Genomic DNA, 55,361 nt, shown 5'->3' on the forward strand with positions numbered 1-55,361 from the left:
GTTCTTTTAGTTGTTGATTTCATAACACTCTCCAATTTTGGGGGGTGGAAAGTGTCAACCTTATTTAGGACGGCACATCAGAATCAAAAAAGCCTGATGTGTTCATCAGGCTTTTTCGTTTTTTCTGTTAGGTAATCAGTATTGTGGCAAGCCCTAAGAAGACAGATAAACCAATCACATCCGTCACCGTTGTTAATGCCATACCACCAGCTAAAGCAGGATCGATGTTCATTTTTTTCAATAGGATTGGAATCGTTACTCCTGCAATACCTGCGACCAATAAGTTGGTCAGCATGGCGGCGGAAATGATTCCTCCGAGCATCCAGTTACCTTTCCAAGCAACAACAATACCACCAATAATCAGCGCCCACATGATACCGTTGAGTAAGCCGATCGAAGCTTCTTTCATTAACAGTTCGCGTTTGTTTGAGTCACCGATATGACCAAGAGCAAGACCACGAATCACTAGTGCGACGGTTTGGTTACCAGCGACACCACCCATGGACGGAACAATCGTCATCAATACTGCAATGGCCGCCATTTGATCTAATGTGGCCTCAAACATATTAGAAACGGAAGCAGCAGCAAGGGCGGCTAATACGTTAGCGCCAAGCCAGATACTGCGTTTGCGAGCTGATTTTACAACAGGCGCGAAAGTATCTTCGTCATCGTCCATACCCGCCATACTCATCATCGAGTGTTCCGCGTCTTCACGAATAACATCAACCACGTCATCGATGGTGATACGACCGACCAAATGCAAGTTTTCATCAACAACAGGTGCAGATACCCAATTACGGCGTTCGAACAGACTCGCAACATCTGAGTCGCTAGTATCGACGGTGATGGCCTCGTCCGCGTCTTCCATTACATCAATGATTTTTACGTCTGGCTGAGTGGTAATAAGCGTCGTGATCGGCAGTTCACCGATGAGCTTACTCTCTTCATCGATCACATACAGGGCATCCGTAGCTTCTGGAAGCTCGCCTTTCATACGTAGATAACGCAAAACTACGTCCACATCGACGTCACCACGAATTGTGATGACGTCGGTGTTCATCAGTCCACCCGCAGTGTCTTCTGGGTAGGATAGGGCGGTTTCGACCCGTAGACGGTCAGAGGAGTCCATTTGCGACAGGACTTCGCGTGACAGGTTGTCAGGCAAGCTACGCAGTACGTAAGCCACGTCATCGGTATCCATGCCTTCTGTCGCTTCTGCAAGCGCTTCTGGTGCCATTTTGGATACGAGGCTGTCTTTGACGTCTTCGTTCAGCTCGTCAAGGATTTCACCATAATCTTCAGGGTCGGTGAGTTGCCAAAGAACTTCACGGCTCTTCCGTGGGGAGGCTTCTAAAAGGTGAGCGATATCCTCAGGTTCCATGTCCTGTAATTGACGACGAACATGGACGAAGCGACCATTTTCTAGCGCTTCTGTGACTTCTTGGAGGGCTTGGTGAGCTTGGTCGAATTCAATTTGCTCTGCCATTCATTCCTCCCAATTCCTGATATTTACAATGCGTTGAATAATAACTTAATTCTAGGCGCCTTTTAATAACAACTTATGATACTAAGCAAATTTATTTATTAGGTCAGGGAAGAGAAAGATAATGGGAGGTAAGAAAAAAGCGAGTAAACTACTCGCCTTCATCAAATTTATCTTCGATCAAGTGGCAAACGGCATCCAGTGCTTCTTCCGCTTGCCCACCCGTTGCGTGGATCGTGACGTATTGTCCTTGAGCGGACTCTAGCATTAACAGGCCCATTACGCTGTCTGCTGTGGCGGTTTTGTCTTCTTCATTGTCGATGGTGATGACCGCTTCAAAGCTCTGTGCCAGTTCGACCAGTTTGACTGCTGCACGAGCATGTAAGCCAAGGCGGTTTTGAATCAATACTTTACGACTTAACTCCACGGCTACTCCTTAGCGTTTTTCTCTAGTGAGGTATGGCGAATTTGTACTTGGTGTCCTTTGTTGGCGAAGTATTCACCGATTTGCTGAGTTAAGTACACCGAGCGGTGCTTACCACCAGTACAACCGATTGCAACGGTCAGGTAGCTGCGGTTGTTTTTCTCAAGCAGAGGTAACCAATTCTCTATAAAGCTTTCAATTTGATATTTCAAACTTAACACCGATTGGTGTTGCTCTAAAAATGCGGCGATAGGAGCATCCAGACCTGTAAGCGGGCGTAGTGCTGGTTCCCAATGTGGGTTAGGTAAGAAGCGAACGTCAAATACGTAATCGGCATCGGAAGGCAGGCCGTATTTAAAACCAAAAGACTCAAATACCATAACGAGCCCTTTGCGATCTCTGCCTTCAACGCGCATACGCACGGTTTCACTCAATTCATGCAAAGACTGCCCACTACTATTTAGGACCAGATCTGCATGCGCTTTGAGTGGCGTCAAAATTTGTTTCTCACGCTCGATGGCTTGATCGAGCGAGAGGGAGGTGCCACCTAAAGATAACGGGTGAATTCGGCGTGTTTCGCTGTAGCGTTTGAGTAGCGTTTCTTTATTGGCGTCCAAGAAAAGCATGGTCACATCAAGCTCAGTTTTTAACTGTTCTAGTGTACTCGTCAGTTCTTTTAGCTTTTTAGGAATATTACGAATATCAATGCTGACTGCAACATTCTGTTTGCTGTCAGCAACAGAATGAACAAATGCGTCCAGCAAGTTAACTGGCAGGTTATCAACACAGTAGTAACCTAAGTCTTCCAGTACACGAAGCGCAATACTTTTACCGGCACCTGAGTGCCCGCTAACAACGATTAGTCGCATGGAGTTAGTCCTGCTTATTGGTGAATCATGATGTCGTAAAGTTCTTCATCACTCTGAGCATTACGCAGTAGTTTTAATACTTGCTTATCGCTCAGACGTTCTGCCATAGAGGATAGAGTCTTGAGGTGCTCTTTGCACTGTTCTTCTGGTACAAGGAGCGCAAAAAGAAGATCGACAGGTCGATTGTCAATCGCATCAAATTCGATTGCTTCATCACATTGCAGTAAGACAGCAATGGCCTTGTCGCTTGATTGCATTCTCGCGTGAGGGATCGCAATACCGTTTCCGATACCGGTACTGCCCATTTTTTCTCTATTGAGCATGCATTCGAACAGCTCGGTAGAATCTTGGCCCGTTTGATCAGCCACGATACGGCTGATCATTTCAAGGGCGCGTTTTTTACTCGTGCAGTGGACCGCACTTTTGGTGCAGTCCAATGACAGTATTTCGCTCAGTTGCATGATTAATGACTGTTTAGTTTTTCTTTGTGCTTATTAAGTTGGCGAACCAATTTATCTACCAGCGAATCGATCGCGGCATACATATTTTCGTCATCGGCTGATGCGTGGATTTCGCCTTGATTTATGTGAAGCGTAGCTTCCGCGATTTGAGTAATTTTTTCAACTTTTAGTACAACATGCACTTGATTGATATGGTCGAAGAACCTTTCGAGCTTCTGAAACTTAGAATTTACATAGTCTTGCATTGAATCGGTAAGATCAACGTGATGGCCTTGAATATTGATTTGCATAGACTTTCCTTTTCAGTTAGTGCCTTATAATAGGCGTTTACGCTGACTTGAAGGGGCAATTCCCAAGGATTCGCGATATTTGGCTATCGTACGTCTTGCGACCTGAATCCCTTGGTCAGCCAGAAGAGCAGCAATCTTGCTATCACTCAGTGGTTTGGCAGTATTCTCTGCTGCGACCAGTTTTTTAATGAGTGCACGAATTGCTGTTGACGAACATTCTCCGCCGTTGTCAGTACTAACATGGCTAGAGAAGAAGTACTTCAATTCAAAAATACCACGTGGTGTATGCATAAATTTTTGCGTTGTTACACGAGAAATCGTGGATTCATGCATGTCCACAGCCAAAGCGACATCATTGAGTACCATTGGCTTCATGGCTTCCTCACCATACTCGAAGAAATCTTGTTGATGTTCAACAATACATCTTGCAACTTTGAGTAGCGTCTCGTTTCTACTCTCTAAGCTCTTAATTAACCATTTTGCCTCTTGCAAATTGCTGCGGATGTACTGGCTATCCGCGCTATTACCTTTGCCTAATTGAGCATATTGTTGATTTACTTTTAATTTTGGCACGCTATCCGGGTTTATAGAAACGGTCCATTTGCCATTGTCTTTAAAAACGGATACGTCTGGAATTACGTACTCGGTATCATCAGGAGTGATGCGACTACCTGGACGAGGATCTAACTGTTGGATAAGCTTTAAGACTTCACGCAGATCGGCTTCTTTCAGCTTAGTCTCTTTGATGACGAGCTTGTAGTCACGGTTGCCTAGGTGATCAATATGATCCGCAAGTATCATTTTGGCTTCAGCAAGCCATGGCGTGTCTTCTGGGAAGGTCGTCAATTGCAGTAACAAACATTCTTGTAAGTTACGCGATGCAACGCCAAGAGGATCGAATTGTTGAATGCGTTTACGAACGGCTTCTACTTCGTCTAACTCTATCTCTTCATTATCGAAGCTCTCATGAATCTCTTCAGGCGACAAAGTTAAATAGCCGTAGTCGTCAACAGCGTCAATAATCGCTAATGCAATCGTGCGGTCGGTTTCACTGAATGGTGTTAGGTCAAGCTGCCACATGAGGTAATCATGTAATGATTCAGTGGTTTCGCCTTGGTAGACGGGCATATCATCATCAAGAGCTAAGCCAGTGCTACCAGTATTCGCGCTGTAGACGTCATCCCAAGTCGTGTCGATTTCAAGTTCAGAGCTAATTTCTGATTTCTCTATCACATCGGAGCTATCTGGAACGTCAATTTCTGTTGGTTCGCTAGCACTGTTGCTATCAGCAGCCTCGACCGCTGACTTATCTTCACCGTTTGCTAGAGGCTCGTCTTGGCCTTCTTCAACTTCCAATAATGGGTTTGAGTCCAACGCTTCTTGGATTTCTTGTTGAAGATCGAGTGTCGACAATTGCAATAAGCGAATCGCTTGCTGCAACTGTGGCGTCATGGCTAACTGCTGACCTAGCTTGAGTTGTAATGAAGGTTTCATTCAGTGTTACTTACCTTGTAATGCTCAGAATCTTACCGTTCCTAATATAATCATAGACGGAATTGTTCGCCGAGATAAACTTGTTTCACCTGTTCATTATTGAGAACTTCTGCCGGAGTTCCCGATGCAATTAGGTGCCCTTGGCTCACGATATAGGCTTTTTCACATACGTCCAGTGTTTCACGTACATTATGGTCAGTGATTAACACTCCGAGACCACGATCGCGCAGATGCTCAATGATTTTCTTGATGTCATTAACCGAAATTGGGTCAACACCAGCGAAAGGTTCATCCAATAAAATGAACTGAGGGTTGGCCGCTAAAGCTCGAGCGATTTCCACCCTGCGTCGCTCACCCCCTGATAGTGCCATACCAGCACTGGTTCTGATGTGCTGGATGTGGAATTCTTCCAACAAATCTTCCAGTTTATCTTGGCGCTCTTCCCTCGTCATTTCTTGACGAGTTTCAAGTACGGCCATGATGTTATCTTCTACTGAAAGCTTACGGAAAATCGACGCTTCTTGCGGAAGATAGCCAATGCCAAGTCGTGAACGGCTATGCATCGGCAAAATACTGATGTCATTGTCGTCAATGGTAATGGTGCCTTCATCGCGAGGTACTAAGCCGACAATCATGTAAAACGAGGTGGTTTTACCCGCACCGTTTGGACCGAGCAGCCCAACAATCTGACCAGATTCAACTTCTAAGCTAACATCAGTGACGACTTTGCGTTTTTTGTAGCTTTTCGCCAAGTTTTTCGCACTCAGTACTGCCATATTAGTTCTCTATCTGATTGGGTTGCAAAATGGTCGTAACGCGCTCTTCCTTAGAGCTATCTGCGACTAGCTTTTGTTTACCAATTTGGTAACGAATCGAAGAACCTTTGATGGTGTTGTTGTCTTGCGCCAGCTGCGCTTGACCTTTCATGGTCAGTTCGTCTGTAGAAATACGGTAATCCAACTCCGTAGCTTGACCACTAAGTGTTTTACCATCGTCCATCAGCTGAGAAAACTTCGCAGGTTTACCAAATGCTTGAATCTGTTTAATTGCTTCGGTTTTAGGATCGCGAGTTACCACGATTCTATCAGCATCGATATTGATGCTCCCTTGCTTAAGAGATACATCGCCTTCAAAAACAACCTGGTTACTCTTCATATCCACCTGTTGGGTGTCAGAGTTTATGTAAACCGGCTGTTGAGTATCCGACTTGAGTGCCAGCGCTTGAGGCGCCGCCAATACCAGTGCCAGTAGGCTAAGGTGTAACGGTTTCATATCGACCTTGAACTTCATCTGTCAGAGTCGCAGTATGCTGTTTTAGGTTACCTTGCATTGCGCCTCCAGTAGTTTCAAATTGTGGTCCAACCAACATTACTTGTTGGTCAGCTTTAAAATCACGATTGGTTAGATTAATGACCAATTTGTCTGTTGCCATGGTATCAAAACTCGCACCAGGCAGAAGATTTTGCATTAAGACTTTGTCATATAAAGTCAAAACTTGGTCTTCATCTAACACTGCTCTTGTGGCAGTCACCTTCCATTCAATGACGCTACCTTCACGGTAAACCATCAAAGTCGGGTTATTAAAAATAGTATCTCCACTCTTAGCATAATGGTCTAAGTTAGTGGAGCGAATGATGTAACTGCGGACACCATCTTCACCGTAGGTGATGTTTTCTAATCCAGAACCACTGAACATAGGCAGTTCAGAATCTGGTGCTACTTGAATTGCGTCGTTGCCTTTAGGGGTTAGTAGGTAATAACCGCACCACGCTACAACGAAGATCAAGAGCAAATAAATAAGGCGAGTAAAACTCATATAATGAAGGCCTATCGTTTAGCTCAGTACTTCCCTGACCATTGCCTTTATTCGTCTAATAAATGATTTAAATGTTTGTGCTGATATTACATCACGCCAGCTTTTAGTAAATCGTGCATGTTCAGTGCACCCACAATTTTTTCGTCTTTACATAAAATCAGAGCGTTAATGTTTTTATTCTGCATCAAGTTCAAACCTTCAACCGCCAGCATATCAGGGTGTGCTGTGGTTGGGTTTGTCGTCATGACCTCGCCAATTGCCGTCGTATGAATATCGATACGCTTGTCTAAGGTACGACGTAAATCACCATCGGTGAATATACCAAGCATAGCATCGTGCTCATCGACGATGGCTGTCATGCCTAACCCCTTTTCTGAAATTTCAAGCAGGGCATCGCGAATTAATGCGTCAGGAGAAACTTTAGGTAACGCTTCTCCAAAGTGCATAATATCAGACAACTTAAGTAGCAGTTTTCTCCCCAGTGCACCACCTGGGTGAGATAGGGCAAAATCTTCGGCAGAAAAACCACGAGCTTGAAGCAGAGCTACGGCTAATGCATCTCCCATCACTAATGTGGCAGTCGTACTGCTAGTTGGCGCCAGGCCTAACGGACAAGCTTCTTGAGGTACCGTAATTTGCAGGTGTAAGTCAGACAGCTTGGCCATATTTGATTCTGGCTTACCTGTCATGCTGATGATCTTAATATTCAGGCGCTTTAATACTGGAAATAGAGACAGAATTTCGTTTGATTCACCAGAGTTAGAAATTGCCAGCACAATGTCACCAGGGCTAATCATACCCAAGTCACCATGTGCGGCTTCGCCTGGATGAACGAAAAACGCCGAAGTCCCAGTGCTTGCCAGAGTGGCGGCAATCTTGTTACCAATATGGCCTGACTTGCCAATACCCATAACGACAACTTTGCCGTTGTTGGAAAGGATAAGTTCACACGCTTTTTCAAATTGATCATCAAAGTAGGTATCTAGCTCTTGCAGAGCAGCAACTTCGATATCAAGAACTTGTTTAGCAGCAGCGCGAAAATCAAATTGATTGGACATATCAGATCTCTACTTATTGATCGTGGTAATTAAGCGGTCATGTTTGCGAATAAGTACACTTGGTAACCTAAGAAGCACACAAACAAGATGGCACCTTCAATACGGTTAATACTGCGTGATTTACCCAAACACATCGCGACAAGTAACAATGAAACGCCTAACATGACCCAGAAGTCACGTCCCATCGCGTACTCACTGAGCACCGATGGATTAATGATGCCAGGAATCCCCATTACCGCCAGAATGTTAAACACATTCGAACCGATAATGTTACCGACAGCCATGTCGTCTTCACCCTTTAAAACTCCCGCAAGTGATGCGGCCAGTTCAGGCAGGCTAGTGCCAATGGCGATAATAGTTAGACCGATAACAAGGTCGCTCATACCAAAGTGTTTAGCAATAATTACCGCGTTATCAACCAGCATGCTGGCTGCCAAAGGAAGCAGTATCAAGCCAATAACCACCCACATGATTGCTTTAGGGTTACTGACGCCTTCTGGGATCTCTGACTCTTGGTCATCAAGAAAAACATCACCTGATTTTTGCTCTTTGCGGCTGATTTGCAACATAGCAAATAAAAATGCCCCAAAGAGTACAAACAATAAGACACCCTCATAAAAACCGAGATGGCTATTCCAAAGCAGAATACCAGCGAGTACGGTTACGGCTATCATGAGTGGAAGTTCTCGGCGGATGACGGCGGAGCTAATCGACAAAGGCTTGATCAGCGCTGTAATACCTAGGATTAACGCAATGTTCGCTATGTTGGAGCCTAATACGTTACCCACCGCTGTATCTGTTTTGCCATCCCAAGCAGCGGTTGCAGATACCATCATCTCAGGGGCGGATGAGCCCATCGCAAGGATTGTCATGCCGATGACAAGCGGGGAAATACCGACGTTGCGGGCTATCGCTGCAGAGCCAAAAACAAGTTTATCTGCACTCCAAACAAGCAAAACAAGACCGACTATAAGCAACGCAACGGCTTCGAGCATGAGAATTCCTAAGTATTAAATAAGTAAAATGAATAACCGCTAATTTTGACCTTTTGCGGCCTAAAATGGAAGATAAACGAAGAATAAATTAAAGGTTAGTAACGAAAATGTATGTAAATCTCACTCATTTAAATGAGCAATTCTGGTCTAGGATTTAAACACTTCGTGCTAATTAGGTCATAAACCATGAGAAATTGCAGGGATATAGTCGACTTTATTTAATTGAACAGTGCTTTAAATTCAACGCCAATGTGCTTATGATTGCAGCCTAATAAATGTACCGACGTTACTTTATTAAACGTAGAATTCAACTCCGATTAGTATCTGCTTGATGATTCCGTGAGTTGCAACGCTCCTACAGTAGAAGAGATGATATGTCGAACAACGATTTAGTCACCGTGAACAACCTCACTTTTTCACGGGGAGAACGCATGATCTTTGATGATATTGATCTGCATGTTCCTGAGGGCAAAGTGACGGCCATTATGGGACCATCGGGAATTGGTAAAACAACACTGCTGCGTTTGATTGGTGGTCAGTTGTATCCCGAGCAAGGAGAGATCTGGTTTGATGGCGACAATATTCCCTCTCTCTCGCGTAAAAAACTCTACCATGCTCGAAAGAAAATGAGCATGTTGTTCCAGTCAGGGGCTTTATTCACTGATTTGAATGTTTTTGATAATGTCGCCTTTCCATTGAGAGAGCATACCGATTTATCGGAAGATTTGATTCGCACCATGGTGTTACTCAAGCTCGAAGCTGTCGGTCTACGCGGCGCGGCGCAATTAATGCCGAGTGAGCTTTCAGGTGGTATGGCAAGACGCGCTGCTTTGGCTCGTGCAATCGCACTTGATCCTGACCTGATCATGTACGATGAGCCGTTTGTGGGGCAAGACCCAATCACTATGGGCGTTTTGGTTGAGCTAATTAGCAATCTAAACCAAGCGTTAGGTTTGACCTCTATTGTGGTTTCTCACGACGTACCTGAAGTCATGAGTATTGCTGACTGGGTATACCTGATGGCCGATGGAAAAATCATCGCCTATGGTACGCCAGAAGAGCTGACTCAAAACTCTGATCCTCGTGTCCAGCAGTTCTTACAAGGTGATGCCGACGGTCCTGTACCGTTTCGTTTCCCTTCTCAAAGTATCGAAAAGGACTTATTTGATGGTCGATAACTTCATTCACTTTGTCGCCTCGCTGGGTCGACGCACGCTTTCTATTTGCGGAGCATTTGGTCGTGCGACTTTCATGTTGATTGGGGCGCTATTTTCTAAGCCACAACCGATCAGAAGCTTTCCTCTGCTTGTTAAGCAACTTTATTCTGTTGGTGTTCAGTCGCTGGCGATCATCGTCGTATCTGGTCTGTTCATTGGAATGGTTTTGAGTCTACAAGGCTATGTTGTGTTGGTGGATTACGGCGCAGAAGGCAGTTTGGGGCAAATGGTAGCGCTTTCGTTACTCCGTGAATTAGGACCCGTTGTTACTGCACTTTTGTTTGCTGGTCGTGCCGGTTCTGCGTTAACCGCAGAGATAGGTCTAATGAAAGCAACGGAACAACTGTCTAGCCTTGAAATGATGGCGGTAGACCCATTGAAACGAGTGATTGCACCACGGTTTTGGGCTGGGGTTATCTCAATGCCTTTACTGGCTATGATTTTCATGGCTGTGGGAATTTGGGGCGCTCAGCTTGTTGGTGTTGACTGGAAAGGCGTTGATCACGGTAGTTTTTGGTCAGCGATGCAGTCCTCTGTTGAGCTAGGACAAGACATTGGTAACAGTATGATCAAATGTTTTGCGTTTGCAATTACGGTTACTTGGGTCGCTCTATTTAACGGTTATGATGCTATTCCAACATCGGAAGGGATCAGCCGAGCAACTACGCGCACTGTTGTGCATTCTTCTTTAGCAGTACTAGGATTAGACTTTGTACTGACCGCATTGATGTTTGGGAATTAATCATGCAACAAACACGTAAAACTGAATTATGGGTTGGCAGCTTTGTATTAGCGGGAATTTGCGCGATTCTTGTGATGATTTTTCAAGTTGCTGACGTAAAAAGCATTGGCTCTGGTGATACTTATACCCTCAAAGCCGAGTTCGATAATATTGGCAGTTTAAAAGTTCGTTCTCCCGTAAAAGTGGGGGGCGTTGTGATTGGTCGAGTAAGTAGTATTTCGCTTAACCCAGACAACTTATTGCCAGTTGTAACACTATCTATCAATAGCAAATACAATCAGTTCCCAGAAACGTCGAGCGTACAAATTTTGACATCTGGCCTGATTGGTGAGCAATACATTGGTTTAGTACCTGGCTTCGTTTTTGATGATGAAGTCATGCTGGTGGATGGTGATACCATCGAAGACACCAAATCGGCGCTTGTGCTTGAAGACTTAATTGGTCAAGTACTATACAGCGTAGGTGGTTCAGACGACTCAAGTAAGGAATAACTATGTTAGCGAGATTACTACTTTCAGTTTGTGCTGTGTTTAGCGTTTTTGGAGCAACAGCAGCAGAGGTGGATAAAACTGAACCTTATAAGATGATGAAGCAGGTAGCTGAAGTCACGTTCGAAAGATTGAAAGCCGAACAGCCGAAAATCAAACAAGATCCAAATTTACTTAAAGTGATCGTTGAAGAAGAGCTAATGCCTTACGTCAACTACCGCTATGCAGGGTTAAAACTTCTTGGTCCAAACTTAAAAGGTGCTAAGCGTGAAGATGTACTTGAGTTTATCGATGCATTTCGTGCTTACCTGATTGCGTCTTATGCACAAGTGTTGACGCAATACTCTGACCAAAAAATTGAGTTTGGTCCTGAGCCTAGCATTGATGACTCTAAGCGTATTACAAGCATTAAAGTTGATATCATCGATACTCCGCGTCCAAACATCAAACTTGAGTTTAAACTGCGTAAAGACAACCAGTCTGGTGAGTGGGAAGCATTCGATATGATTGCAGAGGGCATTAGTTTGCTTTCTAGTAAACAATCCGAATGGAACAGTAAAATTCGTCAAGAAGGCATTCTATCTGTTGCTAAAGACTTAGAAAAATTGGCCGCAGAACCGATCCGCTTCGAGGCGAAGAAATAATGGCCCAGACTCCCGCTCAGTGGCAATTGGATCAAAACATTCTTAAGCTAACAGGGGCACTTGATAGAGATACAGTGCCTTCATTGTGGGCGTATGCACAGCAATGGCAACCTGCTCAATCGGAGCTGGAATGCTCGCTAAAAGAGATAGAGCGCGTCGACTCTGCAGGAATGGTGATGTTAATCCACTTATTAGAGCATGCAAAAAAGCAAAACTGTCATATAATGCTCAGTTTCGTGCCGGCGCAACTGCGCACTTTGTTTCAACTGAGCAATGTTGAATCTTTAGTGGCCAAACACATACAGAATTATCAGGGGTAAATTGTGGATAGCGCAAAAGTACAACAGTTATTAGAAGAAGCACTAAACCTTCAAGAAGTGCATGTGAAAGGTGAAGGTAGCCACTATGAAGTGGTTGCTGTTGATGCTTGTTTCGATGGAATGAGCCGCGTTAAGAAGCAGCAGCTAATTTATGCTCCTCTGATGGAATACATCCAGCGTAACGACATTCACGCATTATCAATCAAAGCGTTCACACCAGAAGAGTGGGCTCGTGATAAGAAATTGATGTCGCTTTAAGGTTTATTGATGGAAAAGTTTCGAGTTATTGGGTCAGATAAACCACTAGTTGGTGAAGTGACCATTTCAGGTGCAAAAAACGCAGCACTGCCGATTTTATTTGCGTCTATCTTGGCGGAAGAGCCAGTAGAAGTGGCAAACGTACCACACCTTCGTGATATCGACACAACGATGGAATTGCTTAAGCGTTTAGGCGCGAAAGTAAGCCGCAATGGCTCTGTTCATGTTGATCCAAGCAGTATTACAGAATACTGTGCGCCTTATGACTTGGTGAAAACCATGCGTGCTTCTATTTGGGCTTTGGGTCCTTTGGTGGCGCGCTTTGGTCAAGGTCAGGTTTCTTTACCAGGCGGTTGTGCTATTGGCGCTCGTCCTGTGGATCTACATATTTCTGGTTTAGAGCAGCTTGGCGCAACCATTACATTAGAAGATGGTTATGTGAAAGCAGAAGTGGATGGCCGTCTAAAAGGCGCGCACATCGTGATGGATAAAGTCAGCGTAGGCGCGACGATCACCATCATGTGTGCCGCAGCGCTGGCGGAAGGCACAACAACACTAGATAACGCTGCGCGTGAGCCTGAAATCGTCGATACCGCTGATTTCCTAAATAAGCTTGGCGCAAAAATCTCTGGCGCTGGCACAGATACCATTACGATTGAAGGTGTTGAGCGCCTAGGCGGTTGTAAACACAACGTGGTTGCTGACCGTATTGAGACGGGAACATTCCTTGTCGCAGCAGCAGTATCTGGCGGTAAAGTGGTATGTCGCAACACTAATGCTCATTTGCTTGAAGCGGTTCTCGCCAAGCTGGAAGAAGCTGGCGCGCTTGTCGAAACGGGTGAAGATTGGATCTCCGTTGATATGACCGACCGCGAGCTAAAAGCGGTAAGTGTACGTACTGCGCCACATCCTGGTTTCCCGACGGATATGCAAGCTCAATTTACGCTTCTGAACATGATGGCGAAAGGTGGCGGCGTGATCACAGAGACTATCTTTGAAAACCGCTTTATGCACGTACCAGAACTCATGCGTATGGGCGCTAAAGCTGAGATCGAAGGCAATACGGTTATCTGTGGTGATGTTGAGTCACTCAGCGGTGCGCAAGTGATGGCAACCGATCTACGAGCTTCGGCTAGTTTGGTTATTGCAGGTTGCATTGCTAAAGGCGAAACCGTCGTTGATCGTATTTACCATATCGACCGTGGTTACGACAAAATCGAAAATAAACTGGCTGCACTTGGCGCAAATATTGAGCGAGTGAGCTAGGCAAGTTAAACTGCACCGCAGGTAACTTGGATATCAAGAGAGCCGAAACCTGAGTTTCGGCTTTTTTATATCACTCTCATGACCATATTTTCCCTTTATGGAAAGAGAGATATTAATAGCTGTATCTGGCAAAAGCCGGTTCCTGGAGAACAAGAATGATTGCACTGTTACGTGTATTTGCTGTCGCTATCTTTGCGATTGTTATGTTTATTGGTGGTTGTGGTTACTGCCTATTAAGCCCTAGAAACCCTAAGCACGTTTTCACTTTTGGCCGTTTGTTTGCCAAGATGTCTCGTGTGTTTGGGATTAAGTTAGAGTTGCGTATCCCTGAAGATGCGTATTCACGCGGCCAACATGTTTACATTGCTAACCACCAGAACAACTGGGACATGTTTACTGTTTCTGCGGCTGTGACTCCGAAAGTTGTGACAGTAGGTAAAAAGAGCTTGGCTTGGATGCCACTGTTTGGTCAGCTTTACTGGCTTACGGGTAACATTCTGATTGACCGAGCGAATCGCTCTAAAGCAAAAGGTACTATCGATCAGGTCGTGAGCAGCATGAAAGAAAGTGATGTTTCGGTGTGGATGTTCCCAGAAGGCACGCGTTCTCGTGGGCGTGGTTTGCTGCCATTCAAAACAGGTGCTTTTCATGCGGCAATTGGAGCAGGTGTGCCAATCATTCCTATCGTATGTAGCTCGACGAATAAAATTAAGCTGAACCGTTGGAACAATGGTCATGTGATTGTTGAAATGCTACCTCCAATCAGCACTGAAGGCTATGGTAAAGAGGGCATTCGCGAGTTAGCGAATATCTGTCGTGAACAGATGAAAGAGAAGCTTGAATCGTTAGATGAAGAAGTCAAACAGCGTAATGCTGCTTAAGTTTTACTGCGATATCATCACGAAAAGACAATAAAAAACGGGTAGCCTGAGCTACCCGTTTTTTATGTTTGTCAGCAAGTACAATTATTTGCGAACTGCAATTGCTTCAATCTCGATGCCAACATCTTTTGGTAGGCGAGCCACTTCTACACAAGAGCGTGCAGGGTAGTTTGCTACGCCGTGCTCATCAAAGAACTTGCCGTAAACTTCGTTCACTGTGCCAAAGTCATTTAGGTCTTTAACAAAAACCGTTAGCTTTACAATATCAGATACTTTAAGACCTGAAGATTCAACTACAGCCTTTACGTTTTCTAGAGACTGACGAGCTTGTTCTGCGATATCAGCAGACACTTCACCTGTCGCTGGGTTTACTGGGATTTGGCCTGAAGTAAGAACCATGTTACCTAGATCTACGCCTTGAACGTAAGGACCGATTGCTGCTGGTGCAGACTCAGTGTGAAGTACTTTCGTCATTTGATTTTTTCCATCAGTTGTAGGGAATAAAGATTCTCAGTTTGCCTCTAAACCCTCGGTAGGTAAAGAGCAAAATACCCTGACATTGCAGGGTATTTTAAACGTATCACAGCCTAGTCGTGCGGCGTGTTTATCGCTCGGTTACGATCTCGCGTGAGAACACTTTCTCGCAGTATTTACACTTTAGGCGGATTTCTTGTTTCTTCTCGAACACGCTAAAGCTGCTTTCTACTGGTTCATTATGAGAAATACAGTTTGAATTCGGGCATTCAAATACATCATTGATGCGCTCAGGAAGCTCTAACGCGAGCTTTTTCACCACTTCATAATTCTCGATTTGATTCACGGTCGCGTGAGGAGCATACAACGCTAGCTTGCTCGCTTGCTCTTCATTGATAAACACATTTTCGATTTTGAGTAGATCTTTATGACCGAGTGCTGATGATGGCAAGTTCAGTCCAATCGTTACGCGTTGTGATGAATTGTGCATATCGAACAGTCTTAATACTTTGATGCCGATTTGCGCAGGGATGTGGTCGATGACCGTACCATTTTTGATTGCTTCTACCTGCAATTGAGTTTCTTTAGCCATGATTTTTCCCCTCGATTACAGTGTTTCGTTTAGAACAAGCGCCAGCAGTGCTTGGCGAGCATACACGCCATTTTGAGCTTGCTGGAAGAAGTAAGCATGAGGCGTTTTATCAACATCAGTTGTAATTTCATCCACACGTGGTAGTGGGTGCAGCACTTTCAAGTTCTCACGCGCGCCTTCTAGTAGTGCCGCCGTTAGGATGTAAGCCGACTTAATATGTGCGTATTCCGATTCGTCAAAACGTTCTTTCTGTACGCGTGTCATGTACAGAATATCCAGTTCAGGAATCACACTTTCCATGTCTGTGTGTAGGCTATATTGAATGCCAGCTTCATCTAGTTCTTCGCAGATGTAATCTGGCATTGCCAGCGCATCTGGTGCAACAAAGAAGAAGCGGATGTTGTTAAACTTTGCTAAGGCTTGAGTCAGTGAGTGCACTGTGCGGCCATATTTTAGATCACCTACGAATGCGACGTTCAGGTTGTCTAGACGCCCTTGTGTTTCCGCGATGGTGTATAGGTCGAGTAGCGTTTGAGTTGGGTGTTGGTTTGCACCGTCGCCCGCGTTGATCACTGGCACGCCATTTGAAAATTCAGAGGCCAAGCGAGCGGCGCCTTCTTGTGGATGACGCATCACAAAGGCATCGACGTAAGAAGAGATGACTTGTACTGAATCTGCGAGTGTTTCGCCTTTTTTCGCCAGAGAGGTATTACCATCATTATCAAAGCCAATCACGTCACCACCAATGCGCTGAATCGCTGTTTCAAACGATAAACGTGTACGTGTTGATGGTTCAAAGAAACAACTTGCAACGACTTTGTTTTTAATCAGTTCTGGTCGAGGTGCTTTTTTAAGGCTACCTGCTGTTTCTACGATAAGTTCCAGTTCTTCGCGTGAAAGCTCTGGAATAGAGATGATGTGCTTCTGGTAAAGCGAGTTCGCCATGATCTTCTTCCCTATAACATTGATGACTACATCCAAATAACCGAAAGGAATTTTGGACATAAAAAAACCTCCCCAATGGGGAGGTTTTAAAATTCAATAGAATTAACGAAAATAACACCACGTAAGCGTAGTCGCTTAGCGAGAGCAAATCGCGTTTTTACGTCAGCAATCAGCGTGGTCATTTCTTAATCCTCAGACAAATTGCCGAGCATTATACGCTTAACTTTCGTGAGCGCAAGCGATTACATCATGGTTTTTATCGGCTGTTTTTGCGCGCTGGTTTAGCTTCCTAGCGTCGCAACCATCACGGCTTTGATGGTGTGCATACGGTTTTCAGCTTCGTCGAATACGATGGAGTATTCCGATTCAAATACCTCTTCTGTTACTTCAAGGCCTTTCATACCGTATTTTTCAGCGACTTCTTTGCCGACGGTGGTTTCATCATTGTGGAAAGCTGGAAGGCAGTGCATGAATTTCACATGTGGATTACCCGTTTGCTTAATCACGTCCATATTGATTTGATAAGGTGTCATTAACGCTACACGTTCATCCCATGCCTCGGCAGACTCACCCATAGACACCCAAACGTCGGTGTATAGGAAGTCACAACCTTTCACACCTTCCTCAACGCTTTCTGTTAACGTGATTTTTGCACCGGTTTGTTGCGCGATAGTTTGACAAGTTGCCACGAGATCTTCTTCAGGCCAGAACGCTTTTGGCGCGACAAGGCGAATATCCATGCCCATTTTCGCTGCGCCCACCATAAGTGAGTTACCCATGTTGTTGCGCGCATCACCTAGGTAAGCGAAGGTTACTTCATGTAGCTGTTTACCACGGCCGTGCTCTTGCATGGTCAGGAAGTCAGCAAGGATCTGGGTTGGGTGGAACTCATCCGTTAAACCATTCCACACTGGAACACCAGCATAAGTACCAAGCTCTTCAACAATGGATTGGCCAAAGCCTCGGTATTCAATCCCGTCATACATACGACCAAGGACGCGAGCGGTGTCTTTCATCGATTCCTTATGACCGATCTGCGAGCCAGAAGGGCCGATGTAAGAGACTTGAGCACCTTGGTCAAAGGCAGCGACTTCAAACGCACATCGGGTACGAGTCGAAGATTTCTCAAAGATTAGTGCGATGTTTTTACCTTGAAGTGTCTTCTGCTCTGTTCCTGCATATTTAGCTTTTTTCAGCTCTGCAGACAGTTCGAGCAAAAACTGGATTTCTTTGGTTGAGAAGTCCAATAGCTTCAAAAAGTTGCGGTTACGTAAATTGAAAGCCATAGCTCGTCCCTTAGTACATGTGATTAGATTAATAGAATTCATTAAAACATATAAATGCTTTTATTGTGAATAATTATTTTTAATTAAAGCTAAAAAAGGTTGATGTATTCACATCAACCTTAGTTTTGATTCACCTAATGTAAAGGGACGAGTAAGTTATATATCGTCTCGTTCTATTGGACAGCTCATACAGCGAGCGCCACCGCGACCACGACCAAGCTCGTTACCAGGTACTGTCAGTACTTTGATGCCAGCTTTATCGTATTTTTCGTTGGTGTATACGTTGCGTTCGTAACCAATTACTACGCCCGGTTTTACAGTTAGAACGTTATTGGCGTCATTCCATTGTTCGCGTTCCGCTTCATAGCTGTCGCCACCAGTGGTGATGATTTTCAGCTGATCTAAGCCAAGAGCGGACTCAATCGCGTGCAGATAGTTATGTGAGGCTTCAACATGCATTTCACCGTTGCCTTTTGGTGTTAAGCGCCATGTGTCGAGATCTTTGCGCATGATCTCAGGGTAGACAGAGAAAGTATCTACATCCATATGGGTCATCACGGTGTCTAAATGCATACATGAGCGGTGTTTAGGCAGATCAATTGCAATCACTTCGGTCGCTTGGCCTGCTTTAAATAGGCTCGCTGCAAGGTTCTCTACACCTTGCGCAGTCGTACGCTCAGACATACCGATAAGAACTGCACCTTTACCAATAACCAACACATCACCGCCTTCGACATTCGCGTTATCATAATGCAGATCATCGTCACCGAAGTATTTGATAAAATCTTGGCCAGCAAAAATTGGGTGCCAACGATAAATCGCACGTAGGTGGTTTGTTTCACGTTGACGTGCAGGCATCATCATCGGATTAAGAGAAACGCCGCCATAAACCCAACACGAGGTATCACGCGTAAATAGGTGGTTAGGTAGCGGCTCAATAACAAAGTCGAGAGGACGCTTCATTTTTGGAAGCATAGAAGATGAGGAGATCGGTAGCTCTGAGTATGCTAAGCCACCTAAAAAGATGCAGGCAAGATGTTCATCATCCATTTCTGAAAAGTATTGGCGTAGGTCTCGCGCAAATGTTGGCCCGTAGCGAAAGTCAGAAATCTGAGTGTTCAGCAGCCATTGTTTTGCTTCTGGAACAGCGAGGGTTTCGACCAGTAAATCGTGGAGGAGAAGCACTTCAACGTCTTGCTCGCGCAGCGTACGTGCGAATGCATCGTGCTCTTCACCTGCCGCTTCTACAGCAAGAACGTCATCAAATAGCAACTCATGACAGTTTGACGGAGTTAAGTGGGTTAGGGCGCGTTCAGGGCGATTTAATAGAACTCGTCGAAGTTGACCAACTTCTGATCCAACGTACAGCTTGCTCATTTTGTATCCTTACAAATTTTCCAGCCATTAGTTATGACAAGCTTCCTAGAAAGATGCAAGTTATCAAGCTTTGTTTATATTCTGATGCTTTTGACTTTGTAAGTTTTTTATTTTTATTTTGATTCTTATTAAATTTATTATTAGATATAAATGCTATTTTACTAAAATTAGAGTGCGTGCGTTTTTATTCTAATTTTCCCGTTGATAAAGAATACATGCACAGTGCATAAAACGTGCATTTTTATTCTAAATTATGCATTATTAAAGTGAATTTATTCGTTATGCATCTTTGTTTTACACGTGAGTGTATTCAAGAAAGCATCATAAACACGCATAGAAAGAGAAAATAACCACATTAAGTGTCAATTAGGATGTTCTGAATATTAAAAAACGCCATTCTTTGTTAATTTTTTGTTTCTTTGTGTGGTCGGTTTAATATTTAGATTCAAATAACCGATAAGAATCGCAGTGGTATGATGTTTGTTTGTGGCTTTTCATCGCAATCCATGCCATATTTCACCGGATCAGCATACTCAGTATCGGGTATTGTGTTTCCATCAAGTAACTAATCTGGAGCCAAAACATGTCTCACGAAGATGAATATCTATCAGTAGAAGAATTAATTGAGATTCAAAAGGAAGAGACTCGCGATATCATTGCAGCATTGCTAGAAGATGGCAGCGATCCAGATTCGCTATACGAAATTGAGCACCACCTGTTTGCAGAAGATTTTGACACGCTAGAAAAAGCGGTAGTTGAAGCATTCAAGATGGGCTTTGAAGTTCTTGAAGCAGAAGAAACTGAAGATGAAGATGGTAACAAGTTGCTTTGCTGTGATGCGACTATGGAGTCCGCACTAGATGCAGAAGCGATTGATGCGCAAGTTGAAAAATTGATTCACTTGGCAGAAAAATACGACATCATCTATGACGGTTGGGGTACGTACTACGAAGGCGAAGATGCGCTTTACCCTGAAGAAGATGAAGACGACGAGTAATCAAAGCTCACTACTTTTGGAAAAACCAGCGTTTAACGCTGGTTTTTTTATACCTTGAAAAACTGACGAATGTGGAGGCGATAAATAATTCACATTGAGTTTATAGGGGATTTCTCCCTATAATGCGTGAAAATTGATCTAGCTCAAGGTGTATATGCAACTCTCACTCGCCGGTTTATGGCAAGTCTCTCCACTGACGGACCTTTCTATCCCACAGGATGACATTACTTTCCCTGCTCCTTTGAGTCAGGTATTGCCAGCTGAACTGACAGAAGAAGCAATTCGTCAGCAAGAGTGGCACCTGATGCATGACATTGAAGTGGATGAATCCATGATGGCATTCCCAGCGGTAGAAATGGTGTTGGGTGGTGTGGATTACCATGCAGAAGTGCGTTTGAACGGAGTAGCATTGTTTGACTGTGACGGTTCTCAAAATGTCTACAAGAAAGACATTCGCCCGTTCATGCAGATGGGGCGCAACCGTTTTGAGCTCCTATTCCTTGAGGAAGAAGAAGATCTTCTGTTGGATGAGGATAAACCGGAGTTGTGTTCACTTGCAGATCATGAATACCAAAAGAGTGACGAGCGCTTAGGGGTATGGCAAGAGCCGTATCTGCAGTTTATTCGCAATGTGCGTTTAGACCGCGTGGCTACTGAACAGATTTGGCACCACGGTGGTGGTTGTGAGTTTAAGGTGGATTTGTACTACCAAACTTTTGCGCCGGGTTTAGTATCGGCATCGGTTAAGTTCAATGGCATGACTTACCATATTCCTATTGATGTCCGAGCGGAGCATGCGAGCGCTTTATTCCAGATCGAAGCGCCAAAGTATGCCGATCTTACTGATCCTGATCCAAGTGATCTCTACCAGTTGTCTGTTGAGTTGGATGGGCAGCACCAAAACTTCACTGTTGCCTTGAGCCAGGAGCTTTGTGTTACCCATGTTGTGCTTTAACGTCTAATAATATTATCTATTACAGCATCTTAAGCATTACGACTTCACATGCATCATGCCCTGTTTGTCCAAGCGGGGCATCGAGATGCTCAAAGCCTAGCTTTTCATACAAGCTTACCGCTTCTCTCAGACATTCAGTTGTCTCTAAATAGCACTGCTGATACCCAAATTGTTTCGCCAATTGTAAGCTCAATGCGACGATGCGTTTGGCTAAACCGTGTCCTCGTGTTTGAGGTAAGAAGTACATCTTTTGTAGTTCACACACATTTGGCTCGCCAGCTAAAGGGGCAAAGCCACCGCCACCAACGATCTCTCCGCGATGTTCAATGACCCAATAGGCGGCCCCGCATTGATTGTAAACCGAATACATATCATCAAGCGTTGGATCGGCCACACCATAACCTTTGTCTGCGGTTAAGCCGTATTCTGCAGAGACTTTACGAATCACATCTGCGACTTGCGGGTTGTCTGCTTTAGTAAGAGGTCGAAGAACGTATTCCTCAGACTGACACACTTTTGTTAGCCCTTTTAGGTAAGTCTCTAGACCAAGTTTGAGTTGCTCTTGCTCGCTGTCATCGAGTTGGGTAAGCAGTTGTTCAAAGAAGTGGTTTTGCTGTTGGTCCAGTTGTGATAACGCCTGTTGGCCTTGCTCTGTAATCGCTACGAGTTGACTACGTTTGTCTTTTGGGTTTTCGATGCTCTCGACCAAACCTAATTTAATCAAACCAGTAACGGTTCGGCTCGCGTTGGACTTGTCGACATTAAGCTGCTGTGCCAGCTGATTGATGGTCAATGGCTGCAATTGGATTTCACCCAATGCGTGCGCTTGCACTGGAGTGAGAGCGACATCGCCGCATTGTTTATCAAGCATACCAAGCAATCGGACGGCTTGACGGGAGTAGTGTCGAAGTTGACGAGCGTTCATTATCACTTACCTCTAAAAATAAAGTTGCGCACCGCAATTAAATTAATTGCGGTGCGCAACCTTGTCAATGGTAAATGTCATTTTTCTCGTTAGGAGACGTAGTGAGCCTCCATGTTTAAGCGTGGTGATGTAAGCAAAACTGCGGTGCTGGAGCTTTTTCTGATGATTTACGCATCCATACTTTCTCGTGGAAGTAGTAAGCCACCGTGTTCAAACTCGGCTCTAGCATCGCCATTACGCCGCCGACAAATGCATCACCTGTTAGTAAGTAAACCACGGTAAAAGCGACGCTGAAGTGCACGGTCGCAAAGCTTGCGGTTTTTAATTTGGTCATCCACTGACGAGCTTTAAGTGCTGGGACTTTTGCCCATGCCTTTTCATGAAAGTAGAAGGCTACGGTGTTCACTGAAGGCTCAATCATGGCAATTAAACTACCAATTAGAATGTCGCCTGTGAGTACGTAAGCGACACTAAATGCGATAGTAAAATGCAGTGCTGCGAAAGTTAGTGTCTTTTTCATGATAATTACTCAATCGTGTTTGTTTCGATGAGTTCATTATCGATAATAATTCTCATTAATGATAATGGGTAATGAGTATTGTTGTGATAGGGGGAAGCTATTGATGATGGTTTTGGTGAAATGTATACAAAAAAGGTTGGCCATGATGACCAACCTTTTGAACCAAAAGTGAGAAGTGTTAATTCTTCTCTTTCACTGAGGCTTAAAGCGCAGCGATCGTTGTCTTCTGCTCTTCTAGCTTAGCTAGCGTTTCTTTGTAGCCTTCAAGCTTCTCACGCTCTTTAGCAACAACTGCTTCAGGTGCTTTCGCTACGAAGCCTTCGTTACCTAGTTTGCCTTCGATACGCTTGATTTCGCCGTGAGTTTTCTTGATTTCGCCATCTAGACGAGCAAGCTCAGCATCTTTGTCGATCAGACCTGCCATTGGGATCATCAACTCAGACTTACCAACCAGTGCTGTCGCACATGCAGGAGTTTGTTCGCCAGTTTCAAGCACGCGTACTGCTTCTAGCTTCGCTAGTGACATCAGTACTTGCTTGCTTGCTTCTAGACGAGAGGCATCTTCTGCATTTGCTGCTTTCAGCATAACGTCAAGCGGCTTACCAGGGTTGATGTCGTATTCAGCACGTAGGTTACGGATGCTGGTAATGAACGCTTTCACCCATTCAATATCGTCTAGCGCTTCTTGGTTGAAGTTTGCTTCGTCGAATTGAGGCAGTGCTTGAAGCATGATTGTCTCACCTTCTACACCTTCAACTAGTGGCTTGATGCTTTGCCAGATAGTTTCAGTGATGTAAGGAATCACAGGATGAGCCAGACGTAGAGTCTTCTCAAGTACCGTGATTAGTGTACGGCGAGTACCACGCTGTTGCGCTTCAGTACCTTTCCATAGAACGGGTTTAGTTAGCTCTAGGTACCAGTCACAGAATTGGTTCCAGATGAATTCGTAAAGCGTGTTCGCAGCCATATCTAGACGGAAGTTGTCGATATGGTTGTTGAACGCTTTCGCTGCAAGTTCAAACTGAGACTCGATCCATTTGTCTGCTAGTGAATATTCAATCTCACCACCGTTGAAGCCACAATCTTGCTCTTCTGTGTTCATCATTACGTAACGGCTTGCGTTCCATAGTTTGTTACAGAAATTACGGTAACCCTCAAGACGCTTCATATCCCAGTTGATATCACGACCTGTTGATGCCATTGCTGCAAGAGTGAAACGCAGTGCGTCTGTACCGTATGCTTCGATACCGTTTTCAAACGTCTTACGAGTGTTCTTCTCGATCTTCTTCGCTAGTTGAGGCTGCATCATGTTGCCACAACGCTTCTCTACGAGAGACTCTAGGTCGATACCATCGATCATGTCGATTGGGTCAAGTACGTTACCTTTCGACTTAGACATCTTGTCGCCGTTTTCGTCACGGATTAGACCAGTAACGTAAACCGTTTTAAATGGTACTTGTGGCTTGCCGTTTTCGTCTTTCACGAAGTGCATGGTCATCATGATCATGCGCGCAACCCAGAAGAAGATGATGTCGAAACCAGTTACTAGAACGTCTGAAGGGTGGAATACTTTCAGATCGTCAGTTTGCTCTGGCCAACCTTGAGTACCGAACGTCCATAGTGCAGAAGAGAACCACGTATCCAGTACGTCTTCGTCTTGGTGAAGTTCAATGACAGACTCTAGGTTGTTGTTCTTACGAACTTCTTCTTCAGTGCGACCTACGTAAACATTACCTTGGTTGTCGTACCAAGCTGGGATGCGGTGACCCCACCATAGCTGACGAGAGATACACCAGTCTTGAACGTCACGCATCCAAGAGAAGTACATGTTTTCGTATTGCTTAGGAACGAATTGGATGTCGCCGTTTTCTACTGCTTCAACTGCGGTTTTCGCTAGAGGCGCAGTACGTACGTACCATTGGTCAGTTAGCATTGGTTCGATAACCACGCCACCACGGTCGCCGTAAGGAACTTGTAGATCGTGATCTTTCACTTCTTCAAGTAGGCCTAGCTCGTCGAATTCAGCAACGATAGCTTTACGAGCGGCAAAACGCTCCATACCGTGGTATTTAGCTGGTAGCTCAGTGCTGTAAGCGTCGCTTGCTTCGCCGTTAGTGTTGAATACTTCAGAAGCATCACGGATGTTTGCGTCGAAAGTCAGAATGTTGATCATTGGTAGCTGGTGGCGCTTACCTACTTCGTAGTCGTTGAAGTCGTGCGCAGGTGTGATTTTCACACAGCCAGTACCTTTTTCCATATCTGCGTGCTCATCGCCCACGATTGGGATGCGACGATCAACGATAGGAAGGATGATTTCTTTACCGATAAGATCTTTGTAACGTGGATCTTCTGGGTTAACTGCAACACCCGTATCGCCTAGCACGGTCTCTGGACGAGTCGTTGCAACAACGATGTAGTCTTTGCCATCGGCTGTTCTAGCGCCATCTGCTAGTGGGTAGCGGAAGTGCCACATGTGGCCTTTAGTGTCTTTGTTCTCTACTTCTAGATCTGAAATCGCTGTGTGTAGCTTTGGATCCCAGTTAACCAGACGCTTACCGCGGTAGATTAGATCGTCTTCGTATAGACGTACGAAGACTTCTTGAACGGCGTTAGATAGACCATCGTCCATCGTAAAGCGTTCACGATCCCAGTCTACAGATGCGCCAAGACGACGAAGCTGCTTAGTGATAGTGCCGCCAGATTCGCCTTTCCATTCCCAGATTTTGTCGATGAAAGCTTCACGACCGTAATCGTGTTTTGTTTTGCCTTCTTCTGCAGCGATCTTACGCTCAACAACCATCTGAGTTGCGATACCAGCGTGGTCAGTACCTACTTGCCAAAGGGTGTTTTTACCCTTCATACGTTCACAACGGATAAGCGTATCCATGATCGTATCTTGGAACGCGTGGCCCATGTGTAGGCTACCAGTGACGTTCGGTGGCGGGATCATGATGCTGTATGATTCTTTAGTAGTGTCACCGTGTGGCTTAAAGTAGCCTTTCTCTTCCCAAGTCTGATACAGAGCTTGTTCGATTGAAGTTGGGTTGTATGTCTTTTCCATAGCGCTCTTTTAATGGATACGTTGATGGTTGAATCTTAGTCAATCTTTATAAGTGAGGGATCTTAACAAGATCGCCTTAACTATAAGGATTGACCGTTAAGGATATTGAATTTCGATCGTTTGCAGCTGGTAACCTGCTTGACGGTAAATTTTATATCTTTCTCTTGCGAGTTGTTTAGCTTTTTCTTCGCAGGGCACGAAGTCTACCACTTGAGCAAACTTGTTCGCAAAGGTTGTCTCATTTTCCGCCAAATTAATTACCAGCTGACGGTTCCAATTAGGTTTTACACCTTCATGGCCGATTTCAATATTGGTGGCGTATTTCGGTCCCTCGCCTACGAGGTTATGTGCCATGAACTTGTCTGCATCAACTTGCCAAAAGGCTTCAGCGAGCTGCTCGGCGTGTGGTTTGTCTTGGCAGTTTAAATACACTTTAGCGCCTTGGCGAGCAAAGTGCTGAGCCAAAAACACGATGTATTCTTCAAAGCCAGCCACCGTTGCTTGCGGGCTCTCTTCGTTAATGATGTAGAAGGTTGCAGTTTGCATCATTCTCTCACTTGCCTTGGGTCTCTTCCTAAGACCATCTTAAGTCCCACTTTCATTTTAGAAAATTAGGATAATAAAAAAGGGCCTTGCGGCCCTTTTAGATTCTGTTCAGAAATTACTCTTCTGTCTCTTGGCCGCTGCGGTTCAAAAGGAATTGGACAAGCATTGAGACAGGACGGCCCGTTGAGCCTTTCGCTGCGCCTGATTTCCACGCGGTACCTGCGATATCGACGTGTGCCCAGTTATACTTCTTCGCGAACTTAGATAAGAAGCAACCCGCAGTAATTGTGCCACCAGGGCGACCACCAATGTTTGCCATATCCGCAAACGGGCTCTTCAACTGTTCGTGGTACTCGTCTGCCATTGGTAGACGCCATGCACGGTCACTCGCTTGCTCAGAAGCGTTTACTAGCTCATGAGAAAGAGGGTTGTGGTTAGAGATTACACCGCTGATATGGTGGCCTAGTGCGATAACACAAGCACCAGTTAGCGTTGCAACGTCAACCACGCAGTCTGGTTCGAAACGCTCTACGTAAGTCAGTGCGTCACAAAGAACAAGACGGCCTTCAGCATCCGTGTTCAGAACTTCTACAGTTTGACCAGACATGGTCGTTAGGATGTCACCTGGACGGTAAGCGTTGCTGCCAGGCATGTTTTCACAACCCGCTAGAACACCAATAACGTTGATTGGTAGGTTTAGCTTCGCCAGCGCTTTCATTGTACCGAATACCGATGCCGCACCACACATGTCGTACTTCATCTCATCCATACCTTCGCCCGGCTTTAGAGAGATACCGCCTGAGTCGAAGGTTAGACCTTTACCTACGAGCACAATCGGTTTTGCATCTGAGTCAGGGTTACCTTTGTACTCGATGATAGACATCATAGATTCGTTTTTAGAACCACGGCCTACTGCTAGGTAAGAGGTCATACCCAGTTTTTCCATCTCTTGCTCACCAATAATTTTGGTGGTTACGGTTTCGTAGTCGTCCGCTAGACGACGAGCTTGAGAAGCAAGGTAAGCTGGATTAGCTACGTTTGGCGGCATGTTGCCAAGGTCTTTTGAGGCTTTGACACCTGATGCGATAGCAAGACCATGAGTGATTGCTTTTTCACCCAAGTTCAATTCACGACGCGTTGGTACGTTGAAAACAAGCTTGCGCAGTGGGCGGCGAGTCTCAGGTTTCACGCTCTTGAATTGATTAAATGTGTATAGACCATCTTTAGTCGCTTCTACAGCCTGGCGCACTTTCCAGTATGTATCACGACCCTTAACATGCAGTTCAGTTAGGAAACATACCGCTTCCATTGAGCCTGTCTCGTTAAGTGTGCTGATCGTCTTTTGAATGATTTCCTTGTACTGGCGCTCGCCAAGTTCACGCTCTTTGCCGCAACCGACAAGTAAAACGCGCTCTGACAAAACACCTGGTACTTGATGCAGTAGCAGCATCTGACCAGGTTTACCCTCTAGATCACCACGGCGAAGTAGTGAACTGATGTAACCGTCACTGATTTTATCAAGTTGTTCGGCTACTGGAGAAAGGCGACGTGGTTCAAACACACCAACAACGATACATGCGCTACGTTGTTTCTCTGGACTGCCACTTTTTACACTGAACTCCATGCGTACTCCTACATCCTGAAGACAAATTGCTCTAAATGTTAGATAATGATCGCTTACTTGTTGAATTTTAGCTCCAGGCTTACATGCAGAGCTGATTAAGCGACTAACATCTAGTTTATAATTTTTAAAAAAATAAATGGTTCAACGGGAAACTATAGTGATTCGACCAAAAAAACAAGTTTTGTATAGGTAATTTCAGCGTGATTATTGTTAGATATTTGATCCGCGAAACACTCAAGAGCCAATTTGCGATTTTTTTCGTACTTTTTTTGGTGTTTGTAAGCCAGAAATTCATAAGTGTTCTTGCTGATGCTTCTGATGGGGATATTCCTGCTGGATTGATTTTCTCGATTGTTGGTTTGAACATGCCAGCAATGGGTCTGTTAATGCTGCCTTTAAGTCTGTATATCGGCATATTGATCACATTTGGTCGTCTGTATGCAGAGAGCGAAATTGTCGTAATGAACGCGACAGGTATTGGTAATAAATTCTTGGTTCAAGCGGCCTTATACCTAGCGTTGATTACTTCAGCGGTGGCGGCTTTCAATGCGTTGTGGCTATCGCCGTGGTCTCAAGACCGCGTTGAGCAGCTTTATGAGCAGGTAGCGTCAGAAAACAGCGTTGACCTACTTAAAAAAGGTCAGTTCCAAGGTACACCAGACGGTTCATCGGTTGTGTTCATCGATGACATTAAAGACAATACCTTGAGCAACGTTTTTGTTGCGCAGATGCGCCCTCGAGATTCAGTGTTACCGAGTGTGATGTTCTCATCTTCTGGTGAAGTAAAAGAGCTTTCGGACGGTCGTCAGATCATCACTATGAAAGAAGGTACGCGTTATGAAGGTGTGCCTACTCGCGTTGAATATATGATCACGAAATTCGATGAATACGAAGGTGTTATCGGCCAACGTGAGGTCAAAAAGAAAGGGCGAGACTGGGAAGCATACCCAACGGTTGACTTGATAGGTCACCCAGATCCAGAGGCGCAAGCGGAGCTACAATGGCGAATTTCGTTATTTGTGTGTATTCCACTCTTAACAATGCTCGTTATTCCTTTGTCTGCGGTGAATCCGCGTCAGGGACGGTTTGCCAAAATGGGGCCTGCGATTCTGATCTATCTAGCGTATTTCTTGGCGATCAGTGCAACCAAATCTGCATTAGAAGATGGTGACATCCCGGCTGCTATTGGTATGTGGCCAATCAATGCGATGTTGCTGATTGTTGCTATCATGGCGAATATGATGGACAGCGTTGCTGCTAGACGAATAAAAGACAAATTCCGCAAGAAGAGGCTCGCGTAAGCTGTGTTCAAAATCTTAGACCTTTACATCGGTAGAACCATCATCTCTACCACTGCCTTGGTTTTAGCGACGTTTGTTGGCTTATCGGGCATCATCAAATATGTAGAACAGCTACGTAAAGTAGGGCGAGGTGTGTACGACCTCACTCATGCGTTGTACTTTGTGTTACTCAGTGTGCCGCGTGATATCGAAATGTTCTTTCCAATGGCGGCATTACTCGGTGCCCTGATCGGCTTAGGTATGTTGGCTTCAAGCTCTGAGCTGGTGGTGATGCAAGCTGCTGGTTTCTCTAAGCTGGATATCGGGTTATCGGTACTAAAAACGGCCGTCCCACTCATGATTGTCGTTATGGCGTTAGGCCAATGGGGCGCTCCTGAGGCCCAGAAGATGGCCCGTGACTTACGTGCGTTTGCGATATCAGGTGGTAGCATTGTGTCTGTGCGCTCAGGTGTGTGGGCTCGTGACGCAAACGACTTTATCTTTATCGGTAAAGTCGAAGACGACAAGCTTTATGCTTTAAATATGTGGCGTTTTGATGATGATAAGAATCTACAAAAAGTTATTTTCGCCGAAGAAGTCGACTACCAACAAGATAACAACTGGCTGATGCGCTACGTACAAATTACGGACATGGAAAATGAAAACGTAATTTCAAAGCAAGACATCGAACAGATGGAGTGGCACACCTCTTTGGCACCAGATAAGCTAGCTGTGGTGACCGTGAAGCCAGAAGAATTGTCACTGAGCGGTTTGTATGATTATGTGACTTACCTGAAAGCATCGGAACAAGATGCATCTCGCTATGAGTTGGCGTTTTGGCGTAAGTTGACTCAGCCGCTTTCAATTGCTGTGATGATGTTAATGGCGCTATCTTTTGTTTTCGGTCCACTCAGAAGCGTGACCATGGGGGCAAGGGTATTGTCGGGCGTGGTTGCCGGGTTTACTTTTTACATATCCAGTGAGTTCTTTGGTCCATTAAGCTTGGTGTATGGCATATCCCCAGTGTTTGGTGCTTTGGCCCCGAGTTTGGTGTTCTTAGCTATTGCGATTGCACTGCTACGAAGAAAGCTATAACTGAAGCATCATCGAATAAACCAAGTTTTACCGAACCAAATGTAAAAGGAAGGCATTACGCCTTCCTTTTTTGTGTTCCTAGACAAGTTAATTTGCCTTAGGTAATACAACAACCTCTGTTTTGGCCCAAATGTCGTGGAAACCACGTTTCTTCGGATCAATCGGTACAGTCAAATTTGCCAAGCCAAAGCCAGATGTCGAAATACGAATCAGAGCTTGAGTTACCGTAATTGGTGCTCCGTCTTTGGCATTGCGAACTCGAAGCTTCCAAGCGCGCATCCCAAGAGTTTGTCCTGCTCGCGTCCAGAAGAACACAAAGAAATATATCCACACACCCGCAAGGTAAAGTGTAAATAGAGGGCTCAATACAGGGTGTTTTCCGAGCATATCTGCGGCATCAGCGTACTCGCCATAGCTCAACAATCCTGCTGCATTTAGTGCAAACACAACGGCCATAACAATACCTGCGGCCATCATTTCAATTGCGATAATAATCAATGTGTCGTAAATCAACGCTGCAAGTCGACGAAAGAGACCAGCAGGTGGAAGAGTTGTAGACGTTGTCATTATTCCATCACTTACCTTAAAAATTGTGCGTCAGAATATAGATTCCCTCACCAAGAGAAAAGAGACCTAACGCACAGAGTCTTTAATTGTGTATAAACTAAGTGACTTTTCTGCCCTACGTTATCAGCACATGTCATGATACACGAGGCCGTGCAGCAATATGTTTCAACTGAATTCGATTCTCTTAACCATTGGCTCTTTGGTCTGTGACCAGATTAGATAGCTGAGAGAGTTGGTGTTTCTCATCTTCGGTATAATGTTGGCTTAATGAAAGCTCTAAAGCTTTTTCTGACAGCTTGATTGCTGGTGACAAAAATAACTTAGGGTGCATACTAGAGAGAGCTAGCAAGGCCTTTTGTAGGCGAATCTGTATTTGGAGTTGCGCTGCACCATCGTGTGCTATCGGCAAAAAGACATCATCAAACAAATCCTGGCAGCTCAATGCGGGCACAAATAGTCTAGGATATCGAGTTTTGGTAGGCGGCTCACTGAGTAGGTCTCCCCATAATGAAAGTGCTCGTACAGAACGCCCAAGAACGTCAATTGCGGTGCCATTATCATTTACAGCCGGAGATAGTGCTCGTGAGGCGATTTCCGCCATAACGACTAAACCAAAGCGAGGGTCCTGATCATATGAACGCTCTGTTCGAATCGTGAAGGCTGCCGTTACTTCGCTTTCGTCTGGCAATTCTCCACAAACACAAGCCAATGGTTGACCTACGTACACAAAACTTCCCGGTTGTCGCTCAAGGTAGATGGTGCATTGGTTTGCTTCAGCAATACTATCGAGATGATGCATATCAACATGCTGTAAGTAGCCAATTTCTTGGCTCAAAATAGGTTTACTTCCTCTGGGTTTATGTTCTGGGTGGCTCCACGGGTGAGCACCTAGCCAACGCTCTTTGCCCCGTTTTCTTATCGCATCTAACAAGGCTTGCTCCACGTATGAAGTGGTTTCACTGACCCTTCCTAGTACGGAAAGGTGCTGAATCCAACGTAGCAGAGTGAGTATGATCATCACGATTACGGCGATAGTTACGATGAACAGATAAATTTGTGCTTGTTGATGATAGGCCCCAATACCTAGCGCGATAATTCCTACCAAACTAAATAGAAAAGAGCCAAGAAAGGTTGCTAAGGCATTTTGTGTTGTGCTGTCTTCCATCAACAGTTTTGTCGCTCGCGGCGTTACCCCTGCACTAGCGGCACTGTACGCTGAGACCATAATATTGAGAGAGAATGTAGTCACTGCAAGCATGGAGGTTGCGAGGATATTTAATATGTTGTTCAACAAATCCTTGCTGACGTTGATGGCAGGGGGCAGAGTAATGAACTGGTTTAAAACAATCGACATTAAGGCGGTAGCAACAGCAAGTAATGCGTAGAGTGACGTCCGGACCCACAGTTTTCGCGTCATCTGTTTCAGTAACCACTGCCATTTTGACCCAGTCATTCTTTGCTCCTATTCAGTTCTCACTAGAAAGTCGATAGAAAATTCAGAAAGTTATTCTTGCTTAAGCATAGGTTAAATGCCCGTCGTTCTGCTTGATATTTCATGCATCACGAAAGTAAGAAAGCTGCTTGCTTCAAAGAATGGTGCTCTTGAGGTGTGAATTACCACGATTCTGTTACCTTAATTGATAGATGAATTAAAAGTATGTGGTTGAAAAGAGGTAGCGCATGATTGTAATTACAGGTGCAAGTAGCGGTTTAGGGGCGGAACTAGCAAAGCGTTATGATGCGGAAGGCAAAGAGACGTATGTAATAGGAAGAAATACAGAAAAACTATCCGCACTAGCAAAACAACTCTCTCATAACGTTGGTTATCAAGCTTGCAACCTCTCATCGCACCAAAATGTGAAACAGCTCTTTGATGGGGTGAAACAGTCCCCTGAAATGGTCATTCATAGTGCGGGAAGTGGTTATTTTGGCTTACTGGAAGAGCAGGAGCCGGAAGAGATTCAAAAGTTGATTGATAACAACCTGAATTCTGCGATTCATGTGTTAAGAGAGTTAGTAAAGCGTTACAAAGATCATCCAATAAAAGTGGTCATGATCATGTCCACAGCCGCGCAACAACCTAAAGCGCAAGAGTCTACGTATTGTGCAGTGAAATGGGCCATCAAAGGATTAATTGAGTCGGTTCGTTTGGAGCTAAAAGGAAAACCTATGAAAATTATCGCGGTTTATCCTGGTGGAATGGATACGGAATTCTGGAAAACAAGCGGCAATACGATGGACACGAGTCACTTCATGCAAGCAGAAGATACCGCAGAGATGCTCCATAATGCGTTGTCGAGCATTGGGAATGGTTATGTTTCTGATATTACAGTAAATAGAACTTAAAAAGAGTTTCGTATACTCATTTTCATCTGGAAGAGTAGTAGAAAATGGAGCGTACGTTTCTTATGAGTACAGCTTTGTCACACTTTGTGGCGAAATTATCAGCAAACGATAGTTATTTAAGGTATTTCTGCTTGCGCAGGTCAAAAGCTTACGTATAATGCCAACCATCAAAGGGCAATAGCCCAAAGATGCCGGTGTGGTGAAATTGGTATACACGACGGATTCAAAATCCGTTGCCTTCGGGCGTGGCGGTTCAAGTCCGCCCACCGGTACCATATTAGAAAGGTCGCTTTTATAGCGGCCTTTCGTCGTTTTAGGTGCTTGAAAATGTTCGGTTTTTCAGGTGTTTGCCTCAAAACTCCTTTCCTGCTATCGCCTCTTCTCTTCCCAAAATAGACTCACTTTATCTCCCTTAAAATTTCTCCCATGGTCCATATATGGTTCATCGCATGACGATTCTGTGCGCAAGGGAATCTTAGTAAATCCAACAAATGCAAACTTCTGTAATCTCGCAAGTCAGTATCTTCAAGGGTTTCGAGCGAGAAGAACCATGATACGACCATGGTGACTTTACGGTACTATGCGGTTTTGGCTTTGCCTTTATGGAACAACTGATCGTTTTGATGGATAGTCGAAAAGTCGGTTTGAGATAGGAGGTTTTGCGGTGTGTGTAGTAAGCGCGTTGGGGTAATACATCTACAATCAATCACACAGATGAATTAACTCCAAGTTGATATCAATATGCAACTGTGTAATCTTCTTTATAGTGGTGAACAAATGGAGCTTGACCAACTATGAAGATGATTTTCGTCGATGCTGAAAATGTAGGACTGAAGGAGCTAGAAAAGATTAACGCTTCTGTTGTTGATAAAGTCTTTGTTTTTTCTAAGTCAGATTCAGTCAAGCTTGTTTGTGAAAAGTCGTTGTACCTGTTCTTATCTGACTATCCGACAGGTCAGAACCAAGCCGATTTCTATATCATTGCATATCTGTCTAGGGTGCTACTTGCTTTAGATAAAAAGCAGTTGGGCTCTGTTCATTTTGAGCTATACAGTAACGATGAAAGCTTGATTTCAGCATTTGAGTTTCAGTGCAAGCAATTAGGCGCACCTTGTCAAAGCATCAGGACTAGAGAGAATACCGTTGTTCCAATTGTTAAGCCACAACAGACACCCCAAAAATCTCCTGAAGACAAGCTTCTTCATGCTTTGAAGTCTCCTCGTGCTTTAGATCCTAGCTTTCAAAAGCAGCTAGGGCTGTCAAAGTCAGATTTTACCAAGGCAATCAATGAGCTTTCCAAAAATAACCAAATCAAGCGTAGTCCTCAGTCCAAGAAAAAATGGGTTAGGTGTTAGTACGCTGACTTACCGACCTCATTAAAGTGTAATAAATGGCGGTATTCTCCATCTCTACTACTAACCGTCAGTGTGTGAATATCGCTGCCCTAAGCTTGCTGAGTGATGATCTCGGTACTCTCTGGCGATTCGAGTGAGGGATTGGTGTGCCGAGTGGCGTACCGTAGAAAAATATGTGGTTTGAGCGAGTGTCTATGTAAGTTATGGACTCTAAACGCGTTGCTGGTGTCGGTAGTTGTAGGATTACGTGGATGTGGCTTGATAGATGAGGACTAGATCTTGGTTGGGATTTTTATATTAAATATATAATAACCAGTACAACAGCTTGCCGTAGGCTGCTGTTGTACTGGTTATTATTAATACTATGTTAGTGGTTCTGGTGGCGAAATCTGTAGGTAATACAGTGGTAGTTTCCCTTTTAAGCTATGACATTTTTCACTCATCCGTCCAAAATCACTGAATATCACTAAGAATCACTGAACAATCACCGTCCCATCATCGTCGCTACTAAACCACCTCTCATACAATGTCATCGTTCATTCAACAAAGGAGATAGAACGATGAGCAACAAACAGAACAACCATAAAGCAAATCAAGCTAACAGCAACAAAGGTACATCTGGACATAACACCACGTACCAAAAGGCTCAAGATAATCGAGCAAATCAACTAAACCCAAACAACTCACGTTATCAAGGAAAGAAATAATTATGATGAATCCTTCAGATATGTCACAAGACGAGCTAGACCTGTGGTCTGATATTAATAACCCTAATAATGATTCTGATATGGATGACTGGGCGGATGCTCACAATCCAAATAATGATGACTACTTAGGGGATGACTAAGTCTAAAGCCGATGGTTTAATGCCATCGGCTTTCTATTAAATAACAGTTGGTTAGCATGACAAAAGTGACGGTAAAAAATACAAATATACAAGGCAGTTGTTGAAAATTGCTAAGCAATTAGCTGCCCCCCCCCCCACATTTAGGGCAGTTATATGCAGAAGTACTAACTTCTGTATAGCATTCAGGACACTTGATCAGAGCCATAGCTACCACCTTATACTAGGTGTGTTATTGAAATTAGGCCAAAGACTAACCTATACAATTGTTGAAAATTGAAGCTCTAGCAAAAAGTTTCTATTGATTTCTTTGACACTTAACCTTCAGCTCAATAAAACTCTTTGTCCCTCACATTCTGCAAGTAGCGATAAATGTCAATATGTAAACAAACGCAGTGCTAGAACTACCTAGTCCTCAAGCTCATATTCGTTCAACATTTCTTCAAAAACTCTTATAACATACCCATCCATAATGAGCTTATCGCGCAATGATGTATAGTAGGATTCATCCGACAATTCATCTACAGAAACAATAGCAGTACCCAACGGTGGGTTTGACTTGAATGTAGTCTTGGTTGGCTGAGGCAACTCATCACAAAAGATAGTGCATTGAGTCTCAAGTGGCTTATCAGTTTTAATTAGTACATACCCATCTGCTTCTAAATTGGTTTGCGCTTGCAGGCGGTTTATACTCCAATTGATGTAGTAGTTTTTAGCATCAGATGACACACTCAAGTCTGGTAGATTATTAAGACTATGAATACCTTTAATTTTTAATCTATCGTAAGGTTCGTATTCTGCTTTAGGCTCTTCTGGATACTTATTCTTGGGTACGTGAAGTGATGACCCTTTGTGGCGTGGAATTATTAGCTCTACAGACACGCCATTTGCCAAGATACTACTATCGTTAAATATGGTTAGGTAAAGAATCTCTGCACCAGCCCACTCTCTGAGCACATCGGCTCGCTCTCGGTATAAATCCTTATTAAGCTGTTTTCCAGTATCCTCCCCATGCTCCCACGGGGCGGATACGCTCAATATCGCCAATAGACAAGAAATTGCAGAAAATATTTAGCCTAGCCTGTGTAAAAGTCCTACATAAATCTACCTTCAACCTACCGCTGCCAACTTTATCCAACCGCCTATTTAACATTAAATTATGCGGCAAAGATCACATCAAAAAACAAAAACTCGAAGTAATATATATGCATATAATCAAGTTTCATATCAATTTGGGTATGAATAAAATATTGTCCGTTCGTCAGTAGGCTAATTTATATGCAACTTTATGGGGTGTGCCCTTCGTGTAAGAAGAGTACGGTGTTTAATCGAATACACCGATCATTCATAGAAAAAGTATTCCGCAAAAAATACTTCAAATATGAGTGTGTAAATTGTTCAGCAGAAGTTTTTTCTCATCAAACTCAAATAGATATAGTTCTTCATCGAAATGGGAGCTTAAATGAACAATGACATCAGATCTATGGATAAAGCTGATGGTTTGCGTCGTCTTGCGAAACCTCCAACTGGCTTAGATAAATTGAAGGCTCTACAGGTCGAATTACGCAGTGCCATCATCGCAGGGAAATACAAAGATGCAGACAGACTAATGGCGTTGCTAGATAAAGCTCAAAAAGAGCTAGAAGAAACACATTGGAGGTAAACTGTCGTTCGATCTGGTAAGCAAAACTCTGATCTGCTCCAGCCAGACTGGACACTTCATTAAGCGACATTTTGCTGTTCAAAGTTAACTGGGCTTAGATACCCAAGAGCACTGTGCCTTCTCGTCCGATTATATACTCGCTCAACTTGAAGATGCAGGTTTCAAAATCTGAAAATTATCCGTAATTCGGGATACCAGTGAGCCTGCAACTTCTGGCAACGTTACATTGAAAAATTCATTAATAGCCGTTGTAAATTCAGCCTTCGAGGAGAAGTAAATATTGTTCCTCGCATGCTCATTCATCACTTTCCATAACCGCTCGATTGGATTTAAATTTGCCTTCCCATTTTTTTAATCTCAAGCATACTTCACCGATGAGATTTTCTTTTTATCAAAAGCTAATGAAACTTGGTTTGCATAGCGATCTGTTGCCGTTTTAAGATGTAGCCGAAAACCCAATAGCCAAACCTCAAAGCAGAACTGGATGTCAGTTCAACAACAAGTACCTTTCATCATGAGCACCACCTTAGCTTTAAAGTTGAGGTCGTGTATAGGTATTCGGATAACCTTGTAACCTGTCACTGACTAAGTGAAAACGCTGAGGCAAGTAGCTGAAACGGTTCAAGGTTTATTAGGGATAGGGGTGGGTAAAGCCGAACCATATAACTTCGTGTTGTATCGTTCGGCTTTTATTTTTACTTCATGCAATTCTTTATTTTACCTATTAAAAATTCGCCAAATTCTTTAGTTATCTGTACTTTATCGTTACCGAAGTTAAGCGTGCCTAGAGTGAAATTTCCTGACTTCGTCACTGGAATTGTGGGATAAAGTTGTCGGAATTCTTCTAATGCTGCGTTACGTTTAATGTCATATTCCCACCATGAGCCACCGAAGTCACAGCTATGGTTTTGTCCTTCCATATACCAAGGCCAGCGTTCTTTCCAAGCCTCCTGTTTTATCTCTTGATCTGTTACATGGAAAAGACTACCCGTGACTTTGAAGTAACTAAGCAAGGAACCACACCCTACGCCAGTTGTAATGACGATATCGCCTTTGGTTACACCTTTAGGCTTTTTCTTGGAAAAGTGTAAGTTCTGGTGGAGATCTGAGTAATCTCGTCGTTCTTCGAGAAGTACAGGATCATCCTGAGTCCCAATTGGTTTTAGGAAGTAGAGTGGCTCTTTATCTGAGTCGCTCTCAGAGGAATAGACTCGTGGTAGGATATCGATGTCAGCACTTGGCTGCTTTGTTTCCCATGCTTTTTGTGATCTATACTGCTCAGCGAACATCACGGCTTTTCTGAGTTGAGTTAACGTAAGCTCTCTAAATTCAATGGCTTCGTAAATTTCATCAATAAGATTGTCCAGATGGGCACTGTGTGGGGTTAGTACCCCCCATTCGTGATTGCGGTGTAATCCGTTTTTAGTGAAGTTTGCCGATGTGATGATAGCTTGATGCTCATGGTTTTTGGTTAGGGCATAGATTTTTCCATGAAGGTTATTATCGATGTGAACTTTTGCCTTTACCTTTGGGTATTTGGCATTGAAGTATTCGAGGAAGTCTAATAGTTGTTTTGGCTTTGTTAACTGCTCGGGATCATTGGCTTTGAATGTCGTTACCAGTTCAATGTTCTTGACTGCATTGAAATGAAAGCCATCTAAAAAATTTGTCATATCAGAAGCTAAGAACGGTGATGTAATGAGAAGTCTATCGCCACCTTGATCAACTAACCTTTGCAGATCTTGGTGATGGGAGCCAGTGATATTCGATAATATATACATGTTTTTCTAGCCTTGAATGACGTGTCGATATCTCATCATATTTGGCTGTGCTTGGTAGTGCATCAATATCGTCCTATGTCTGTTCAGTTTTGTTAACTATAGTGGTTTTTTACCTAAAACCACTATTAATCAATGGTGTACCCGTAACTAAAGACCTCTGAAATTTATATTACTGAAGTGTGGGTATATAAATTAACGGAGGTCTAAATGAGCAAATCACAACGACTCACCACCACTTTCCTTAACAACCTTAAATCCAATCCAGCTAGCGCTAAATCTACCGATTACGAAGTCAATCTGTCCGCTATGAAGGATTCTGGTTTGCCTACTGGTGTTCGCTGCTTAGTGGGTAAGTCTGGCGGGAAACGCTTCCTTCTACGCTATACCAGTCCGGTAACAAGTAAGAAGGCAAGCATTGGTCTTGGTAAGCACCCTGAAACTGACCTCGCCACATTGCGCAAAACAGCCAAAGAGTATCGCCAGCAAATTATAGAAGGCGTTGATCCCAAGCTTGAGCGTGACAATCAGACTACCGAGAAGACGATGACTCTGGAGCGGTTCTTTGATGAAGTGTACCTGCCACTGGCTAAACAGAAACGTAGCTGGAAAGATGACGTTGCTCGGTTTCGTTTGGCAAAGTCGATACATCACATATCCATTCATGAACTAACCGCCGCCGATATCATCAAAGTCCAAATGGAGATGCAGAATGCCGTTACGATTAAGGGTAAACCGTATGCTCCTGCCTCGATAAACCGTGTTCTAGCTCTGCTCAAAACGATCAATCGTCAGGCATATAAGTTGATGGACGCGCCACTCATTGCTGACAAGGTGAGCTTGTTGAAAGAAGATAACGTGCGAACTGGGTACTTGTCCGAATCACAGCTAAAGGAGTTCATAGGTCACGCTCTGAACCATGAAGATAAAAGTATTGGCGCATACCTAGCTTTGCTGTTTTTGACTGGCGCGAGGGATAAGGAACTGCGTTTGCGCTTGAAATCCGATGTGAATTGGGAGGAGAAAACACTCACTATTCCGCATACGAAAAACGGTAGTAGCCACGTTATTTACTTGAGTGATTACATGCTTGATATTTTGAGGTCAGTGCCTCATGTGGCGAATAATCCGTATCTCTTTCCTGGACGCAAAAAGGGTAAACCAGTAGGGCAACCTAGGCATGCTTTCAAGGCTATCAAAGCCAGGATGGGACTGCCCGACATACCTGGTGATAAAGCGAATCTAACCCTGCATTCAGCTCGTCATACGGTTGGAAGTTTGTTAGCTAGCCAAGGAGTCTCGTTACACGACATAGCCAAGCAGTTAAATCACGCTGACCTGTCATCAACAAGACGCTATTCGAAGCTGACTGTAGGGCGTCGGCGGGAGATTGGCTCTCGTTTGTCGGATATGGTGACTGCGAAGCCAGAGATACGTTGGGAATAAAGAAGTTAGGTTTAACCAGTTAATTTAGAAATGACATTAGAAAAGCCCCTGTTTAGCGACGAGCTAAACAGGGGCTTTTTCATTCTTAAACGGAGATTAGAAATGAAAACAGTAAACAAGTTTGAAGATATTCAATCACTGCCAATGCCTGATGGTGTGAAAGCAAAACTACTCGAACACCTGATAGAGCCATTCGGTGATGAAGAAAACACCAAAGCATTCTGGGATGAAGTTGGTACGACCTTGTACTTGATTGAGGAAGGGGATACCAACGAAAAACTGAATGAAGAATCTGAGGAAGATCTGCACTTCCTTCGCTTTGTTACTAATTACCCAGAATGGGTGCTGTTGTTAAACGACGATGATTGTCCTTGGCTTCTAGCGGTCGCCATAGTGACCATGGAGGGCTCAGGTGTGTACTGCTGCGCTCCAATTAACAGTCCAACGTTCCCTGTCGCCAAGTTAGCTGACCAAGCTGAATCTTAAAACCAAATTATACCTGAACAATTCCATCTCAAAGGAGGTGTCCTATGGCACGTAAATCAAACCAACAACAAGAAACAGTTCAACCTGAAATCGTAGAGGGCAATGAACAAGTCACGGTCACTGACGATCAACCAGTAGACCATTTCGCTAATATTGTGCGCGAGGGAAAAGCGAAGAAGTTAAGTCCGAAAACAGAGAACCATGTGTTCTATGAAATCGCCTTACATGACGAGGAAAACGAACTCTATATCCGTATGACTGGAAATCAGGGCTCTGGACTGCATAGTAAAGAGATGATCCCGCTTAAAGATATCACCGCTGTGCTAGATGTACAGGGTGATAAGCCGTTCAAGAGTTCAGTGCTGAAGTGTGTGTTTTCTGGACAGTCAGCGAACAACGCTGGTTTTATGGCTGCTTGTTGCAGGGGACTTGGTCTTATCATCCAGTCGGAGAAGTCAGTGTTTCTCCACGTTCTAGCGCCTGACTACGAGCAACGTCGAGATGAAATTCTCTCTCTAGTTGACGCTGAAACCAAAGCGAAATAACCCCCCAAAAAGCACATCGATTCTTACCACCAAGTCAATTCTGGCTTTCATATCGAGCACTTAACAAGAGTGCATTCCTAACAAACTAAAAGAGATTTTATTATGAACTTAACTTTTGACGTTGAGCGATTACTGCTGCCTGTCAGTGTCGATCTTCAAGATGCTTTAAACCGAGTGATCAGCGAATCAGGCAAATGGACACCCATGATCCAATCGGTGGTGATCAACTTCCGAGATTCATCCTATAGTTCGGAAAACGGCGGTTGGCACCCTGTTGAAATAAGGCTTGTTCGCCTCTACGACCAGTGGATCTTTGATTACATCACTGACTTTACGTATTGCGGTGGTCCTTATCCCGAACTGGTTAAAGAGGTGGACTTTAACTTCTCATCTGGAACAGCAAGTTTTTCCTATGTTCCGGAGCTGCCGATAACAAGTAGTGAGGTAATGGAGTTCTACTCGATGTGGGAATCCAACTTTCTCAGCTACGTCGAAATGAGCGTGTTCGATGAGATAAAAGTCACGGTGGATTAGTCCATCGGTAACAAACTAAGTAGAAAGCACCATGTATGTACCATAAAATAGTCGACTCACTTCCCAGTGAAACTAAGGCTTCCCATTGCTCCATGTTAATCATGGCGTGATGGGAAGCCTTTTTCATTGGGGCAAGTTTTAGCAACGTTTACCCAATCCGTTGCCTTAGGGATTCAGAGGGGATGAAGTTGCTGGATTGCAATGGACGGTGGAAACACCAAGGAAAGGAGTCTTAATTTTAACGACTTTGGTTGGTTTACACTGGTGTTTTGTTATTAAAAGCTCCCATTGCTATGTCGAAGCAATGGGAGCAGTGAGGGGCGGGAAGCCTATATAAAATACCGAGAGAATGATTTGTCTGATGCTATCTCTGCAACTAGGGATAAAGGCTTCCCTTAATATCAGCGCCAAGAGCGCACCTTAATCTTATGTTCGTAGTTTGGCGCGAAAACTAGGGTATTTTCAACGTTGCCATACGAAATGACAACTTATCCAATGTACCCCCCAGTACAAACAGAATTAGGTATAACTTACTGACTTAGTTCGTCCAGTAGAGACAACCCTAGCTGATACTTGTCATCTAGTGCAGATGGGTGAACATGTCTCTTTATATTTGGTAGAGAGTTCAGGTAGCTGAAGAATCCGGAAGTGGTCATAGGGTATCCAGGCTCAAAATACTCTTCCTCATCATCCCCAAATGAAAACCAATGACAAAGCATTACGAGGTCTTCTTTCTCGTAAACAACCGCAGATGTGCGTGACTTTTCATGGTCGCTGTAAGCTAGAAAGTCAATGAAGATAACTTCTTGGCTTTCTGGGTTTTCCAAATGCTCTTCTGCCATCTGAATCGAGTAGTGATCCGACTCTGCGAAAAACATTTGAGTTCCCATCGTTGCTTCATGTCCCCAAGCTGCTGCCGCACACTTGGCAATTTTCTCACTTTGACAGTCGTTAAGTAGATGCTCTGTTTTATTGAATGAAATAGACATGTTTTTTGTACCTATTTTGTTTTGGTTTCGATATGCGGATTAAACATGCTTCACTTATAAAACACTAGTCTAACTGATAGATTTATAACGATATTCGTGAATGGATTGACACAAATGAACTTTTACTCAAATTTTTCACCTATTTTCAGAAGCTAGTTAAAACAGGCTAGGTGTAACAAAAGGAACTTGTCACCGGAATCTATAGTGACAAGTTCAATTCATGGCTCTGTTTATCCAGTCATCATACCCAGTAGATAGCCAACGACGGTGAAGCTTAACAAGTTAGCGATATCAACTAGGTAAAAATACGGACTGGACTGAGTGATTTGGAGCAGAGTTCGTGCATCAGACATCATGGTTATACCCCTATTAAATTACTTCTCCTACCGGAGTTATTTTAGTGTTTGCTAATTAACGACGAAAAATGGCATCATTTTGAGTTTTCCCTTGCGCGGTATCGGTTTGAGGTTTCGCTAAATCACCCCTTTCGCTTATTCCACATAGGTAAGCTCAAAATCGGTACATAGTGGCAAGTTGATGGTTAGGAGGGGCTTTAGCGGCGCAGTGAAACGACATTATGTCGTGGTTCTTTGGTGTCTTGGAGCTGTGCTTCTAGAGAGAACACTAGGGCGTTATTTATTAACGTGGCATCGTGATGAAACGATACTCATGTACAGCAAATAAAGTATTTGGATCATCATGATCTAATTGCTCAGTAAGCTGATCGGTTTCAGTAGTCTAAAACGTGTTGACTACTTGTAACGATCCAATGTGGCGTGGAGATCGCGTATCAGTTCAAGCTTAAGGCTGACAGGGGAAAGCACCTCGACTTGAGGTATCCAAGACTTCAACAAAGGCAAGATATCGCTCAATCTTGATACTCGACTGCTAACCAACAAACTACCGTCGCTCAGTTCTTTCAATAGCTGCTGGTGGGGAAGAATCATACCTTCAAGAAAGTGCGGAGCTGCTTCCCTATCAACCTGTACAAGCACTTCTGCATCATCCGGAGTTAGCCACTCCATCCCTTGTTTATATATCTCCTCGTGGACTTTTTGACTCGGTTTGTATTTATCTTCCCTGCGGTGAATCCGTGAAATATTCGGCAGTCGGTACGAATGTAGCTGGTCACAGTAGGTCGCAGCGAGGAACCAGATACCACGGTCATTCACCAAGCGATAGGGATGGGCAGATTCAAACGTTTTGCCATTGTAGGTAAGGTCAATAACAGAGTGAGTGGTAATAACTTCGGTCAACTGTCTAAACAGCGCATCGAACTTCCCGATGGATTCGGAGCGTGGATTCTTAAACAGAACGGGGGTGTGACCGTTGAACTTGTAATGATTAGGTAGTAGCGCAGACAAACCCGTATCGTGCAGTACCTTGTTGGTATTCGCATTACCATTATTTCGAGTTACCGGATCTAACCGATAACCCTCATTGGTGCGGATAATTGGAGCGTTGACTAGCCTTTCATTGAAATCGCGTCTCAGGGTTTTCTCACTTACCTGATAATCCGCTACCAACTGCTCAGGGGAGAGCACTTCTCCCATAAACAATCTCGTCAATATGTCACCTAGTCTTAAAGCTAGCTTTTCACTCTTATCGCTCATGCTACTAGCGTACGGTTTCCTCTGGACAGGTTGAGGGCAAAACATTTTTAAATGTTTCAAACCGTCGCGCACTGAGATTTGGCATAGCTTTCATCGGATAAGGCAGGGCAATGACGATGACTATTTTCACACTCATTCTGCGGTCTTGGACATACCCTGTCCGAGCGCAGTGGGATAATACACAACGTAGATTTACTACAACGTCAATTAAAGGAAACTATAATGAAAGTGACATTCATTAAGCCACTTATGGCATCAGGTTATTCATGCCGCTCTTTAGGTTGTCCCGGTTGGGTCAGTAAGGGCGGATCATGTGATACATGCGGCGCAATGGATTACAGCTAAGAAGGAGTATTCGTTATGGGCAACTGGACAGAAGACCAAGGTGACTATGATGATGGCACAGAAGATTCTGGCTTCAGTCAGGACTTCGACATGGAACCGGGCGACGATGGTTGGCTCGGCGGTGACTTCATGGCTGATGATGACGATGATTAAGTTATCTTGATAATTTGAATATATCTAAGGGCGATATCAGCAATGGTGTCGCCCTTTTTCGTACCTGTGAGAAAAGGAGAAGCTATATGGAATCACTCCCCGAAGAAAGCGCTATTAAGGTATATCACCCTGAACGTGATAGCTCTGTGAAATATGAAGTTGAGTTAAGTGAATCTGGAGCTCGTAAGGGCATGATTATTGGTGGAATGATAGGCTCAAAGGTTCCCCATCCTCTAGGCACTCCTGTTGGCGTAGTCGTAGGGGGGATCGTTGGTGCAATTTGGGGCAAGGCTGACTAAAGAAATAGTAGGGATGGTTTGTCCCTACTTTTTTCTTTATCGTAACTTATGGGAAGTGTTTTCCCTTTATCTCGTCGGGCTTTTTCCTCTGTGTTCATTTAGCCCGTTGGGGAATTAATACCATTCTTAATTTCACACGGCCATGTGAGCAAGATAGGTTTCGTTTTATATGCTTGAGGTCTTTCAATGAACATTTTGGGTGTAACGATATCGTGAAACTCTGTCAGCGAGAGCGATTGGTGCATACGTTGCAAGATATATCTTATGCTGCGTTTGCCGATATGTCCCTCCGATGTTGAGAGCTTTACGTTACATGTGTGAATTTTTCTTTGTCTAACAATTGTGTGTTTTTTGTCAGGTAACGATGGCTCCCAAAAGTTGAACTTATTGAATAATATCTGACCAGTAAACGGGTTAGGTACGTCTTGCTGAAAGTCTTGCTCGATGGTGGCTTTATATTTTATTCGACTTTTGTCACTAATAACGAGTTCGAGCGTTAATTGATTACGGTTTTTAATTGCATACACTGAGTAAGTGCTGTCTCTACTACTAAGATATTTGTAGAGCGGATTTAGGTTGGTAATTTTGAACGGGATGTATTTGATACTTTTGCTTGGTTTAACCAAGAGATAGATAAGGTACGTGCTCTGTTCGTCGTCTTTCTCGTCAGTTTCGCCACGCGTATCGTCATAATAATCTAAGTAATTATGAGTGGTTGTCTCAATCTCTTTGCTTTCTTTGGTATCAGCTTTACTATCTTTGTTATCAACCTCGTCGTTAATGGTGTTAAAGATAACGAGTTTGGCATCTAAGAGCTGTTTGTTAGCTACTTTATTGGTACTTGGTTGACCAATATGTTTTTTGTAGAACTTGAGATTCGTTTCTATTAGGTGCTTTTCTGCTGGTGGTGATGCTCTGCGTACGGCTTCAAGAAGCAACTGATGGCTTTCTTCTTCGTACTTTCGCTCGGTTGAAATGAAGTTTCCCAAGAGCTGGATAAATTCTCGGTTTTGTTTATACCAGGGTGGGAAGTCTAGAATATCTACCGTGATTGGCATCTCTATATCTTGGTATGCCTCGTCTTTACTGCTGTCCAATTCTACAATGCTGCTCTCGATTAAAGTGAGCGCAATTCTTTTCTTGTTTGACAATTCTTTCAATGGCTTGAGCGTTTTAATGTGCTTAGTTTTATAAGTGGAATGTGCGGAACGCTTTGGGAACGACTGGTGTAACCCTGCTTTTTTAAAGGCACTTTCCAATGCTGCGGTAGCTTTATCAGGACTGAAGCCAAATAGCCGCTGTAGGGTAATGATGAGCAAGTGCTTGTTATGAATTGATAAGGGTTTAGCTTTTGGCGTGAAAAGGTAAACCGTTTTTTCATAGAGTACGGGTTTTCTTCTAGGCATATTAAATCAAACAAAATGGTTCCTTAATCTGTGCATACTAACTAGTTAATCTCTTTGTATGAACTCTTTTTTCTTACGGTGCATCATATTTTATGGTCTGTAGAGGGAGTCGTGTGGTCGGCACTCTTCAGTCAGTGTCACCTTAATCTTTGCTCACGATTTACTTATACGGAGTGAGATATTGTGAGCACTACACCGATAGAAATGAACCAGAAGTTACTTAACGCCTTGCCTCGTCCTGCTAAGGGCGAGCAAGGTGTTGAGTATCCTTGGAAGAAAAACCCCCGATTGCGCGTACTTGTGACCGCGAAGAGTATGCGCTGGATTGTTCGCCTTGGCTGGAAAGGAAAGCGTTACTACGAGTCGTTTGGGACTTACCCCGAAATGAAGTTTGCTGAATTCAATCAGTTGGCTTACCAATTTATCGCTGATGTTCAGTCTGGGGCATACCAGAAGGGGTCGCGTTTGACTGTACAACAGTTCTTTGATGACGTTGTACTTCCATACAGTCGTAATCATCACCGCGATTCTAAGACCTTTTTATCCCGCTCTAAGCGCGTAATGGCTGCGTTTGGTAAAGAGCGTGTTACGGACGTGACTCGCCGTGATGTTGAGCGGTTTCTCAATTCACTTACTGACTTAAGTCATGCGTCTATTAACCGCTATCACGCCTTCTTGTCGAAACTTTTTTCGATGGCGGTTGAGCACGAGATTATCGATAAAAGTCCAGTAAAGGGCGTTAAAAAGAGGGTGGAGAACAATGCGAAAGACCGAGTGTTGTCCTCGAAAGAAGCGGAAAGCTTTTGTCGGAATGCGTGTGCTGAACCTAACTTTCTACATGCGAGTGCGCTGATGTTGAGTTTGTTGACAGGTATGCGCATTGGTAATGTGATTAGCCTGACTCGATCTATGCTTGCGGATGACCTTTCTTCTGCGCTCCTGCTGATGACTAAGTCTGGTAAATCACAGCGCGTCTATTTCTCCGAGCCAGCAAAACGCCTGATCCGTAAATGTCTCAAAGTGTCGTTCAACGATTGGGTGTTCCCTTCGTTAAAGAACAAAGGTGAGCACATTGCCTACCCACGCGCTTGTATGGAGCGCATTCAGCTTGCCATGAAGCAAGAAGGCTGTCTGGACGCACCTTTTACTATCCACGATCTTCGCCGCACTTACGCAACCCAAATGTTGATTGCGACGAACGATATCCGTCTCGCGCAGCAAAGCCTTGGTCATTCCAATGTGAATGTCACCGAGCGTTACGCCTACTATCAAAATACCCATTTAGCGCAAGCCTCTCAGCAGACCGTTGACGCCATGCTACCTAACTTACAAATCGATTAAGGAGTTCGACATGTCCAGAGTACTAACAATTGAAGAATTTGCTGAAATGTACGGCTTAAACCCGGCAACCGTACGAACTAATGTAACTCGCAACCCTAAAAGCTTACCGCCAGTGATGCGCATAGGCCGCAGTGTGCGCTTCTTGCGTAGTGAGGTTGAGCGTTGGGAGAAAGAGATGACAATGCATTAACACAGTAATATCTCTCAATAGAGATAAAAGCCCAAAGGCGTCCGTTAGGACGCCTTTGGGCTTTTTAGTATCTGCCTATGAAAATCAAACAAAAGTGTACCGAAGATCGAGCTTTTTACTATCACAGCATTGACGATTGATATTTCTTCTAGCGCCTTTCGTGACTGGGGATCTCCGCTTGAGATTCTTTGGTCTTAAATATCAAGGTCAGTTGTTTTGTGGTTTGTCGACTCTATTCCCTTCTTAGTTGAGTGCTTTCTTTCATCCCTAATATGGACCTCAGCAACGCAGCGATTCTCTCGCTTGGTTGTTCTCGAGGGGGCAGCGAGCTTCTTCGCTGCTCTTTAACAATTCAATTTTAGAAGGAAAAATAAAAAATGAACGCAATGTTTGTAAAAACGAAATCTGGTGTCGCGAATGTGGCTAACGGCAAAACAGTATTAGCGTCTGATGATCGCTTAGTGGTGTTGGATAAGAACTGTCACTTGATTCTTAACGAGTCTGGCGATCAAGTTGGTGAGCTGTTCGATAAGATCTTAAAAGCGGTGAAGCCAGAGAAAGGAAAGTGCTTGATGTTGGAAAGTGGAAGCTGGATTCACGCGAGTGCGATCTCCAACGCTTTCATTTCAGGTAAGTCTGGAGCGCTTCTGATTACGGCGACGAATAGCGATAACCTACTCGCGATGTTTACTCCCGAAGAATACTCAGATCTAGACGGTTTACGAGATGCGATTGTTGATGCGCTGATATCGTTTTCTGAAGGCAATGATTTGCCAACGGTGGACTGGTCAGAATATCGATAAGACCTATCTTTTAACCCTTTCAAAAAGATGCCTTCGGGCATCTTTTTGCGTATCTGGAGTAAACCTCATGAGTAAAAATTTTAATTGGTTAGAGCAGTCTTCTGACTTAAGCATGGACAACCTAGCAACATCCGGTTGGACTGAGGAAGAAGCGGTAAGTGCTTGGGGTGAAGCTCAACCGAGTGAGCCTGCTTCTTTTGATGGCGTAAAGCGCAAAGCTAAATCCATAGTGCTCCGCAAACCCAAAAAGAAGAAGCAAACCAAGCGTAAAAAGCGAAAGGCAACACCGTTCTTTGAACGTCCCGTGATAGCCATGGATACTGAGTATGTGGAGTCTGAATGCGGAGGCTACAACCGTATCTTGAGCTACCAATTCGCGGTTCTGTTCCAGGGCAAGTTATCAACTATTATCTTGTTCCCTGATTCGACCAAAAAATCGGGACGGCTGGCACTGGACAAATGCTTGGTTCAGGCTATAGAAAAAGCGATGGAAGATGAAGTACTTGATAAGTGGCCGACAGACATCATTTTGTGCGCCCATTGGCTATCGGCGGATTTGTTTAACTTCAGCCAAGCCTTTGATCAGTTAAAGACCCACGTAAAAGGGTTGCGTAAGACGGTGGCGAGTCTTGATGACGTATACGGACTAGAACTTGATAAAGTCATGTCTCGACGTATCGATAAAGAGCCTCTCAATGTTCACGACAAATCCCGCAATCGACACACCTTGTATATCACGTTTTACGACACCATGCTGCTTTCACCCAATGGATCATCATTAGCCTCTGTCGGAGAGCTATTGAAGATTCCAAAGGTAGAAATCCCAGAGCCTTACTCTATCTCTCGAATGGATGAGTTTCTGGAAGCACAACCGGAGAAATTCGCTGAGTATGCAATTACTGATTCAATTATCAGTGCTCGTCATTTCGAGCGTGTTTCTTCCTTCTGTCAAAATACACTCGGTCTAAATTCGGTTCCGTTCACCATCGGTGGTATTGCCGTTAAAGCCTTTGTTAATAGTTTGGAGGATAAGCGCGGTTACCGTGGTTTGTTTGGTTTTGAGAAGGTGACTAAAGAAGTGTGGCCTTCTGACCGAAGTAAACCGCTAACGATAACTCGTGATGTGCCTGTAACAGCTCGCATGACATTAGAGCATTTTTCGACCATGGCCTACCATGGAGGACGCAACGAGTCATTTATCGCTGGTCCTACTCCTATTGATACTTGGCGAGATTATGACGTTCCATCATGTTATTCGGCGATTACGCTAGGTCTGCGAGAGTTAGATTACGACCAGATGTACATGACCAGAGATCTGAAAGAGCTGTTTGGAGACAAATGTGCTTTGGCTTGGGTTGAGTTTAAGTTCCCTGAACATACTCGCTTCCCAAGTTTAGCCGTTCGATCTGAGTATGGATTGATATTTCCGCTATCGGGTGAGACGCACTGTACAGGTCATGAGCTTGAAGTTGCTTATAGCCAAGGTGCAGAAATTATCATCAAGCAAGCGTTTGTCGTGCCCTGGAAGAATGATAAACGAATCTTCGAAGACTTCATGCGCTGGGGGCGAGAACGGCGTAAGTCATTAGTTAAAAATAGCTTTGACGAGAAATTGACTAAGGAAATGTTGAATAGTTGCTATGGAAAGCTAGCTCAATCGTTGCGCCCAAAGAGGTCGTTCGATATCCAAGTTGGTTACTCTACACAACTACCACCATCGACTTTGACCAACCCATTTTTCGCCGCTTACACGACTGGCTTAGCTAGAGCCTTGTTGGGGGAAATGCTTCATAGCATCCCCGATGACAAGGTTGTTGTTTCAGTGACGACAGACGGCTTCCTGACTAATGCTGATCTGAATGAAATAGACTTAAAAGGTCCTATTTGTCAGCGGTTCCGAGAGCTCTACCACCGTATAGACCCAACTGGCGGTGAAGTACTAGAACTCAAGCATCAAGCGAAGCAACTGATCGGTGCTAAGACTCGTGCTCAGTACACCGTTATAGAGAGTGAAGGTTTTGAGCCAATACTGGCTAAAGGTGGCGTTAAAGTCGATCCAACCATCAATGACCAAAGTGCTTATATGGTGGATAAATATTTAACCCGTAAACCAGGTGACAAAGTTGATGGTAGCTACCTGACACCGAACCGGATGCGCTTTTTAGAACATAAGGATTTGATGCTTGAGAAGCGGTCTATCTTCCTGAATATGGAATATGATCAAAAGCGACAGCTCCTAAATCCGGTAATGGTTGACGTGAAAGGACGGAGTCATATTGCGCTTGAAACCAAGCCACACAAGTCTTTGGATGAGATGCTGTTTACACGATTGCGCTTTGATCGCTGGCGCAAGTCTCATGTTCTAAAAAACTTTGATGATTGGTGTTCATGGCAAGACCGTTTAGTAATGGCAGAAAGTACCAGTCACAAAGACGTTCGCTTAAAGGCTGATGAGACTTCGGAAAGCTTAATGGCGCGGTTGTTTTTGCGTTTCTATGCTCATGAGAAAAATGGCATGAGAAAGAAGGACATTACCGCCAAAGCATTAGCTGAGTGGTTAACAGATAACGGCTATCTGACTAAAGCGACCGCTGTTCGTAGTGCTAAGAACGCCAAATTGATTGAAGGCGCTGTACCGATGACTGAGCTAACCATCAGTTTAGCTCGCTTAATAGTCTCGAAGTTTCCTGACTTCGAAGTTGAAATCCTCTTCAACCCTGAATCTCGTTCCTCACTGCGAGAAGCTCTCAACGCCCGTTGAGATCGTAAATATTGACCTATCGAAAGCCCTTATCTCAAAGGGCTTTTTTACCAATCAACCATTGCACCGTTGGGGATATAAGAAACCCAACCTCACACGCAATGACATTTATTCAAATCCACAGCCGTCATTCCGGCGGCTAACTCAATAAAATTTTAAGGAGCATTATTATGGCTAATAAAAAATTTAACTTTTACGCATCGGTAAATAACAACATAGCTCGTATCGTAAAAACATGGACTGAATGTGAGAAAATTATTGCTAAACCCGGTGGTAAGAAGAAGGGGGCTTACACCTACAAACAAGCCGAAGAATGCTTGCAGGAGTTAGTAGTTGAACGTGATGCTCGCCTTGCACGCAGTAAGCCTAAGAGAAATCGATACAGTAATTCTCGACCAAAAGAAGATTTAAGCTTTTTGAGTACTTTCACAGCAAGACCTACGAAAAAGACCATTACCTGTAAGCTTGGTGTTGGCGGTAAGGGTTCGACTGTTTCGGTTGTAGGTGGTGACACGCAAGTATTTGAAGTTAAGAAATCTACAGTATCAGCAATGCGCTACCAGCTCTGTATGCACACATTAAACATCGCTAAAAGTTTGCTAGATCAGGAGGTGAGTTCTATTGAGATTAAAGGGATGGATGCCGCGACGATAAAAACGCTCACTGAATGGGCACCGAAGTGGAAGCAACAGAGCTGGGTGAAACCTAACGGACAGCCGAGACCGAACGCAGAACTCGTGCGCGAAATGCTGGCGTTATATGAGCAGATTAAATCCAAGGTCAGCCTCGGTGACTGTAAAACCCCTGAATATGACGACGCACCATTCTAACTAAACATTAAGTAGCCCTACAGGGGCTGAGAGGCTTGCCCTCTCTGCTCCTGTGGGGCTTTGTACTCTCTGAATTACAGGAATAATACCGATGAAAAATACTAAAATATTGACTGTGGAGGGTGTTGAGTTCCCTTCTCGCACTGCTGCTGCACGTCACTATGGTTTGAATCCTAAACTGGTCAACGAACGCATAACCAAGTTTGGCTGGACACTAGAGCAAGCCCTTGAACTAGAAGCGCGCCCTAAAGGTGACTACCGCAAGAAAGTTGTTATAGACGGCACCGAGTACTCAAGTATGCGCCAAGCGGCTAGAGAGCTAGGTGTGGCGCAAAGTACGCTGATGAACCGCATAAAGGCTGGCATATCTGTAGAGGAAGCGCTGTCTGCTGCACACACCGAGCGTGAGAAGTTAAAAGGTCAGTCCAAACCAATGTTCTACGGTAACAAACTTTATCCATCTGCGCGCTATTTGTTGCTTGCTAATCCCACTCTGGCTGCTGGTGGTGATTTGGGTAAAGCCGTTACCTCGCTGAATGATGAGGCTCGTCGAGCTAAGAATCAGGGCGGGGCTCGCAATCTGTCGTTGGATCAAGTTGCCGCTGAGTTTGGTCTTGCGAAAATTGGGTTTGCTGATGAGTTTGATGGTTTTGTTGAACGGTTAGTGGAACAAGTTGGTGAAGCTGTTTTGACCGAATTGTTCTATGAGCTAAAGTAGTCCGAATTGGTGTTTTGAAGGGAGTAGTTGCGTTGAGTGACTGCTCCCTTTTTGTTGCCTGTGTTTTGAGTTGGTGAGCCTGTTGCCGGAAGAACTGCGCAGTAACTATTGCCGTCTCTATTTATAGTTGTGGGGCGAATATGGCTTAAGGCTTAGCGGTTGCTGAGATGCTTCTATATGTTTAGTTTGCGTACAGGTGGTGGGGTGGTTACCAAGATTTCAGAAGAAAGACTCCGACCTAATCAACGGTCAGTTCTACACTATTTCTGCCGATCTGGCACCTGAGTTTACCGATAAAATGGCACCACTAGCAGCACGTATTGAGCATCAAGGAATCCAGTCTTGTATTATGGGTGACGACTCTTGGGGGGCAAAACGATATCCCAACGTCTCTATCGAGCCTTGAACAGTATCAAACAGTGCTCTCTGACTGTAAAGCCGCCAGCAATACAACGATGAACATCGAGTCGGCAATGACAACCTTGGTGAGAAACCAACCCTCGAAAAGCTTTACCCTGAAAAAACAGGGTCAAAGCTACGTATTCTACGAGCTGGAAAATGGTGAGCGTAGCGTCAATGTGAAAGAAGACGATCAAAGTGTCGGTATCGGCACGTGGGACTATGTGGATGGCAACATTGTCATTTCTAATGCTAAAGATGCTGATAATACGCCTATTAACCTCAAAGAGACCATCGCGATGACGTCTTGGAGCTACGATAACCTAGGTATTGCAGTCAAAAAACTACTTCAAGAACAACACTACGATTCGCTAGGGCTTGGAGAGTGGACAACACACGGCAGTGTTTCCTCAGACGTTTATGTGATCATTCTAGGTGCAGAGCATTAATTTGCCGTAGCGTTGTGAATGGCGTCATCAAGTAACGCCTTAAACCAAAAATCCGAGTGTTGATAAAGCACTCGGATTTTTCTTTCTCTGGTAAAATAATTACCTTAACTGGGTTTACCTAAAGCCTACTAATTCCATGGTTTATCTCACTAATCTGTCAAACGATAAACAGCTTCTAAGTATGTGAACTTTGCGATGCTACATCATACTTAAGCTTTTATTTAATGCCGTAACAGGGACTGGGCGACTTAGATAAAACCCTTGAGCTTGTTCACAGTCTAACTCCTCAAGAATACACAGCTGTTCAAGGGTCTCTATGCCCTCAGCAACGACTTGAATCCCAAACCCCTTGGCTATATCAACGATGCCGGAAGTAATTGCTCTTGATCGATAGTCAATAGCAATGTCTTTGATGAAACTACTATCTATCTTGATTTCATCAACGTCTAATTTATTAAATATGCCAAATGAGGTATAGCCAACACCAAAGTCATCAATGGAGAATGTTACACCATACTTCTTCAGTTTCTTTACTAGACTTGCACATTGCTCAATATCCTTTAACGTAGCTGTCTCTGTGATTTCAAAGCATAGGTATTGCGCAAAATCACGGTCTTGTTTTAAGTAAGTTTCGATTTGGCGCATGTCTTCGACACTATTTATCTCAGTAGCAGAAATATTCACCGATACGCTTTGAATGGCATATCCTAGGAGCTGGGTTTCTTTAAGTTGTTTTGATGCTTGCTTGATAACTAGTGTTGTTAAAGCACTACAGAGATTGTTCTCTTCTGCCAGCGTGATAAATACAGCAGGAGATATATCTCCATGTTGGTGGTGTTTCCAGCGAGAGAGCACTTCAACTCCAGTTACTCTCTTATCTTTTAGATGATACTTTGGTTGAAATACGATCTGTATTTGTTCTTTTCGTATTGCGTTACGTAGATCTGCAATCATCTGTTTTCTTTGGAGATCTTGCTCAGCGAGTTTTTTGTCGTGGTACCGGATAGTGTTTTTCGTTATCTTTGCTTGAGCGAGCGCATATTTGGCTGACGACATGAGCTGTTTAACGCTTTCTCCATCAAATGGATAGAGCGCAACACCAATAGAGCACGTTACAT

Annotated in this window: 62 protein-coding genes, 1 tRNA gene and 2 pseudogenes (1 of these 65 running past the window's edge); 32 read left to right on the plus strand and 33 right to left on the minus strand. The window is 44.1% G+C overall.

Annotated elements, in window-relative coordinates; all coding sequences use genetic code 11:
* Nucleotides 1-127: 127 nt before the first annotated feature.
* From mgtE to R7P72_RS19550, 11 genes are all read right to left on the minus strand, one after another.
* Complete coding sequence (gene mgtE, locus R7P72_RS19500) at nt 128-1,486, minus strand: magnesium transporter (protein WP_005381121.1); 1,359 nt, start codon at nt 1,484-1,486, stop codon at nt 128-130.
* A gap of 148 nt (nt 1,487-1,634) precedes the next feature.
* A complete protein-coding gene (locus R7P72_RS19505) occupies nt 1,635-1,910 on the minus strand; it encodes an HPr family phosphocarrier protein (protein WP_005381120.1) in 276 nt (91 codons plus the stop codon).
* A 2-nt stretch (nt 1,911-1,912) separates the two neighbouring features.
* A complete protein-coding gene (gene rapZ / locus R7P72_RS19510; RefSeq protein WP_005388424.1) occupies nt 1,913-2,776 on the minus strand; it encodes an RNase adapter RapZ in 864 nt (287 codons plus the stop codon).
* Between the two features lie 14 nt (nt 2,777-2,790).
* Nucleotides 2,791-3,237, minus strand: a complete 447-nt coding sequence (gene ptsN, locus R7P72_RS19515; RefSeq protein ID WP_005381116.1) for a PTS IIA-like nitrogen regulatory protein PtsN — start codon at nt 3,235-3,237, stop codon at nt 2,791-2,793.
* A 2-nt stretch (nt 3,238-3,239) separates the two neighbouring features.
* The gene (gene hpf, locus R7P72_RS19520; protein ID WP_005381114.1) at nt 3,240-3,527 is read right to left on the minus strand and encodes a ribosome hibernation promoting factor; all 288 of its coding nucleotides are present in this window, start codon (nt 3,525-3,527) and stop codon (nt 3,240-3,242) included.
* 24 nt (nt 3,528-3,551) lie between these two features.
* Entirely contained in the window at nt 3,552-5,021 is a 1,470-nt protein-coding gene (locus R7P72_RS19525) for an RNA polymerase factor sigma-54 (RefSeq protein ID WP_005381112.1), read from the minus strand.
* A gap of 50 nt (nt 5,022-5,071) precedes the next feature.
* Nucleotides 5,072-5,797: an LPS export ABC transporter ATP-binding protein gene (gene lptB / locus R7P72_RS19530; RefSeq protein WP_005381111.1), complete on the minus strand. Its 726-nt coding sequence runs from the start codon at nt 5,795-5,797 to the stop codon at nt 5,072-5,074.
* 1 nt (nt 5,798) lies between these two features.
* Complete coding sequence (lptA, locus tag R7P72_RS19535; protein ID WP_005381109.1) at nt 5,799-6,293, minus strand: lipopolysaccharide transport periplasmic protein LptA; 495 nt, start codon at nt 6,291-6,293, stop codon at nt 5,799-5,801.
* Nucleotides 6,274-6,837 (minus strand): LPS export ABC transporter periplasmic protein LptC, encoded by a 564-nt coding sequence (gene lptC / locus R7P72_RS19540; RefSeq protein WP_005381106.1) that lies wholly within the window; start codon nt 6,835-6,837, stop codon nt 6,274-6,276. Before lptC ends, lptA begins: the two co-directional genes overlap by 20 nt.
* Nucleotides 6,838-6,923: 86 nt before the next feature.
* On the minus strand, nt 6,924-7,895 hold the full coding sequence (gene kdsD, locus R7P72_RS19545) for an arabinose-5-phosphate isomerase KdsD (protein ID WP_005381104.1): 972 nt from the start codon (nt 7,893-7,895) through the stop codon (nt 6,924-6,926).
* 29 nt (nt 7,896-7,924) lie between these two features.
* Nucleotides 7,925-8,890 carry a calcium/sodium antiporter gene (locus R7P72_RS19550; RefSeq protein ID WP_005381102.1) on the minus strand — a complete coding sequence of 322 codons (966 nt, stop codon included), beginning with the start codon at nt 8,888-8,890 and terminating at the stop codon, nt 7,925-7,927.
* Nucleotides 8,891-9,264: 374 nt separating this feature from the next.
* Here R7P72_RS19550 and mlaF point away from each other — a divergent pair, with 374 nt between their 5' ends.
* The 8 genes from mlaF (at nt 9,265) to R7P72_RS19590 (ending at nt 14,706) form a co-directional block, all read left to right on the plus strand.
* Nucleotides 9,265-10,068: a phospholipid ABC transporter ATP-binding protein MlaF gene (gene mlaF / locus R7P72_RS19555; RefSeq protein ID WP_005388422.1), complete on the plus strand. Its 804-nt coding sequence runs from the start codon at nt 9,265-9,267 to the stop codon at nt 10,066-10,068.
* Entirely contained in the window at nt 10,058-10,849 is a 792-nt protein-coding gene (gene mlaE, locus R7P72_RS19560; protein ID WP_005381100.1) for a lipid asymmetry maintenance ABC transporter permease subunit MlaE, read from the plus strand. The genes mlaF and mlaE overlap by 11 nt, the downstream gene beginning before the upstream one ends.
* A gap of 2 nt (nt 10,850-10,851) precedes the next feature.
* Nucleotides 10,852-11,340 (plus strand): outer membrane lipid asymmetry maintenance protein MlaD, encoded by a 489-nt coding sequence (mlaD, locus tag R7P72_RS19565; RefSeq protein ID WP_005381099.1) that lies wholly within the window; start codon nt 10,852-10,854, stop codon nt 11,338-11,340.
* Between the two features lie 2 nt (nt 11,341-11,342).
* The gene (gene mlaC, locus R7P72_RS19570) at nt 11,343-11,981 is read left to right on the plus strand and encodes a phospholipid-binding protein MlaC (RefSeq protein WP_005381098.1); all 639 of its coding nucleotides are present in this window, start codon (nt 11,343-11,345) and stop codon (nt 11,979-11,981) included.
* Nucleotides 11,981-12,301: a lipid asymmetry maintenance protein MlaB gene (locus R7P72_RS19575; protein WP_005381093.1), complete on the plus strand. Its 321-nt coding sequence runs from the start codon at nt 11,981-11,983 to the stop codon at nt 12,299-12,301. The genes mlaC and R7P72_RS19575 overlap by 1 nt, the downstream gene beginning before the upstream one ends.
* 3 nt (nt 12,302-12,304) lie before the next feature.
* Nucleotides 12,305-12,559, plus strand: a complete 255-nt coding sequence (gene ibaG, locus R7P72_RS19580) for a BolA family iron metabolism protein IbaG (RefSeq protein ID WP_005381092.1) — start codon at nt 12,305-12,307, stop codon at nt 12,557-12,559.
* A 9-nt stretch (nt 12,560-12,568) separates the two neighbouring features.
* Nucleotides 12,569-13,825: a UDP-N-acetylglucosamine 1-carboxyvinyltransferase gene (gene murA / locus R7P72_RS19585; RefSeq protein WP_005388419.1), complete on the plus strand. Its 1,257-nt coding sequence runs from the start codon at nt 12,569-12,571 to the stop codon at nt 13,823-13,825.
* A gap of 155 nt (nt 13,826-13,980) precedes the next feature.
* Entirely contained in the window at nt 13,981-14,706 is a 726-nt protein-coding gene (locus R7P72_RS19590) for a 1-acylglycerol-3-phosphate O-acyltransferase (RefSeq protein ID WP_005381088.1), read from the plus strand.
* 84 nt (nt 14,707-14,790) lie between these two features.
* Here the strand turns inward: R7P72_RS19590 and R7P72_RS19595 are convergent, their stop codons facing one another.
* The 6 genes from R7P72_RS19595 to arcA form a co-directional block, all read right to left on the minus strand.
* A complete protein-coding gene (locus tag R7P72_RS19595) occupies nt 14,791-15,180 on the minus strand; it encodes a RidA family protein (protein ID WP_005381087.1) in 390 nt (129 codons plus the stop codon).
* Nucleotides 15,181-15,310: 130 nt separating this feature from the next.
* On the minus strand, nt 15,311-15,772 hold the full coding sequence (gene pyrI, locus R7P72_RS19600) for an aspartate carbamoyltransferase regulatory subunit (protein ID WP_005381086.1): 462 nt from the start codon (nt 15,770-15,772) through the stop codon (nt 15,311-15,313).
* A 15-nt stretch (nt 15,773-15,787) separates the two neighbouring features.
* Nucleotides 15,788-16,717: an aspartate carbamoyltransferase gene (gene pyrB / locus R7P72_RS19605; protein WP_005381085.1), complete on the minus strand. Its 930-nt coding sequence runs from the start codon at nt 16,715-16,717 to the stop codon at nt 15,788-15,790.
* 86 nt (nt 16,718-16,803) lie between these two features.
* Nucleotides 16,804-16,899, minus strand: a complete 96-nt coding sequence (locus R7P72_RS19610; RefSeq protein ID WP_005381084.1) for a hypothetical protein — start codon at nt 16,897-16,899, stop codon at nt 16,804-16,806.
* Nucleotides 16,900-16,998: 99 nt separating this feature from the next.
* On the minus strand, nt 16,999-18,003 hold the full coding sequence (locus R7P72_RS19615) for an ornithine carbamoyltransferase (protein WP_053303448.1): 1,005 nt from the start codon (nt 18,001-18,003) through the stop codon (nt 16,999-17,001).
* A 156-nt stretch (nt 18,004-18,159) separates the two neighbouring features.
* Nucleotides 18,160-19,380 (minus strand): arginine deiminase, encoded by a 1,221-nt coding sequence (gene arcA / locus R7P72_RS19620; RefSeq protein ID WP_005381082.1) that lies wholly within the window; start codon nt 19,378-19,380, stop codon nt 18,160-18,162.
* Nucleotides 19,381-19,963: 583 nt separating this feature from the next.
* On the opposite strand from arcA, the gene rraB reads away from it, so the two are divergent.
* Together rraB and R7P72_RS19630 are read left to right on the plus strand one after the other, a co-directional pair.
* On the plus strand, nt 19,964-20,377 hold the full coding sequence (rraB, locus tag R7P72_RS19625) for a ribonuclease E inhibitor RraB (protein ID WP_005381081.1): 414 nt from the start codon (nt 19,964-19,966) through the stop codon (nt 20,375-20,377).
* Nucleotides 20,378-20,531: 154 nt separating this feature from the next.
* The gene (locus R7P72_RS19630) at nt 20,532-21,332 is read left to right on the plus strand and encodes a glycosyl hydrolase 2 galactose-binding domain-containing protein (RefSeq protein ID WP_318110750.1); all 801 of its coding nucleotides are present in this window, start codon (nt 20,532-20,534) and stop codon (nt 21,330-21,332) included.
* 19 nt (nt 21,333-21,351) lie between these two features.
* Here the strand turns inward: R7P72_RS19630 and R7P72_RS19635 are convergent, their stop codons facing one another.
* From R7P72_RS19635 to pepA, 5 genes are all read right to left on the minus strand, one after another.
* A complete protein-coding gene (locus tag R7P72_RS19635) occupies nt 21,352-22,257 on the minus strand; it encodes a bifunctional helix-turn-helix transcriptional regulator/GNAT family N-acetyltransferase (RefSeq protein ID WP_017821846.1) in 906 nt (301 codons plus the stop codon).
* Between the two features lie 115 nt (nt 22,258-22,372).
* Nucleotides 22,373-22,777 (minus strand): DUF2061 domain-containing protein, encoded by a 405-nt coding sequence (locus R7P72_RS19640; RefSeq protein WP_005381078.1) that lies wholly within the window; start codon nt 22,775-22,777, stop codon nt 22,373-22,375.
* 202 nt (nt 22,778-22,979) lie between these two features.
* Nucleotides 22,980-25,838, minus strand: coding sequence for a valine--tRNA ligase (locus R7P72_RS19645; protein WP_213915391.1), 2,859 nt, complete (start codon nt 25,836-25,838; stop codon nt 22,980-22,982).
* Between the two features lie 96 nt (nt 25,839-25,934).
* On the minus strand, nt 25,935-26,384 hold the full coding sequence (locus R7P72_RS19650; RefSeq protein ID WP_031777270.1) for a DNA polymerase III subunit chi: 450 nt from the start codon (nt 26,382-26,384) through the stop codon (nt 25,935-25,937).
* 115 nt (nt 26,385-26,499) lie between these two features.
* Nucleotides 26,500-28,008 carry a leucyl aminopeptidase gene (gene pepA, locus R7P72_RS19655; RefSeq protein ID WP_005381073.1) on the minus strand — a complete coding sequence of 503 codons (1,509 nt, stop codon included), beginning with the start codon at nt 28,006-28,008 and terminating at the stop codon, nt 26,500-26,502.
* Nucleotides 28,009-28,208: 200 nt separating this feature from the next.
* Here pepA and lptF point away from each other — a divergent pair, with 200 nt between their 5' ends.
* Together lptF and lptG are read left to right on the plus strand one after the other, a co-directional pair.
* Nucleotides 28,209-29,309: an LPS export ABC transporter permease LptF gene (gene lptF / locus R7P72_RS19660; RefSeq protein ID WP_005381072.1), complete on the plus strand. Its 1,101-nt coding sequence runs from the start codon at nt 28,209-28,211 to the stop codon at nt 29,307-29,309.
* A gap of 3 nt (nt 29,310-29,312) precedes the next feature.
* Nucleotides 29,313-30,383: an LPS export ABC transporter permease LptG gene (lptG, locus tag R7P72_RS19665; protein WP_005381071.1), complete on the plus strand. Its 1,071-nt coding sequence runs from the start codon at nt 29,313-29,315 to the stop codon at nt 30,381-30,383.
* An 87-nt stretch (nt 30,384-30,470) separates the two neighbouring features.
* On the opposite strand, the gene R7P72_RS19670 is transcribed toward lptG, so the two are convergent.
* Together R7P72_RS19670 and R7P72_RS19675 are read right to left on the minus strand one after the other, a co-directional pair.
* Nucleotides 30,471-30,950: an RDD family protein gene (locus tag R7P72_RS19670; protein WP_005381070.1), complete on the minus strand. Its 480-nt coding sequence runs from the start codon at nt 30,948-30,950 to the stop codon at nt 30,471-30,473.
* 184 nt (nt 30,951-31,134) lie between these two features.
* Nucleotides 31,135-32,403: a DUF2254 domain-containing protein gene (locus R7P72_RS19675; RefSeq protein WP_005381069.1), complete on the minus strand. Its 1,269-nt coding sequence runs from the start codon at nt 32,401-32,403 to the stop codon at nt 31,135-31,137.
* Between the two features lie 227 nt (nt 32,404-32,630).
* On the opposite strand from R7P72_RS19675, the gene R7P72_RS19680 reads away from it, so the two are divergent.
* The 5 genes from R7P72_RS19680 to R7P72_RS19700 all read left to right on the plus strand — a co-directional run bounded on the left by R7P72_RS19680 (nt 32,631) and on the right by R7P72_RS19700 (nt 35,498).
* Nucleotides 32,631-33,296 (plus strand): SDR family NAD(P)-dependent oxidoreductase, encoded by a 666-nt coding sequence (locus R7P72_RS19680; protein WP_005381068.1) that lies wholly within the window; start codon nt 32,631-32,633, stop codon nt 33,294-33,296.
* 190 nt (nt 33,297-33,486) lie between these two features.
* Nucleotides 33,487-33,571 (plus strand) — tRNA-Leu (locus R7P72_RS19685).
* Between the two features lie 519 nt (nt 33,572-34,090).
* Nucleotides 34,091-34,651 (plus strand): hypothetical protein, encoded by a 561-nt coding sequence (locus tag R7P72_RS19690; RefSeq protein ID WP_213912443.1) that lies wholly within the window; start codon nt 34,091-34,093, stop codon nt 34,649-34,651.
* A 560-nt stretch (nt 34,652-35,211) separates the two neighbouring features.
* Complete coding sequence (locus R7P72_RS19695; RefSeq protein WP_023585697.1) at nt 35,212-35,358, plus strand: hypothetical protein; 147 nt, start codon at nt 35,212-35,214, stop codon at nt 35,356-35,358.
* A 2-nt stretch (nt 35,359-35,360) separates the two neighbouring features.
* A complete protein-coding gene (locus R7P72_RS19700) occupies nt 35,361-35,498 on the plus strand; it encodes a hypothetical protein (RefSeq protein ID WP_203345219.1) in 138 nt (45 codons plus the stop codon).
* Nucleotides 35,499-35,903: 405 nt separating this feature from the next.
* Here R7P72_RS19700 and R7P72_RS19705 read toward each other — a convergent pair whose 3' ends face one another.
* The gene (locus tag R7P72_RS19705) at nt 35,904-36,452 is read right to left on the minus strand and encodes a hypothetical protein (RefSeq protein ID WP_203345220.1); all 549 of its coding nucleotides are present in this window, start codon (nt 36,450-36,452) and stop codon (nt 35,904-35,906) included.
* 505 nt (nt 36,453-36,957) lie between these two features.
* On the opposite strand from R7P72_RS19705, the gene R7P72_RS19710 reads away from it, so the two are divergent.
* Nucleotides 36,958-37,158: a hypothetical protein gene (locus R7P72_RS19710; RefSeq protein WP_318110751.1), complete on the plus strand. Its 201-nt coding sequence runs from the start codon at nt 36,958-36,960 to the stop codon at nt 37,156-37,158.
* Nucleotides 37,159-37,217: 59 nt separating this feature from the next.
* On the opposite strand, the pseudogene R7P72_RS26390 reads toward R7P72_RS19710, so the two are convergent.
* The 3 genes and pseudogenes from R7P72_RS26390 to R7P72_RS19720 all read right to left on the minus strand — a co-directional run.
* Nucleotides 37,218-37,304, minus strand: a pseudogene (locus R7P72_RS26390) (IS3 family transposase); the annotation flags it as partial.
* Nucleotides 37,300-37,494: pseudogene (locus R7P72_RS19715) on the minus strand (IS630 family transposase); the annotation flags it as partial. The pseudogenes R7P72_RS19715 and R7P72_RS26390, both read right to left, overlap by 5 nt.
* Before the next feature lie 359 nt (nt 37,495-37,853).
* Nucleotides 37,854-38,939 carry a phospholipase D family protein gene (locus tag R7P72_RS19720; protein ID WP_213912441.1) on the minus strand — a complete coding sequence of 362 codons (1,086 nt, stop codon included), beginning with the start codon at nt 38,937-38,939 and terminating at the stop codon, nt 37,854-37,856.
* 207 nt (nt 38,940-39,146) lie between these two features.
* Here R7P72_RS19720 and R7P72_RS19725 point away from each other — a divergent pair, with 207 nt between their 5' ends.
* The 4 genes from R7P72_RS19725 to R7P72_RS19740 all read left to right on the plus strand — a co-directional run bounded on the left by R7P72_RS19725 (nt 39,147) and on the right by R7P72_RS19740 (nt 41,947).
* Nucleotides 39,147-40,382: a tyrosine-type recombinase/integrase gene (locus R7P72_RS19725; protein ID WP_213912440.1), complete on the plus strand. Its 1,236-nt coding sequence runs from the start codon at nt 39,147-39,149 to the stop codon at nt 40,380-40,382.
* Nucleotides 40,383-40,484: 102 nt separating this feature from the next.
* Nucleotides 40,485-40,868: a hypothetical protein gene (locus R7P72_RS19730; RefSeq protein ID WP_129153031.1), complete on the plus strand. Its 384-nt coding sequence runs from the start codon at nt 40,485-40,487 to the stop codon at nt 40,866-40,868.
* Between the two features lie 44 nt (nt 40,869-40,912).
* Nucleotides 40,913-41,413 carry a hypothetical protein gene (locus R7P72_RS19735; protein ID WP_213912439.1) on the plus strand — a complete coding sequence of 167 codons (501 nt, stop codon included), beginning with the start codon at nt 40,913-40,915 and terminating at the stop codon, nt 41,411-41,413.
* A gap of 102 nt (nt 41,414-41,515) precedes the next feature.
* On the plus strand, nt 41,516-41,947 hold the full coding sequence (locus R7P72_RS19740) for a DUF2787 family protein (protein ID WP_025796205.1): 432 nt from the start codon (nt 41,516-41,518) through the stop codon (nt 41,945-41,947).
* A gap of 530 nt (nt 41,948-42,477) precedes the next feature.
* Here the strand turns inward: R7P72_RS19740 and R7P72_RS19745 are convergent.
* The 3 genes from R7P72_RS19745 to R7P72_RS19755 all read right to left on the minus strand — a co-directional run bounded on the left by R7P72_RS19745 (nt 42,478) and on the right by R7P72_RS19755 (nt 44,594).
* Nucleotides 42,478-42,936, minus strand: coding sequence for a hypothetical protein (locus R7P72_RS19745; RefSeq protein WP_025767633.1), 459 nt, complete (start codon nt 42,934-42,936; stop codon nt 42,478-42,480).
* 230 nt (nt 42,937-43,166) lie between these two features.
* Nucleotides 43,167-43,292 (minus strand): hypothetical protein, encoded by a 126-nt coding sequence (locus R7P72_RS19750; protein WP_256900693.1) that lies wholly within the window; start codon nt 43,290-43,292, stop codon nt 43,167-43,169.
* Nucleotides 43,293-43,688: 396 nt separating this feature from the next.
* Nucleotides 43,689-44,594, minus strand: a complete 906-nt coding sequence (locus R7P72_RS19755) for a helix-turn-helix transcriptional regulator (RefSeq protein WP_213912438.1) — start codon at nt 44,592-44,594, stop codon at nt 43,689-43,691.
* 177 nt (nt 44,595-44,771) lie between these two features.
* Between R7P72_RS19755 and R7P72_RS19760 the strand changes: the two genes are divergently transcribed.
* The 3 genes from R7P72_RS19760 (at nt 44,772) to R7P72_RS19770 (ending at nt 45,346) form a co-directional block, all read left to right on the plus strand.
* Complete coding sequence (locus R7P72_RS19760) at nt 44,772-44,894, plus strand: hypothetical protein (protein WP_276449501.1); 123 nt, start codon at nt 44,772-44,774, stop codon at nt 44,892-44,894.
* 15 nt (nt 44,895-44,909) lie between these two features.
* On the plus strand, nt 44,910-45,047 hold the full coding sequence (locus tag R7P72_RS19765) for a hypothetical protein (protein ID WP_005484894.1): 138 nt from the start codon (nt 44,910-44,912) through the stop codon (nt 45,045-45,047).
* An 86-nt stretch (nt 45,048-45,133) separates the two neighbouring features.
* Complete coding sequence (locus R7P72_RS19770; RefSeq protein ID WP_005484882.1) at nt 45,134-45,346, plus strand: hypothetical protein; 213 nt, start codon at nt 45,134-45,136, stop codon at nt 45,344-45,346.
* A 98-nt stretch (nt 45,347-45,444) separates the two neighbouring features.
* Here the strand turns inward: R7P72_RS19770 and R7P72_RS19775 are convergent, their stop codons facing one another.
* Nucleotides 45,445-46,752 (minus strand): hypothetical protein, encoded by a 1,308-nt coding sequence (locus R7P72_RS19775; RefSeq protein WP_213912437.1) that lies wholly within the window; start codon nt 46,750-46,752, stop codon nt 45,445-45,447.
* Nucleotides 46,753-46,935: 183 nt separating this feature from the next.
* Here R7P72_RS19775 and R7P72_RS19780 point away from each other — a divergent pair, with 183 nt between their 5' ends.
* The 7 genes from R7P72_RS19780 to R7P72_RS19810 all read left to right on the plus strand — a co-directional run bounded on the left by R7P72_RS19780 (nt 46,936) and on the right by R7P72_RS19810 (nt 54,243).
* Nucleotides 46,936-48,093 (plus strand): tyrosine-type recombinase/integrase, encoded by a 1,158-nt coding sequence (locus R7P72_RS19780; protein WP_318110752.1) that lies wholly within the window; start codon nt 46,936-46,938, stop codon nt 48,091-48,093.
* A gap of 10 nt (nt 48,094-48,103) precedes the next feature.
* Nucleotides 48,104-48,283, plus strand: a complete 180-nt coding sequence (locus tag R7P72_RS19785; protein ID WP_005484891.1) for a helix-turn-helix domain-containing protein — start codon at nt 48,104-48,106, stop codon at nt 48,281-48,283.
* 377 nt (nt 48,284-48,660) lie between these two features.
* Nucleotides 48,661-49,086, plus strand: a complete 426-nt coding sequence (locus tag R7P72_RS19790) for a hypothetical protein (protein WP_065274879.1) — start codon at nt 48,661-48,663, stop codon at nt 49,084-49,086.
* Nucleotides 49,087-49,153: 67 nt separating this feature from the next.
* On the plus strand, nt 49,154-51,847 hold the full coding sequence (locus tag R7P72_RS19795; RefSeq protein WP_318110753.1) for a hypothetical protein: 2,694 nt from the start codon (nt 49,154-49,156) through the stop codon (nt 51,845-51,847).
* Nucleotides 51,848-52,017: 170 nt separating this feature from the next.
* On the plus strand, nt 52,018-52,677 hold the full coding sequence (locus R7P72_RS19800) for a hypothetical protein (protein ID WP_213986437.1): 660 nt from the start codon (nt 52,018-52,020) through the stop codon (nt 52,675-52,677).
* A gap of 91 nt (nt 52,678-52,768) precedes the next feature.
* On the plus strand, nt 52,769-53,395 hold the full coding sequence (locus tag R7P72_RS19805; RefSeq protein WP_213912434.1) for a hypothetical protein: 627 nt from the start codon (nt 52,769-52,771) through the stop codon (nt 53,393-53,395).
* Between the two features lie 320 nt (nt 53,396-53,715).
* Complete coding sequence (locus R7P72_RS19810; protein WP_213912433.1) at nt 53,716-54,243, plus strand: hypothetical protein; 528 nt, start codon at nt 53,716-53,718, stop codon at nt 54,241-54,243.
* A 198-nt stretch (nt 54,244-54,441) separates the two neighbouring features.
* Here the strand turns inward: R7P72_RS19810 and R7P72_RS19815 are convergent, their stop codons facing one another.
* Nucleotides 54,442-55,361, minus strand: the 3' portion of a protein-coding gene (locus R7P72_RS19815) for a putative bifunctional diguanylate cyclase/phosphodiesterase (RefSeq protein ID WP_250157701.1). Its footprint extends 421 nt past the window's final position; 920 of the gene's 1,341 nt are visible here — the last part of the coding sequence; the start codon falls outside the window, past its right edge — the gene reads right to left on this strand; it ends in the stop codon at nt 54,442-54,444.

This window comes from Vibrio sp. Vb0888 (genome assembly GCF_033338835.1).
GTDB classification, from domain to species: domain Bacteria; phylum Pseudomonadota; class Gammaproteobacteria; order Enterobacterales; family Vibrionaceae; genus Vibrio; species Vibrio alginolyticus.

Excerpts from the sequence above, each read along its gene's own strand:
- R7P72_RS19800 (WP_213986437.1), top strand. The coding sequence starts at position 52,018 with ATGGCTAATAAAAAATTTAACTTTTACGCATCGGTAAATAACAACATA.
- R7P72_RS19775 (WP_213912437.1), bottom strand. The coding sequence starts at position 46,752 with ATGCCTAGAAGAAAACCCGTACTCTATGAAAAAACGGTTTACCTTTTC.
- lptB (WP_005381111.1), bottom strand. The coding sequence starts at position 5,797 with ATGGCAGTACTGAGTGCGAAAAACTTGGCGAAAAGCTACAAAAAACGC.
- R7P72_RS19690 (WP_213912443.1), top strand. The coding sequence starts at position 34,091 with ATGAAGATGATTTTCGTCGATGCTGAAAATGTAGGACTGAAGGAGCTA.
- pepA (WP_005381073.1), bottom strand. The coding sequence starts at position 28,008 with ATGGAGTTCAGTGTAAAAAGTGGCAGTCCAGAGAAACAACGTAGCGCA.
- R7P72_RS19525 (WP_005381112.1), bottom strand. The coding sequence starts at position 5,021 with ATGAAACCTTCATTACAACTCAAGCTAGGTCAGCAGTTAGCCATGACG.
- R7P72_RS19735 (WP_213912439.1), top strand. The coding sequence starts at position 40,913 with ATGGCACGTAAATCAAACCAACAACAAGAAACAGTTCAACCTGAAATC.
- R7P72_RS19670 (WP_005381070.1), bottom strand. The coding sequence starts at position 30,950 with ATGACAACGTCTACAACTCTTCCACCTGCTGGTCTCTTTCGTCGACTT.
- R7P72_RS19645 (WP_213915391.1), bottom strand. The coding sequence starts at position 25,838 with ATGGAAAAGACATACAACCCAACTTCAATCGAACAAGCTCTGTATCAG.
- lptC (WP_005381106.1), bottom strand. The coding sequence starts at position 6,837 with ATGAGTTTTACTCGCCTTATTTATTTGCTCTTGATCTTCGTTGTAGCG.
- R7P72_RS19595 (WP_005381087.1), bottom strand. The coding sequence starts at position 15,180 with ATGACGAAAGTACTTCACACTGAGTCTGCACCAGCAGCAATCGGTCCT.
- R7P72_RS19700 (WP_203345219.1), top strand. The coding sequence starts at position 35,361 with ATGATGAATCCTTCAGATATGTCACAAGACGAGCTAGACCTGTGGTCT.
- ptsN (WP_005381116.1), bottom strand. The coding sequence starts at position 3,237 with ATGCAACTGAGCGAAATACTGTCATTGGACTGCACCAAAAGTGCGGTC.
- R7P72_RS19725 (WP_213912440.1), top strand. The coding sequence starts at position 39,147 with ATGAGCAAATCACAACGACTCACCACCACTTTCCTTAACAACCTTAAA.
- R7P72_RS19730 (WP_129153031.1), top strand. The coding sequence starts at position 40,485 with ATGAAAACAGTAAACAAGTTTGAAGATATTCAATCACTGCCAATGCCT.
- R7P72_RS19790 (WP_065274879.1), top strand. The coding sequence starts at position 48,661 with ATGAACGCAATGTTTGTAAAAACGAAATCTGGTGTCGCGAATGTGGCT.
- hpf (WP_005381114.1), bottom strand. The coding sequence starts at position 3,527 with ATGCAAATCAATATTCAAGGCCATCACGTTGATCTTACCGATTCAATG.
- R7P72_RS19720 (WP_213912441.1), bottom strand. The coding sequence starts at position 38,939 with ATGTATATATTATCGAATATCACTGGCTCCCATCACCAAGATCTGCAA.
- R7P72_RS19770 (WP_005484882.1), top strand. The coding sequence starts at position 45,134 with ATGGAATCACTCCCCGAAGAAAGCGCTATTAAGGTATATCACCCTGAA.
- arcA (WP_005381082.1), bottom strand. The coding sequence starts at position 19,380 with ATGAGCAAGCTGTACGTTGGATCAGAAGTTGGTCAACTTCGACGAGTT.
- R7P72_RS19745 (WP_025767633.1), bottom strand. The coding sequence starts at position 42,936 with ATGTCTATTTCATTCAATAAAACAGAGCATCTACTTAACGACTGTCAA.
- R7P72_RS19795 (WP_318110753.1), top strand. The coding sequence starts at position 49,154 with ATGAGTAAAAATTTTAATTGGTTAGAGCAGTCTTCTGACTTAAGCATG.
- R7P72_RS19785 (WP_005484891.1), top strand. The coding sequence starts at position 48,104 with ATGTCCAGAGTACTAACAATTGAAGAATTTGCTGAAATGTACGGCTTA.
- R7P72_RS19590 (WP_005381088.1), top strand. The coding sequence starts at position 13,981 with ATGATTGCACTGTTACGTGTATTTGCTGTCGCTATCTTTGCGATTGTT.
- pyrI (WP_005381086.1), bottom strand. The coding sequence starts at position 15,772 with ATGGCTAAAGAAACTCAATTGCAGGTAGAAGCAATCAAAAATGGTACG.
- R7P72_RS19765 (WP_005484894.1), top strand. The coding sequence starts at position 44,910 with ATGGGCAACTGGACAGAAGACCAAGGTGACTATGATGATGGCACAGAA.
- R7P72_RS19680 (WP_005381068.1), top strand. The coding sequence starts at position 32,631 with ATGATTGTAATTACAGGTGCAAGTAGCGGTTTAGGGGCGGAACTAGCA.
- mgtE (WP_005381121.1), bottom strand. The coding sequence starts at position 1,486 with ATGGCAGAGCAAATTGAATTCGACCAAGCTCACCAAGCCCTCCAAGAA.
- mlaF (WP_005388422.1), top strand. The coding sequence starts at position 9,265 with ATGTCGAACAACGATTTAGTCACCGTGAACAACCTCACTTTTTCACGG.
- murA (WP_005388419.1), top strand. The coding sequence starts at position 12,569 with ATGGAAAAGTTTCGAGTTATTGGGTCAGATAAACCACTAGTTGGTGAA.
- R7P72_RS19635 (WP_017821846.1), bottom strand. The coding sequence starts at position 22,257 with ATGAACGCTCGTCAACTTCGACACTACTCCCGTCAAGCCGTCCGATTG.
- pyrB (WP_005381085.1), bottom strand. The coding sequence starts at position 16,717 with ATGGCGAACTCGCTTTACCAGAAGCACATCATCTCTATTCCAGAGCTT.
- R7P72_RS19650 (WP_031777270.1), bottom strand. The coding sequence starts at position 26,384 with ATGCAAACTGCAACCTTCTACATCATTAACGAAGAGAGCCCGCAAGCA.
- R7P72_RS19755 (WP_213912438.1), bottom strand. The coding sequence starts at position 44,594 with ATGTTTTGCCCTCAACCTGTCCAGAGGAAACCGTACGCTAGTAGCATG.
- R7P72_RS19640 (WP_005381078.1), bottom strand. The coding sequence starts at position 22,777 with ATGAAAAAGACACTAACTTTCGCAGCACTGCATTTTACTATCGCATTT.
- R7P72_RS19575 (WP_005381093.1), top strand. The coding sequence starts at position 11,981 with ATGGCCCAGACTCCCGCTCAGTGGCAATTGGATCAAAACATTCTTAAG.
- mlaE (WP_005381100.1), top strand. The coding sequence starts at position 10,058 with ATGGTCGATAACTTCATTCACTTTGTCGCCTCGCTGGGTCGACGCACG.
- mlaC (WP_005381098.1), top strand. The coding sequence starts at position 11,343 with ATGTTAGCGAGATTACTACTTTCAGTTTGTGCTGTGTTTAGCGTTTTT.
- R7P72_RS19740 (WP_025796205.1), top strand. The coding sequence starts at position 41,516 with ATGAACTTAACTTTTGACGTTGAGCGATTACTGCTGCCTGTCAGTGTC.
- lptA (WP_005381109.1), bottom strand. The coding sequence starts at position 6,293 with ATGAAACCGTTACACCTTAGCCTACTGGCACTGGTATTGGCGGCGCCT.
- R7P72_RS19805 (WP_213912434.1), top strand. The coding sequence starts at position 52,769 with ATGAAAAATACTAAAATATTGACTGTGGAGGGTGTTGAGTTCCCTTCT.
- mlaD (WP_005381099.1), top strand. The coding sequence starts at position 10,852 with ATGCAACAAACACGTAAAACTGAATTATGGGTTGGCAGCTTTGTATTA.
- R7P72_RS19610 (WP_005381084.1), bottom strand. The coding sequence starts at position 16,899 with ATGACCACGCTGATTGCTGACGTAAAAACGCGATTTGCTCTCGCTAAG.
- R7P72_RS19630 (WP_318110750.1), top strand. The coding sequence starts at position 20,532 with ATGCAACTCTCACTCGCCGGTTTATGGCAAGTCTCTCCACTGACGGAC.
- rraB (WP_005381081.1), top strand. The coding sequence starts at position 19,964 with ATGTCTCACGAAGATGAATATCTATCAGTAGAAGAATTAATTGAGATT.
- R7P72_RS19695 (WP_023585697.1), top strand. The coding sequence starts at position 35,212 with ATGAGCAACAAACAGAACAACCATAAAGCAAATCAAGCTAACAGCAAC.
- kdsD (WP_005381104.1), bottom strand. The coding sequence starts at position 7,895 with ATGTCCAATCAATTTGATTTTCGCGCTGCTGCTAAACAAGTTCTTGAT.
- rapZ (WP_005388424.1), bottom strand. The coding sequence starts at position 2,776 with ATGCGACTAATCGTTGTTAGCGGGCACTCAGGTGCCGGTAAAAGTATT.
- R7P72_RS19550 (WP_005381102.1), bottom strand. The coding sequence starts at position 8,890 with ATGCTCGAAGCCGTTGCGTTGCTTATAGTCGGTCTTGTTTTGCTTGTT.
- R7P72_RS19710 (WP_318110751.1), top strand. The coding sequence starts at position 36,958 with ATGAACAATGACATCAGATCTATGGATAAAGCTGATGGTTTGCGTCGT.
- R7P72_RS19615 (WP_053303448.1), bottom strand. The coding sequence starts at position 18,003 with ATGGCTTTCAATTTACGTAACCGCAACTTTTTGAAGCTATTGGACTTC.
- R7P72_RS19750 (WP_256900693.1), bottom strand. The coding sequence starts at position 43,292 with ATGATGTCTGATGCACGAACTCTGCTCCAAATCACTCAGTCCAGTCCG.
- R7P72_RS19760 (WP_276449501.1), top strand. The coding sequence starts at position 44,772 with ATGAAAGTGACATTCATTAAGCCACTTATGGCATCAGGTTATTCATGC.
- R7P72_RS19675 (WP_005381069.1), bottom strand. The coding sequence starts at position 32,403 with ATGACTGGGTCAAAATGGCAGTGGTTACTGAAACAGATGACGCGAAAA.